Annotated in this window: 52 protein-coding genes and 1 other RNA gene (2 of these 53 running past the window's edge); 17 read left to right on the forward strand and 36 right to left on the reverse strand. The window is 32.7% G+C overall.

What is annotated here, in order from left to right; translation table 11 throughout:
* Positions 1-339, reverse strand: the 5' portion of a protein-coding gene (locus tag KI430_RS10275; RefSeq protein ID WP_248874528.1) for a hypothetical protein. 90 nt of this gene lie to the left of the window's left edge; the window shows 339 of its 429 coding nt (coding positions 1-339); it begins with the start codon at positions 337-339; the stop codon falls past the left edge of the window.
* A 138-nt stretch (positions 340-477) separates the two neighbouring features.
* Between KI430_RS10275 and KI430_RS10280 the strand changes: the two genes are divergently transcribed.
* The 3 genes from KI430_RS10280 to KI430_RS10290 all read left to right on the forward strand — a co-directional run bounded on the left by KI430_RS10280 (position 478) and on the right by KI430_RS10290 (position 2,793).
* Entirely contained in the window at positions 478-996 is a 519-nt protein-coding gene (locus KI430_RS10280; RefSeq protein WP_248874530.1) for a DUF6597 domain-containing transcriptional factor, read from the forward strand.
* 48 nt (positions 997-1,044) lie between these two features.
* Positions 1,045-1,299 carry a helix-turn-helix domain-containing protein gene (locus KI430_RS10285; protein WP_248874532.1) on the forward strand — a complete coding sequence of 85 codons (255 nt, stop codon included), beginning with the start codon at positions 1,045-1,047 and terminating at the stop codon, positions 1,297-1,299.
* A gap of 63 nt (positions 1,300-1,362) precedes the next feature.
* Positions 1,363-2,793 (forward strand): S41 family peptidase, encoded by a 1,431-nt coding sequence (locus tag KI430_RS10290; protein WP_248874534.1) that lies wholly within the window; start codon positions 1,363-1,365, stop codon positions 2,791-2,793.
* Here KI430_RS10290 and KI430_RS10295 read toward each other — a convergent pair.
* Complete coding sequence (locus KI430_RS10295) at positions 2,790-4,046, reverse strand: putative DNA modification/repair radical SAM protein (RefSeq protein WP_248874536.1); 1,257 nt, start codon at positions 4,044-4,046, stop codon at positions 2,790-2,792. The two genes, KI430_RS10290 and KI430_RS10295, sit on opposite strands and share 4 nt — an antisense overlap.
* Before the next feature lie 145 nt (positions 4,047-4,191).
* On the opposite strand from KI430_RS10295, the gene KI430_RS10300 reads away from it, so the two are divergent.
* From KI430_RS10300 to KI430_RS10330, 7 genes are all read left to right on the forward strand, one after another.
* On the forward strand, positions 4,192-5,520 hold the full coding sequence (locus KI430_RS10300) for a hydroxymethylglutaryl-CoA reductase, degradative (RefSeq protein ID WP_248874538.1): 1,329 nt from the start codon (positions 4,192-4,194) through the stop codon (positions 5,518-5,520).
* A gap of 4 nt (positions 5,521-5,524) precedes the next feature.
* Positions 5,525-5,695: a hypothetical protein gene (locus KI430_RS10305; RefSeq protein WP_248874540.1), complete on the forward strand. Its 171-nt coding sequence runs from the start codon at positions 5,525-5,527 to the stop codon at positions 5,693-5,695.
* 55 nt (positions 5,696-5,750) lie between these two features.
* Positions 5,751-6,980 (forward strand): AAA family ATPase, encoded by a 1,230-nt coding sequence (locus KI430_RS10310; protein ID WP_248874541.1) that lies wholly within the window; start codon positions 5,751-5,753, stop codon positions 6,978-6,980.
* Entirely contained in the window at positions 6,970-7,596 is a 627-nt protein-coding gene (locus KI430_RS10315; RefSeq protein WP_248874543.1) for an RloB family protein, read from the forward strand. Before KI430_RS10310 ends, KI430_RS10315 begins: the two co-directional genes overlap by 11 nt.
* 36 nt (positions 7,597-7,632) lie before the next feature.
* Positions 7,633-8,019, forward strand: a complete 387-nt coding sequence (locus KI430_RS10320) for a DUF423 domain-containing protein (RefSeq protein ID WP_248874545.1) — start codon at positions 7,633-7,635, stop codon at positions 8,017-8,019.
* A 250-nt stretch (positions 8,020-8,269) separates the two neighbouring features.
* On the forward strand, positions 8,270-9,460 hold the full coding sequence (gene sucC / locus KI430_RS10325; protein ID WP_074236403.1) for an ADP-forming succinate--CoA ligase subunit beta: 1,191 nt from the start codon (positions 8,270-8,272) through the stop codon (positions 9,458-9,460).
* Between the two features lie 78 nt (positions 9,461-9,538).
* Positions 9,539-10,042 (forward strand): hypothetical protein, encoded by a 504-nt coding sequence (locus tag KI430_RS10330; RefSeq protein ID WP_248874547.1) that lies wholly within the window; start codon positions 9,539-9,541, stop codon positions 10,040-10,042.
* A gap of 15 nt (positions 10,043-10,057) precedes the next feature.
* Here the strand turns inward: KI430_RS10330 and KI430_RS10335 are convergent, their stop codons facing one another.
* From KI430_RS10335 to glyA, 22 genes are all read right to left on the reverse strand, one after another.
* A complete protein-coding gene (locus KI430_RS10335; protein WP_248874549.1) occupies positions 10,058-10,900 on the reverse strand; it encodes a mechanosensitive ion channel family protein in 843 nt (280 codons plus the stop codon).
* A gap of 70 nt (positions 10,901-10,970) precedes the next feature.
* A complete protein-coding gene (locus tag KI430_RS10340) occupies positions 10,971-11,561 on the reverse strand; it encodes a hypothetical protein (RefSeq protein WP_248874550.1) in 591 nt (196 codons plus the stop codon).
* A 205-nt stretch (positions 11,562-11,766) separates the two neighbouring features.
* Positions 11,767-14,472, reverse strand: a complete 2,706-nt coding sequence (locus tag KI430_RS10345) for a T9SS type A sorting domain-containing protein (RefSeq protein WP_248874552.1) — start codon at positions 14,470-14,472, stop codon at positions 11,767-11,769.
* A gap of 106 nt (positions 14,473-14,578) precedes the next feature.
* A complete protein-coding gene (locus tag KI430_RS10350; protein WP_248874554.1) occupies positions 14,579-15,736 on the reverse strand; it encodes a glycosyltransferase family 4 protein in 1,158 nt (385 codons plus the stop codon).
* A gap of 100 nt (positions 15,737-15,836) precedes the next feature.
* On the reverse strand, positions 15,837-17,210 hold the full coding sequence (locus KI430_RS10355; protein ID WP_248874556.1) for a phenylacetate--CoA ligase family protein: 1,374 nt from the start codon (positions 17,208-17,210) through the stop codon (positions 15,837-15,839).
* A 5-nt stretch (positions 17,211-17,215) separates the two neighbouring features.
* Complete coding sequence (locus tag KI430_RS10360; RefSeq protein WP_248874558.1) at positions 17,216-18,358, reverse strand: CapA family protein; 1,143 nt, start codon at positions 18,356-18,358, stop codon at positions 17,216-17,218.
* Positions 18,358-19,461, reverse strand: coding sequence for a glycosyltransferase (locus KI430_RS10365; RefSeq protein WP_248874560.1), 1,104 nt, complete (start codon positions 19,459-19,461; stop codon positions 18,358-18,360). The genes KI430_RS10360 and KI430_RS10365 overlap by 1 nt, the downstream gene beginning before the upstream one ends.
* A complete protein-coding gene (locus KI430_RS10370) occupies positions 19,461-20,348 on the reverse strand; it encodes a glycosyltransferase family 2 protein (RefSeq protein WP_248874562.1) in 888 nt (295 codons plus the stop codon). The genes KI430_RS10365 and KI430_RS10370 overlap by 1 nt, the downstream gene beginning before the upstream one ends.
* The gene (locus KI430_RS10375) at positions 20,348-21,445 is read right to left on the reverse strand and encodes an EpsG family protein (protein WP_248874564.1); all 1,098 of its coding nucleotides are present in this window, start codon (positions 21,443-21,445) and stop codon (positions 20,348-20,350) included. Before KI430_RS10375 ends, KI430_RS10370 begins: the two co-directional genes overlap by 1 nt.
* On the reverse strand, positions 21,445-22,554 hold the full coding sequence (locus tag KI430_RS10380; RefSeq protein WP_248874566.1) for a glycosyltransferase family 4 protein: 1,110 nt from the start codon (positions 22,552-22,554) through the stop codon (positions 21,445-21,447). The genes KI430_RS10375 and KI430_RS10380 overlap by 1 nt, the downstream gene beginning before the upstream one ends.
* Entirely contained in the window at positions 22,551-23,633 is a 1,083-nt protein-coding gene (locus KI430_RS10385; RefSeq protein WP_248874568.1) for a glycosyltransferase family 4 protein, read from the reverse strand. Before KI430_RS10385 ends, KI430_RS10380 begins: the two co-directional genes overlap by 4 nt.
* Positions 23,634-23,636: 3 nt before the next feature.
* The gene (locus tag KI430_RS10390) at positions 23,637-24,653 is read right to left on the reverse strand and encodes an acyltransferase family protein (RefSeq protein ID WP_248874570.1); all 1,017 of its coding nucleotides are present in this window, start codon (positions 24,651-24,653) and stop codon (positions 23,637-23,639) included.
* A gap of 3 nt (positions 24,654-24,656) precedes the next feature.
* Positions 24,657-26,516, reverse strand: a complete 1,860-nt coding sequence (locus KI430_RS10395) for an acyltransferase family protein (protein WP_248874572.1) — start codon at positions 26,514-26,516, stop codon at positions 24,657-24,659.
* A gap of 3 nt (positions 26,517-26,519) precedes the next feature.
* Complete coding sequence (locus KI430_RS10400; protein ID WP_248874573.1) at positions 26,520-27,404, reverse strand: glycosyltransferase family 2 protein; 885 nt, start codon at positions 27,402-27,404, stop codon at positions 26,520-26,522.
* Positions 27,404-28,258 carry a glycosyltransferase family 2 protein gene (locus tag KI430_RS10405; protein ID WP_248874576.1) on the reverse strand — a complete coding sequence of 285 codons (855 nt, stop codon included), beginning with the start codon at positions 28,256-28,258 and terminating at the stop codon, positions 27,404-27,406. The genes KI430_RS10400 and KI430_RS10405 overlap by 1 nt, the downstream gene beginning before the upstream one ends.
* On the reverse strand, positions 28,258-29,454 hold the full coding sequence (locus KI430_RS10410; protein WP_248874578.1) for a polysaccharide pyruvyl transferase family protein: 1,197 nt from the start codon (positions 29,452-29,454) through the stop codon (positions 28,258-28,260). Before KI430_RS10410 ends, KI430_RS10405 begins: the two co-directional genes overlap by 1 nt.
* A gap of 4 nt (positions 29,455-29,458) precedes the next feature.
* Positions 29,459-30,988, reverse strand: coding sequence for a lipopolysaccharide biosynthesis protein (locus KI430_RS10415; RefSeq protein WP_248874580.1), 1,530 nt, complete (start codon positions 30,986-30,988; stop codon positions 29,459-29,461).
* A gap of 25 nt (positions 30,989-31,013) precedes the next feature.
* Positions 31,014-33,335 carry a GumC family protein gene (locus KI430_RS10420; RefSeq protein WP_248874583.1) on the reverse strand — a complete coding sequence of 774 codons (2,322 nt, stop codon included), beginning with the start codon at positions 33,333-33,335 and terminating at the stop codon, positions 31,014-31,016.
* Between the two features lie 7 nt (positions 33,336-33,342).
* A complete protein-coding gene (locus KI430_RS10425) occupies positions 33,343-34,125 on the reverse strand; it encodes a polysaccharide biosynthesis/export family protein (RefSeq protein ID WP_248874585.1) in 783 nt (260 codons plus the stop codon).
* Between the two features lie 49 nt (positions 34,126-34,174).
* Complete coding sequence (locus KI430_RS10430) at positions 34,175-34,831, reverse strand: outer membrane beta-barrel protein (RefSeq protein ID WP_248874587.1); 657 nt, start codon at positions 34,829-34,831, stop codon at positions 34,175-34,177.
* Between the two features lie 113 nt (positions 34,832-34,944).
* Positions 34,945-35,436: a regulatory protein RecX gene (locus tag KI430_RS10435; RefSeq protein ID WP_410744653.1), complete on the reverse strand. Its 492-nt coding sequence runs from the start codon at positions 35,434-35,436 to the stop codon at positions 34,945-34,947.
* 30 nt (positions 35,437-35,466) lie between these two features.
* Positions 35,467-36,735: a serine hydroxymethyltransferase gene (glyA, locus tag KI430_RS10440; protein WP_248874589.1), complete on the reverse strand. Its 1,269-nt coding sequence runs from the start codon at positions 36,733-36,735 to the stop codon at positions 35,467-35,469.
* Between the two features lie 77 nt (positions 36,736-36,812).
* On the opposite strand from glyA, the gene KI430_RS10445 reads away from it, so the two are divergent.
* Positions 36,813-37,109 carry a hypothetical protein gene (locus KI430_RS10445; RefSeq protein ID WP_248874591.1) on the forward strand — a complete coding sequence of 99 codons (297 nt, stop codon included), beginning with the start codon at positions 36,813-36,815 and terminating at the stop codon, positions 37,107-37,109.
* Between the two features lie 84 nt (positions 37,110-37,193).
* Here the strand turns inward: KI430_RS10445 and KI430_RS10450 are convergent, their stop codons facing one another.
* From KI430_RS10450 to KI430_RS10480, 7 genes are all read right to left on the reverse strand, one after another.
* The gene (locus tag KI430_RS10450; protein WP_248874593.1) at positions 37,194-38,081 is read right to left on the reverse strand and encodes a DUF72 domain-containing protein; all 888 of its coding nucleotides are present in this window, start codon (positions 38,079-38,081) and stop codon (positions 37,194-37,196) included.
* Positions 38,082-38,269: 188 nt separating this feature from the next.
* Positions 38,270-39,316, reverse strand: coding sequence for a T9SS type A sorting domain-containing protein (locus tag KI430_RS10455; RefSeq protein ID WP_248874596.1), 1,047 nt, complete (start codon positions 39,314-39,316; stop codon positions 38,270-38,272).
* Positions 39,317-39,441: 125 nt separating this feature from the next.
* Positions 39,442-40,119, reverse strand: coding sequence for a T9SS type A sorting domain-containing protein (locus KI430_RS10460; protein WP_248874598.1), 678 nt, complete (start codon positions 40,117-40,119; stop codon positions 39,442-39,444).
* 160 nt (positions 40,120-40,279) lie between these two features.
* Positions 40,280-41,935 (reverse strand): ribonucleoside-diphosphate reductase subunit alpha, encoded by a 1,656-nt coding sequence (locus tag KI430_RS10465; protein WP_248878297.1) that lies wholly within the window; start codon positions 41,933-41,935, stop codon positions 40,280-40,282.
* A gap of 48 nt (positions 41,936-41,983) precedes the next feature.
* Entirely contained in the window at positions 41,984-42,232 is a 249-nt protein-coding gene (locus KI430_RS10470; protein WP_248874600.1) for a hypothetical protein, read from the reverse strand.
* 344 nt (positions 42,233-42,576) lie between these two features.
* Complete coding sequence (locus tag KI430_RS10475) at positions 42,577-43,551, reverse strand: ribonucleotide-diphosphate reductase subunit beta (RefSeq protein ID WP_248874602.1); 975 nt, start codon at positions 43,549-43,551, stop codon at positions 42,577-42,579.
* Positions 43,552-43,931: 380 nt separating this feature from the next.
* Positions 43,932-44,768, reverse strand: a complete 837-nt coding sequence (locus KI430_RS10480; protein ID WP_248874605.1) for a carboxypeptidase-like regulatory domain-containing protein — start codon at positions 44,766-44,768, stop codon at positions 43,932-43,934.
* Positions 44,769-45,329: 561 nt separating this feature from the next.
* Between KI430_RS10480 and ssrA the strand changes: the two genes are divergently transcribed.
* Positions 45,330-45,729, forward strand: a transfer-messenger RNA (tmRNA) gene (gene ssrA / locus KI430_RS10485).
* Positions 45,730-45,761: 32 nt separating this feature from the next.
* Here ssrA and KI430_RS10490 read toward each other — a convergent pair.
* The 3 genes from KI430_RS10490 to KI430_RS10500 form a co-directional block, all read right to left on the reverse strand.
* A complete protein-coding gene (locus KI430_RS10490; RefSeq protein ID WP_248874607.1) occupies positions 45,762-46,439 on the reverse strand; it encodes a helix-turn-helix domain-containing protein in 678 nt (225 codons plus the stop codon).
* A gap of 613 nt (positions 46,440-47,052) precedes the next feature.
* Positions 47,053-48,282, reverse strand: coding sequence for an OmpP1/FadL family transporter (locus KI430_RS10495; RefSeq protein ID WP_248874609.1), 1,230 nt, complete (start codon positions 48,280-48,282; stop codon positions 47,053-47,055).
* 11 nt (positions 48,283-48,293) lie between these two features.
* Complete coding sequence (locus KI430_RS10500) at positions 48,294-49,637, reverse strand: DUF4270 family protein (protein WP_248874611.1); 1,344 nt, start codon at positions 49,635-49,637, stop codon at positions 48,294-48,296.
* A gap of 223 nt (positions 49,638-49,860) precedes the next feature.
* On the opposite strand from KI430_RS10500, the gene KI430_RS10505 reads away from it, so the two are divergent.
* The 5 genes from KI430_RS10505 to deoD all read left to right on the forward strand — a co-directional run bounded on the left by KI430_RS10505 (position 49,861) and on the right by deoD (position 53,761).
* Entirely contained in the window at positions 49,861-50,841 is a 981-nt protein-coding gene (locus tag KI430_RS10505; protein ID WP_248874613.1) for a Kelch repeat-containing protein, read from the forward strand.
* Positions 50,834-51,154: a DUF4907 domain-containing protein gene (locus KI430_RS10510; protein WP_248874615.1), complete on the forward strand. Its 321-nt coding sequence runs from the start codon at positions 50,834-50,836 to the stop codon at positions 51,152-51,154. The genes KI430_RS10505 and KI430_RS10510 overlap by 8 nt, the downstream gene beginning before the upstream one ends.
* Positions 51,155-51,220: 66 nt before the next feature.
* A complete protein-coding gene (locus KI430_RS10515) occupies positions 51,221-52,255 on the forward strand; it encodes a sensor histidine kinase (RefSeq protein WP_248874618.1) in 1,035 nt (344 codons plus the stop codon).
* Between the two features lie 2 nt (positions 52,256-52,257).
* A complete protein-coding gene (locus KI430_RS10520) occupies positions 52,258-52,962 on the forward strand; it encodes a LytR/AlgR family response regulator transcription factor (protein WP_248874620.1) in 705 nt (234 codons plus the stop codon).
* A gap of 91 nt (positions 52,963-53,053) precedes the next feature.
* Positions 53,054-53,761: a purine-nucleoside phosphorylase gene (deoD, locus tag KI430_RS10525; RefSeq protein ID WP_248874622.1), complete on the forward strand. Its 708-nt coding sequence runs from the start codon at positions 53,054-53,056 to the stop codon at positions 53,759-53,761.
* 70 nt (positions 53,762-53,831) lie between these two features.
* On the opposite strand, the gene KI430_RS10530 is transcribed toward deoD, so the two are convergent.
* Positions 53,832-56,384, reverse strand: a complete 2,553-nt coding sequence (locus KI430_RS10530; protein ID WP_248874624.1) for a M4 family metallopeptidase — start codon at positions 56,382-56,384, stop codon at positions 53,832-53,834.
* Positions 56,385-56,462: 78 nt separating this feature from the next.
* A protein-coding gene (locus KI430_RS10535; RefSeq protein WP_248874626.1) for a DUF4403 family protein crosses the window boundary here: on the reverse strand, positions 56,463-57,671 show its 3' portion. It continues 171 nt past the right edge of the window; only the last 1,209 of its 1,380 coding nucleotides appear in the window; its start codon lies beyond the right edge, outside the window; the stop codon is at positions 56,463-56,465.

The following is a 57,671-nucleotide window of genomic DNA, read 5'->3' on the forward strand; positions in this document are numbered from 1 at the left end:
TAAATCTTGATTTGTCTGCGAATCAATAACTTTAGGAAAAATGAGATATTCTATTTCTCGATATTCGAGCCAATCATTAAATGAATTGTTTCCTTCAAAGCCTGTTTGCCAATAATCAAATTCAAAAATACTTCCATTATCTAGATACAATTCTCCAATCTTATCATTCTGAACTTTTTTGAAGAGAATCTTTTTGATTTCATCGGCATTATCAACAATCTGCTCAATCAACTTAATCCATTTTGAGTTAGACATCAATGGTTGTGAGAATTTTGAGATTGCACTATCAATTTCTTTTGTTTTTTGTTCGTCGTAACGTAAAGCTTTTTTTGTTCTCATTTAGTTATTGATTTTGGTAGTTATAATCTGTCAAAAGTCTTTCCAAAGCTTTATCAGAAGCTAAAGTTTATTAAATTTACATTCTGGAACAGTTTTCCAAATTTACGACAGAATATATTTAAAACAGAAAATCATATAATGAATTCAGTAATCATAAAGCCAAAAAATGAGATTCTGAAAAACTATGTTCAGTATTTTCTGTTCTTCGAAAAGACCAATCACGATTTTTTAACGTACACCACTTTTCCCAACAGCAATCTTTGTCTCGCCATTTATAAGGAAAATAAAATTTCTTATGACAATCAAAATAATTTGTGCGAAGTGAACGTTGGAAGAGCTTTTACAAGTCGATTTTATGGTTTTCATAAAAAGCCTTTTCAGGTCAATATTGATTCTTTGCTTAGTCAGATTTGTATTATTTTTCAGCCTTCTGCGTTAAGAGCGTTTACCAAAGAATCTTACGACGAACTGATGTTTTCCGATTCTGTTTTTGATGAAATATTCTCTTCGGATAAAAATATTCTAGAAAAAATATTCGAGATAAAGGATTTTTTTAAACGAGCCAATGAACTGGAAATTCTGCTTCTTAAAAAATTAAATGATTCTGTTTCAGATACAATGAAAGAAGCCTTGATGCTCATTAATCAAAATAATTAGATTAGTATCAATGAACTATCCAAAAGTCTTACAATCAGTGAAGCAACATTGTTCCGACTTTTCAAAAATAATCTGGGACAAAATCCAAAATCTTATCTTAAAACATTACGATTTCGAAATGTGTTGAATGACCTTTCTCAATCCAAAAATTCTTTGACGACGGTTGCTTATCAGAATCTGTTTTATGACCAAGCGCACTTCATCAAAGATTTCAAAATGTTTTCAGGATTTTCGCCAAAAAAATTAGCGGAGAAAATCTCTGTGAATCAAAAAGATTTGACTTGGATTTACAATAAAGATTAAAATTGAATGATTTTTACAATTTTTGAAACTCAGAAATGATTTCTTTTGCTGAAAATTTTATCAATGAAAATCAAAGTCTTTTTATTTTTCACACTTTCTTTATTTTTCGGTTTCGCTAATGCACAAAATAAATGCAACTGTACTGAGACTTTGCAAAAAATAATTTCAAAAATTGAGACTGAATATCCCGGTTTTGATGTCAAAACTAAAGACAAACTATTGTACAATAATGTAAAAGAAAATGCACTAAAATCTTCCGCTGAATCTAAAACTGATGATAATTGTCTGGAAATACTGAAAAACTATACAGGATTCTTCAAAGACAGGCATATTTGGGTTCTTCCAAATGGAAATTCAGCACCACAAATTGCTAATCATATTTCCTCAAAAAACATATCGAAAGCTCTTAATATTAATCTTGAAAAATTCAAAAAGGTAGTTCAGAATCAGAAAAACAGCTTCGAAGGAATTTGGAAAGATGACAGTTATGAGATTGGAATCAAAAGACTAAATGAAAAAGAATCTGTTGGCTTCATCATAAAAGCAGACCCAAAATTTTGGAAACCAAATGAAGTAAAATTCAGATTATTCGTAGACGGAACTTATGAATATTATATGCAAGACCATTCCTCGCAAAAAGGGACTTACAAAATGATAGACAATAGTCTTTTGTATTTTGACGATATCAGGTCTGCATTTACAAAAAGCTTTCCTCAATCTGTTCTAAATGAAGAAGAGATTGAAGATAGGATTAATGAAATCAATGGTTTTTACATCAAAAAACTGACTCCCAAAAGCACAATCATCAAAATGCAGTATTTCAGTTATATGTTTGTAAATACGATTGAAAAAATGATTGAAAAGAATAAAAATTTATTGGAAAATTCGGAATTTTTAATCATTGATGTGAGAGATAATGGTGGCGGAACAGATAATGCTTATCAGAAAATTCTGCCTTATCTGGTAACTAATTCTATCCGAAATGTTGGTGTAGAATATCTTGCTTCTCCAACTTTGATTAGTACAACAGAAAATTATATGCAAGGTCTAAAAAAAGATTCCATAAAAAACAAAAGTGAAATCATTGACTTGGAAAAGAGAATCGAAATCCTAAAAGCTAATCGTGGAAAATATGTAAATTATAATCAAAACAAAGCCAATATAAGTTCGATTTCTCCTGCTGTTAAAAGTCCTTCTCAAATTGTCGTTTTAGCTAATAATCATACAGGAAGTGCCGCCGAAAATTTTCTTTTAAATGCGAAACAAAGTAAAAAAGTTAAACTTTTGGGCATTCCCTCTTCAGGAGTCTTAGATTATGCAAACGCAATGTTTTTTGATTATGGTTGCAATAATTACAAACTTCTGATGCCGACTTATCGTTCGTTCAGGTTACCCAATTATCCTATTGACAATATTGGAGTTCAGCCTGATGTTTATCTTGATGAAAGCGTTGAAGATTGGGTAAAGTTTGCAGTTGATTATTTGGAAAATTAAAACAAAGTCAATTGCTGAGAAAACTGATTCTGAAATTTTGACTGACTTCCGCCGATAATTAATTTTCTCAAATTCAAATCAGTTAAGTGTTTCAGAAATGGATTTCCATATGTAAAATCAATAAAATATTTAGCACGGTTGACCGCTGCTCCGAGTTTTTTAAGGTGGTCAATTGTCAAAACCTGAAATTGTCTTGCGCTTAAAATTTTCTGTGCTGTTTTCACACCAATTCCCGGAATTCTGAGAATCATTTTATAATCTGCGGTTTGAAGATTAACAGGAAATTGGTCGAGATGCCGCAACGCCCAGCTTAATTTTGGATCAACTTCCAAATCTAAAAAAGGCATATTGAAATCTAAAATTTCATCCGCTTTAAATCCATAGAACCGCATCAGCCAATCTGATTGATACAAACGGTTTTCTCTCAAAACAGGAACTTCGGCCGTAATAGCAGGTAAGCGATTGTCGACAGTCACAGGAATATAACCTGAGTAATAAACCCGTTTCATTCCGTAGTTTTTATAAAAATGATCAGCCACTTTGATGATTTGTAAGTCATTTTCGTTGGTTGCGCCCACAATCATTTGAGTTGATTGCCCGGCTGGAGCAAATTTCGGCGTGCTTCTGATGATCTTCTTTTCATCTTTATATTGCTGAATTCCTTTCTGAACAATCCGCATCGGCTGAAGCATATCTTCACGATTTTTATCAGGAGCCAATAATTTCAATCCAGATTCTGTCGGGATTTCAAGATTCACTGATAATCGGTCAGCGTAAAGTGCAGCTTCATTCATCAAATCGTCACTCGCTCCGGGAATTGATTTTAAATGAATATAACCATTGAAATTATGTTCAGTTCTCAGCTTTTTTGCCACCCGAACCAGGCGTTCCATTGTCGTGTCCGCATCTTTGAAAATTCCGGAACTCAGAAATAAGCCCTCAATATAATTTCGTCTGTAAAAACTGATGGTCAAATCAACCACTTCCTCAACTGTGAAAGCAGCACGTTTGATGTCATTTGATTTTCTGGAAACACAATAGATGCAATCGTAAATGCAATGATTGGTCAGAAGAATTTTAAGAAGTGAGACACATCGTCCGTCTTCCGTATAAGTATGACAAATTCCGCTTGCTGAGCTGTCGCCCAAGCCACCATTGTTTTTTCGTTTTCCGCCGCTGGAAGAACACGAAACGTCATACTTAGCAGCATCTGCAAGTATTTCGAGTTTTTCTTTGATGCGGTCGAAATTCATTTTTTGAAGATTTATTTTTTGAATGGAATTAATTCAGAAATTAATGTCAAAAATAATTCCATAATGATAAAAGTCAATCGATATATACGTTAAGTTATTAACAAAATGTGTTAAAATTTATATCTTTACCAATATAATTTTTGATATGCAACATCAACCTGTTGAAGGGTTTTCAAAACTTTCCAAACAAAGAAAAATCGACTGGCTTATTTCAGAATATCTAAGTAATGACAGAAGTTACGAGCAGATTTTACAACAATATTGGAATAATGACGACAACTTGCAAAAACTTCACGAAGAGTTCTCGGAAAATACAATTTCCAATTTTTATATGCCTTATGGAATTGCTCCTAATTTCCTGATTGACGGAAAACTTCTGGCGCTTCCAATGGCTGTGGAAGAAAGCTCGGTTGTTGCCGCTGCTTCCAAAGCTGCAAAGTTCTGGCTGGATAAAGGCGGTTTCAAAACGACGATTATCAACACAGAAAAATTGGGTCACACCCATTTTGTTCTGAATGTTGAGCCTCATAAACTGTTGCATTTTTTCAATTTTAAATTAAAGAAAAAATTGCTTGAAGCGACCGAAGATATCACTGCCAATATGAGAAAAAGAGGCGGTGGAATCTTGGATATCAAACTGATTGATAAAACTTCTGAACTGGAAAATTATTTCCAGCTGAAAGCGAGTTTTGACACAGTAGATTCGATGGGAGCTAATTTTATTAATTCTTGTCTGGAACAGTTCGGTAAAACTTTGAAAGAAGAAGTTGCGAACGAAGCAGAATTCTCTCAGGAAGAAAAAGACTCGCTTCAGATTGTAATGAACATCCTTTCCAATTACACGCCGGATTGTGTTGTGAGAGCCGAAGTTTCCTGTAAAATTGAGGATTTGAAAGATGATAGTGGCATCTCGAACGAGGAATTTGCCTGGAAGTTTAAACGTGCGGTGACAATTGCAGAAATCGAGCCTTACAGAGCAACGACTCACAACAAAGGAATTATGAACGGTGTTGATGCAGTCGTTATCGCAACTGGGAATGATTTCCGTGCAACAGAAGCTTGCGCTCACGCTTATGCAGCAAGAAACGGAAAATATTCTTCATTAACACATTGTACAACCGATAATGGGATTTTCAGATTTTGGATTGACTTACCGATTTCTGTTGGTGTTGTCGGCGGTTTGACCAATCTTCATCCTTTGGTTAAATTTTCTTTGGCTTTGTTAGGTAAACCTTCTGCTCAGGAATTGATGAGTATTTTGGCGGTTTCGGGACTGGCTCAGAATTTTGGTGCGCTTCGTTCTTTGGTAACGACAGGCATCCAGAAAGGTCATATGAAAATGCACCTTTTCAATATCCTAAATCAGTTTGGAGCAACAGAAGAAGAGAAACAGCATTTTGTGACTTACTTCAAAGATAAAACGGTGAGTCATCACGAGGTGATTTCGGAATTGGAAAAATTGAGAAATAAATAGAACTATGTTTGGAATTGCACTTTCAGCTTTTATGCTGGTTTTTGGAATATTTCTAAAGTTTACAAAAAACTCAGGTTTTGCTAGTTCCAAAAGATTTGCTTGGCTTTTTATTATCTTAGGAATCGTTACGCTGGTTGGAAGAATTATTATTTTAAATCAAAAAGGAGAATTATAATTATTTATATTTTTATACGTAAATTTGTAAATGATTTACAAAAATTAAATTAAAAATGATAATTAATTTCAGTGTAGAAAATTTTGGTTCTATAAAAGAAAAGCAAACTTTATCTTTTTTAGCTAACAAATCTGACCATTTGAAAGATTACTATATTATTGAGCCAATCAAAGATTTGCGCCTTAATAAATTGGCTTTGATTTATGGTGCAAATGCTTCTGGGAAAACTACAATTTTAAAAGCATTAGATTTCTTACGAAAAATTTGCACTGAACCTTTTGATAAGAAGACGGAAAGATTTGATTTTGAACCTTTCTTGTTTGATGAAAATACACCTGAACAAAATACAAAATTTGAAGTAGAGTTTATAGAAAATAAAATTCGCTATTTTTATGAAGTTGAGTTAAATAAAAACTACATTGTAAAAGAAAAACTTATTAACCATAACCCTGGTAAAGCTGTAGTTTTTGAAAGAACAACTGATGAAAAAAAAGAATTAACTTCAATTAAATTTGGAAGTAAAATTCCAAAAAGAAAATCTTTGGAGGATAATCTTGAAATATTTACCCTATGGAATAATACAGTTTTAGGCGGTTCTTTAAAAGCTAACATAGACAATGATAACATCAAAAATCTAGCTAATTTTTTTTCAAGATTATCAATGTTGGTTACTTCATCAAGTAAATTAGAAGCCTTAACTTCTAATCTTATTAATAGTAATCTTATCAAAAAAAATAAATTTTTAAAGCTTCTTGCAAAAGCGGATTTTAATATACTAGATTTAAAAATTGAGGATACAAAAAAGGAGAATCTATTTGATAAGTTTAAAGTCGATTTCACACATAAAGTTAGTAATAAAAATTACGAATTAAGCTTAAATTATGAATCACAGGGAACTCAAAGATATTACAGCGTTTTAACTTATTTATATATGCTTTTAAAGTATAATAATTATGTTATGATTGACGAATTAGAATCCTCCCTTCACCCAGATTTATTTAATCACTTTCTATTGACTTATCTGGTTAATGGAAAAAAAGAATCTCAACTTATAGCAACTACTCATAACAGAGAAATCCTTAATAATAGAGATTTATTCCGTGATGATGCAATTTGGTTTACAGACAAAAATGAAGATTCGGCGACTGAGCTCTATTCTTTAGCCGATTTTGATTCATCTGTAGTAAGAGATACAAGCAACGTTTTGAATGCTTACAAATCTGGAAAATTAGGAGGTGTTCCAAATCTCGGAGATTATTACATTGATTTGGAAGATGAAGAATAAAAAAGCTTTTCGTAAGGAAAAAATAACTTATGCAATTGTAGGAGATGGCGATTGTGAAAAATGGTATTTCCAAATGCTAAAGCAAACTGAGAATTTAATCATCAATATCAAACCTGAATTAAGTTTAAAAGCCTCACTTAAAAAACAATACGACTATGTAAAAAATTTAGCTGAAACCTATCATAAAGTTTTTTGGATTATTGATTATGATGTAATCGAAAGAGAAACAAAAGAGTGTAAAAAAGGAGACGAAAAACGAAGTGAAGAATTTGCTAGATATTATAACGAACTTTCTGCACTAGAAAATGTAGAAATTTTAGTAGTGAATACCTGCTTTGAATATTGGTTATATCTCCATTTTAAATATTCCAAGAAGAATTATAAAGATTGCGATGAGACAGGAAAAGATTTGAAGAAAGAATTTCCTACTTATGATAAAACTGAAAAATTCTATAAAAAAAGCAATGCAGATATCTATACTTCTTTAAAACCAAAACTTCCAATTGCGATAAAAAATGCTGAAAAGTTAGGAACTTTCGACATTCAAAATCCTAATAATCCTGTTTGTGAAATTCATCGATTATTCAACAACGATGGAAGTTTTAAAGTTGATTAACTCTCAAAAATAAATCACAATAATAAATTTAAAAAAATGAAAAACTTTACTTTAATCATAGGTGGAATCTACGGTTTATTATCCGTAATTCTGGGTGCATTTGGAGCACACGCATTCAAAAAAATATTATCTGTAGAAAGACTGGAGAGCTTTGAAACCGGTGTGAGGTATCAGATTTACGCCGCTTTCTTTTTGTTGATTGTCGGTTATATTTTGAAATTTGAAACCTCATCTGAAAAGTGGATTTCGATTTTGATGATTGCTGGTGCCTTCTTGTTTTCGGTAAGTATTTATTTCTTGAGTTTTCAGGATTATTGGGGCCTTAATCTGAAATTTCTTGGTCCAATCACACCGCTTGGAGGTTTGTTTATGATTATCTCTTGGGGAATGCTGATTTGGTATTTTGCTAAGACAAAATTCTAATGTGTGAGCGATGATAGCGGAAATCCCGGAATAAGCTTTGGATAAGCATCGGAATGAGGAATTGCAGCGGATACTTCGACAGGCTCAGCATAAACCAAGGCGACCCGAGCGGCTGGAAAAAGCGCTGGCGAGGGACACACCCAGATTATTTTGAAAACTGATTTCAATCAGACATTTATATCAAGTAATTCGACACTTTTTCTTAAATTTGTGCGTCTTATAAAATTTAAAAATTAATCAATAATATATTATGAATCTTCACGAGTATCAATCAAAAGAGATTTTAGCAAAATACGGGGTTAACATCCAACGTGGTTTTGTTGCAAACAACGTAGATGAGGCAGTTGCTGCTGCTGAAAAATTAACTGCTGAAACCGGTGCACAAGGTTGGGTTGTAAAAGCTCAAATCCACGCTGGTGGACGTGGAAAAGGTGGAGGTGTTAAGTTTTCTCCGAATATGGATAAACTTAAAGAAAACGCTGGAAACATCATCGGGATGCAGCTAATCACGCCGCAGACTTCTGCTGAAGGTAAAAAAGTAAACTCTGTATTGGTTGCAGAAGATGTATATTATCCTGGTGAAACTGAAACTAAAGAATTTTATGTTTCTATCCTTTTGGACAGAGCGCTTGGAAAAAACACCATCGTATATTCTACAGAAGGTGGAATGGACATTGAGCACGTTGCTGAAGTTACACCTCATTTGATTCACAAAGAAGTGATTGACCCCGCTTACGGGCTACAAGGTTTCCAGGCTAGAAAAATTGCTTTCGGTCTTGGATTGGAAGGTAATGCTTTCAAAGAATTCACAAAATTCATCACTTCATTATATAACGCTTATGTAGGAATTGATGCATCACTTTTTGAAATCAACCCGGTTTTGAAAACTTCTGACAACAAAATTATCGCTGTAGATGCTAAAGTAACTTTGGATGGTAACTCATTGTTCCGTCACAAAGATCTTGCTGAGTTGAGAGACACAAGAGAAGAAGATCCATTGGATGTTGAAGCTGGTGAAGCTGGCCTTAACTTCGTGAAGTTGGACGGAAACGTTGCTTGTATGGTAAACGGTGCTGGTCTTGCAATGGCAACTATGGATATCATCAAATTATCTGGTGGTAACCCTGCAAACTTCCTGGACGTTGGTGGAACGGCTGATGCACAAAGAGTACAGACTGCTTTCGGAATTATCCTGAGAGACCCGAACGTAAAAGCTATCTTAATTAACATCTTTGGAGGAATCGTAAGATGTGACAGAGTTGCTCAAGGTGTTGTAGATGCTTACAACGCTATGGGAAGCCTTCCTGTTCCATTGATCGTAAGATTACAAGGAACCAACGCTGTAGAAGCTAAAAAACTGATTGACGAAGCTGGATTGCCAATCCACTCTGCAATCACTTTGGAAGAAGCTGCAAACAAAGTAAAAGAAGTTTTAGCTTAAGACTAAAATTTTAAAATAAATATAAAATCCGTTTCATTTTTGGAACGGTTTTTTAATGCTTTGTTTTAAAATCAATTGATGAAAAAAATTTCTATTCCCAATCCTTGTTCTGAAAACTGGAACGAAATGTCTCCAGAAGACCAAGGCAGATTCTGTTCTGTTTGTAGCAAATGTGTGATAGATTTCACTGAAAAGAAACCTCAAGAAATCCAACAACTCATCGAAAAAAAATCTGATGACAGTATTTGTGGAAGATTCTATAATCATCAATTGAATATTAATGACTCAAAATCGGTAAAGATTAAAGAAAAGCTTTTTCGTTATGTTCCTTTAAGTTTTCAAAATAGTAGATTATCACTAGGATTACTATCATTAATCTTATTCCTAACAGGTTGTTCGAAGCCGGAAAAAGAAAATTGCATTGCAACAACTGGACTTGTCGATATTATAGAAGAGGACACAATACCAAAAAATGAAGATTTTATAATGGGAGAATATATTGCCGTTGATGATTCTGTTGTAACAATTCATAAAAAGAAAGATTCTATTAATTTTAATAAAAACAAAAAACTCAAGAAGTAATTCCTGAGTTTCATTTTATGCTGTTGTATTAGTAATATTAATGCTCGTTGGCGTTACTAGATTTATACCTTCTTTCATCAAGGATTCATTGATTTTGATGATGGCAATGCTTTTTAGTTTCCCAAAATCACTTCCAATTTCCAGCCAGAATTTGACCTGCAAAGTGAACACGCCTTGTTTGACATCAGTTAAAAGAACATCCGTTGTATCAGCTTTATCAACGTGTTCCAATGTTTTGATTGTTTCTAAAATTACATTTTTAGCTTTATCAATATCTTCGCCAACAGGAATTTCCAGATTAAATATAATTCTGCGCTGCGGCGATGCTGTAATATTGAAAAACGGCGAATTAAAAATCACCTGATTCGGAATATAAACTTTCTTACCATCATCGGTAATCAATTTGGTTGTCAATAATCCAATATCCTGTACTGTTCCGGAATTGCCTCCAATCGTTACATAATCTCCTATTTTAAAAGCCTTATCAACACTCACCAGCATTCCTGAGAAAATACTTGAAACTAAGTCTTTCAAAGCAACCCCAGCAATTACCCCGGCAACCCCTAAACTTCCCAAGAACTTCATAAAGAATCCACTGAATCCCATTATTTCTAATGCGATAAAAGTTCCCATCAGAATAATCAAAAACTTGAATATCGATATAAGAGTAACTACAGACTCATTCTTTGTTTTTGGAAAAAGTTTGTGAAACAGTTTAACAGACCATCTGCTGAGATAAGTACTTGTCATTAGAAAAAATAGAAATACCAATATCCCAACAATTAGTCTTGGTGTCAATTCGGCAAAACTGACGTACCATCTTTGCAATACGGCGTAAACTGTATGTAAATATTCCATAACTAAATAATGTATTAAGCAAAAAACCGACAAAAAGCCGGTTATATTATGTATATCAAATATATCAATATTATTTCACATCATTAGCAATTCTCTTGGCGTGAGAAGTTGGCAAATAAATACTGAAACCTACATTGAAAGTTATGTTAGAACTATATGGTGTATTTCCAAAACCTGCTTCACCATTATATTTTACCAGGCCTTCTACACCGATATTTGGCGTAATGAAATAAGAATATCCTGGACCAACACCATATACAAAACCTGTTGTTGAGTTTCCATTTTCTATAGAAGTTCCACCTATTCCAGCATTTCCTTCAAAAAACCAACGTCCGTGATTTAATAAATTGTCAACACCCACTTCTCCAGGAGAAATATAGTAACGCCCTAAAGCACCCACACCATACTTAAACTGAGTGGCTTCTCCTTTGCCCGTTTTTAAAAAATTCAAATTGACCATACCTCCCAATGCGACATTATCTTTAATAAAATATGCTGCTTTTGGTTCTAATCCAATTTGATAACCTCCGCCAGTATTTAGTCCAAAATTACTAGTTAAAATACTACTACCTACTAACCAATTACCTTCTTGTATTTGAGCATTAGCTGTTGAAAACAACCCTGCCGCTAAAACGATTGCTCCAAAAAATAATTTTTTCATATGTTTAAATTTTTTCATTAATAATTATCTATTTTACATTTTACAAACCTTGTGCCATTAGAAGAAATTGGCTTTAGAAATCGTTAAAAGAAGTATTAATGAAAATTAGCTTGAAATAAAATATTTAAAAATAAAGAGCTTTTCCTATCAAAATAAAAAAGCCAATCTTTTCAGACTGGCTTAATATTTATAATTGAATAATTTGTTACAAAATAACTTTCTTAGTTGTAATACCTTTATCAGAAGTAATCTTCAAGATATAAACACCTTTTACAAATCCAACTGTACTTAGTTTGATTTCTTTAGTGTTATTTCCAGAAAGTGAAGTAATCAATTTTCCTGAAGCATCAAAAACATCAACGTTTTTAATATTATCTCTTGTATCGATTACTATCAATTCAGATTCATCTTTTATTACATTAACTGTTCCAGCATTTTTATTAGCTGTTTCAAAAGAGGACAAGTCTTGATAAATCACTTCGAATCTTGTTTCATCTAAACCTTTGCTTGCCGCAAATTTATAAGATCCTTCTTCTGTCAAATTAATGACTTTATTCAATTTTTTATCTTTCAAATAAATCACTTGGTCACCATTGAATAATCCTTCTTTCTCGCCCAAAATGATTGAGTAATCTCCTGTTTCGTAATATTTAGCTCCAAGAGTCACCATATCATTTGTATTCAAAGGATATTTTCTTCCTTGGATTGCTAGCTTAGAAGCTCCATTAATAGAATAGAATGCATCCGATCCAACAACTAAAAGATCTGCATCATATAGTTTCTCATAACCATCTGTCGCTCCTGGGATATAAGATAACAAGATTGTATTATTGATGTTTGATGGTGATTTCAGATTTAACCAGAATCTATCTTTAGAAGATTTTTGACTCTCTCCTTTATTGAAGAAAATACTTGACGGACTATAACTTCTCATTGAGTTATTAAACTGCAATGGTTGATTGTTAGAACCTGCCATACTTTGTACTAAGAATCCTTGACCAACTTTTATATACTGAGTTGGTGTTGGTGAAGATACTCCATCCTGGAAAGTTGATGGTACACCTCCACTTCTGTTGTAGATTGCATAATTAGAGCCTGAATAATCAGAACCTTGTTGCCCCGGAATGTATTGCTGATTTGTCCAGAAGAATGCCGTTCCATAAATCAACGAACTGTTAGCATCATACAAAGCATCAAAATCTAAATTCGATGGATAAGGATTACCAACTAGATTAAATCCGTGATCCGCATCTGTCCATTTCAAATATTGATATGAAAGATTTCCATTATTTGGTGAACCTGTAAAAGTAAAGGTGTATGGTGCAGGGCTATTAAAATCTGCATTGTAACTGTCTTTACCTCTAATAGCATAACCTTGTCCAGTTCTGAAAGTATAAGCATCATTAAGACCTGTCGTTACGAAGTAATCGTTAGACTCATTATAAACATAGATTCTATTCTTAGGTGTTCCTCCAACAAGTCCACCATCTGAGAATGAATATAGATTTTGGTTTGCAACAGGCGAACTCCAGAAAGTGTAATGCAGCTTCGCTAAATTTGAAACGCGTTTTACAGTAGTATTACCAATATTCGAAGCTTCAGAACTTTGCATTAAGTTTCCATCACTTTCAACTATAAAATTATCACCACTGATATTATTGATATATTGATTCGCAGTGATTACAGTATTTGCACTTACTGTCAATAATCCATTGTTATCTATTGTCAAATCTTTTGCTACAAATGATCCTTGGGTTGCCGTAACATAAGGTTCAAAAATATAAGTATTAAGATTAACATTTGGAATTCCATTTGACCAACCAGTAACACCAGCATTTTCTCTCCAAACTGTTTTATTAACCAATATAGATGCTGTGCCTACAGCTGTTCCCGCATCACATACAGCATCTGCAACATTACTAATAGTATAATTAGTATTCGTTTCTGGTGAAACTGCCAAAATATAAGGAGAGTTTGTTATTCCAGTAATAGTTTGAGGATTTGCCCCATTTGCAGTATATGTAATGCTCCAAGGTGCAGTACCGGTTAGCGCTACTTGAAGATTTACAGATCCTGGTTCTGTATCAATTGTTCCACCTCCAGTAAGTGTGGCTGTAGGAGCTGTTTTCATACCCACACTTATAGTTTGGGTATCAGTTACTGTACCAAATGCGGTAGTGTAAGTTCCTGTTGCAGTATAAGTTGCTGCCTGACTTGGATTAGCAGTAACAGAAGCTCCTGTCGTTTGGACTAGATTACCTCCTGTTGTACTTGTCCAAGTGTAATTGAACGGTGCAGAACTTTGAGCAGACAAAACAACAGGACTGTCTTTACAAACTGTAGCGTTGTCGGAAGATAACACGAGAGAATGATCAACTACAACTCTATCAATAAAAATAGATTTACCTAAAGTTCTAGATATTCTAAAAATTAAATTATCACTAAAATCGTTTACTGGGAATGTGATTGTTTCGACTGTTAGTGTTTTAGGAGTAATAATGTTATAGGTCCCTACCGATTGCCAGCTACTCCCATTAACGCTTTTTTCAATTAAAACTCTAGTGGTCTCAGTATAGTTAATATTGCCTGGTCTAACAGCCACCAAAGCAGTTATTGATTTTGCACCTCCTTTTGAAATATTTGGAGTTGTTAATGTTCCTGCTAATTCAGTTGTAGTATTACTAGCTAACTCAATATAACCGGGCAAAGGCATAGGAGCAGCACCTGCAGGATAGATAGTACCTCTTGTAATATTCCAAACACCAGCTGGCGTAGTTTGAGAATAATTAGCAACAACATATCTTGCTGTCCACGAACTAAATGTATCTGCCACCTGTGCAGATGATAGTGAAGAACATAACATAAAAAAAACAATTGCAATTGTTTTAACTATATGTAAAAATTTTTCCATAACCCAATACTTTTTGCAAAGATATAAAATATTAAAATTATTATTGAGGATATTAATTTTAAAGCTTTATAATCCTGTAACAATTTCTAAACCAACTAACAAATCTTTATGTTAAGTATTCTTTTTTTATATAGTCCCAAATCAATTGCTGCTGATATCTGCTTTCAATCATTGGTCTAGCATTAATTGCCATAGATTGATATAAATGATGATTGTCTAAGATTTTTTCCATAGCAGTTTCTAATTCAATTTCATTTTTTGCAGAAACTATAATCCCATTCTCATTTCCTATAATAATCTCATTACAACCATTGATATTAGAAACGATTGAGGGTAATCCCATTGCACCCGCCTGCATCACTACATTGGGAAATCCTTCTCTGTAGCTGGGGAAAACGAGTGCATTACTTATAGCCAAATAAGGTCGTACATCTTTTTGAAAACCTACCGATATTATATTGTGATTATGATTAATTTCAGTTAGAGTTTCTGGCAATAGTGGATCTAAATCCTCTTCCAAAGATCCTACAAGAAGAAGTTTAAATCTCGTTAAACTTGAGTTTTGATTAATCTCTAAAGATATCTTTCTGAATGCTGAAACCAACTCATTAATTCCTTTATCTTTTACCAATCTTCCTACGAATACAAATACGAAGTTGTTTTCATCAATTCCCAACTCCTTCCGCAAATTCCGTTTTTTTTCCTGAGAAAATAAATCAGGATTAAAATAATCTGTGTCTATACCGTTTGTACTGCCATTGCAAATTACGTGGAGCTTTTTTGAATGACACAATTTTTCATTTAAAATAAAATCCCGAAGACCATAAGAGTTAGGATACACTTTTGTTGCACATGCATAAGTTAACTTCTCTATGTTATTCAACAAGATACGTTTAACTCCAGAAGTTTCCATTAAAGGTAAACCAGCAACGGTGTGCAACCTCATCTTTACTCCAGCTATTTTTGCTGCCAACATCCCTATTAATCCTGCTTTTGGTGTATGAGTGTGGACAATATCTGGCTTTTCTTTTTTAAAATAGCAATACATTAACCAAAGAGATTTCAGATCTTTAAAAGGTGTTATCTGGCGAGACATCTCTATGGCATAAGTTTTAACACCTAAATCTACTCCAATTCTGGATAATTCTTTTTTATCAGATGAAATAGCAGTGACATCAAAAAACTGATTCATATAAGTCAATTGGTTTCCCAGAAGCTTTTCCACAGAAATTGGTACAGTTGTAATTCTAAACAATTTTGGCATTCATCCTAATTTTTGTAAAAATAATTATAGGTCGTCTGAAGATAAATATTTTAAGTTTAATCTTATAAAAGCGATACAACTAAAGTTTTAAGATTTAATTTTAGGAGTTATCTATCAAATCTTTAATATGGTTTTTGACCATCCGGAATTTCCCACTTTTCTCAACCGGTATATCTTTTAGATAAGTTAATTTAATAGTCATATTATCTCCCAATCTATCTTTCCAGTTTTTTAAAAAAACATCTTCTATTTTCTTTGAATAGACATTCTCATCTATAATTACTAAAATCTCTAACGCATCAAGACTATTCTGAATAGCTTGAAATTTGACAATTCCCTCTGTATCTTTCAAAGTATTAGATATATTTCCTAAATTAATTTTACCATTTTCAGGAGAATAGATGTAATCGTCGATCCTACCTAAAATATGTTTTACTAATGGATTATTATTCCCACAATTACAGTATTTTTTACCGTCTTCCAATCCTATAGAGTCTCCGATATCGTATCGTATGAGAGGGGTTCCTTCTGTGGTAAAAGAAGTAACTATCAAGCGACCGGATTGCGTGGGATTATTTTCATCATCCAGCACTTCGAAAACTCCACTTTGCAGTTCAAGATGCAAGTTCCCATTATTACATTCAAAAATAAAAGGTGCTCCTTCTGATGACGCATATTGATCTACAAGTTTTGTCTTAAAAAATTTCCCAATTACCTCTCTCATTTCCTGTGTGATGGTTTCGGCAGTAGGAAAAATAGCTTTAACTGTATCTTTGGGAAAATCATAATTGTTTTTGAGACCAAATTTTGCTATTTCCAATATACTGGATGGAAACCCTACTAGAAACTCTGGAGAAAATTTGATTAGATCTTCTACATAATGTTTGAGATAATCTTCCTTAATATGAAATGTTGAATAATACCTTACTTTATAAAAAATATCAGTTTTCCAGAATCTTTCCTTCTTGATATCCGCCGGAGTTAACAGATTTTTACCCGAAAACCAAGCTGTTTTTTTACCCAACTCATATCCAAAACGTGCTCTGAAATCATCCAACATCGCAAAACGTTCCTGCATATTATCTTTGGTGAATAACACTTGAAGAGATTTCCCCGTTGTCCCTCCTGTTTTGGAGACAATCCCTTCCTTTTTGCTAATGGTATAAACTTGGTTGATATCTTTTCTTAAATCTTCTTTATTCAGAATGGGGAGCAGTCTTATATTTTCTAGCTTAACTGATGGATAGTGATTATAAAATTTAGAATTTTCGATAGATTGTGAAAGAAACTTATTAAAACTCTCTTCTTGTTTCTTTTTTAAATCTTCCAAAGAAAGGCTTCTGTTTTCCCAAAAAAGAGTCCTGTATTTTTTATAATTGGCTCCATATCGATCCTTATACGCTAAATAATTGAATAGTGATATAAGTAATCCCTGCAAAAAATCGGGAAGGAGTTGGTAGAGTTTTTCTTTCATTTTAACTAATTAGATTTGGTGAGAACATCAATCAAAATTTCGCGATGGGTTTCACATCTCAATAAATTTAATAATAACAACTTGTGCTCATCAGAATGTAAAAAAAACTCGGGAAGATATTTTCTTCTTATTAGCTCTCTGACATACTTATTTTGAATCAATAGATTACTTTTATATGATAACTCTTGAGTAGTAATATAATCATCCCAAGAGTTCTGCAAATCTCCCGAATTACTTATTATTCTGTTAAAATCATTTAATTTTTTATCAAAAATTTCTTTTTCTGATGCATTAAGTAATCTAAGGGTGGGATCTTGTTCTCGACCTTGATTGAAAGGAACAATTTCAAATTGTAAGTTATCATCCAATAATTTAAAAATAACACCGTAACCTTGAGTCCAAGTTCCTTTTTGATACTTTTTCTTGTAATCAAAAATAAAATTTCCGAGACTGTAAAAAATTGGGACATTATTATATAATTCATATCCACTATAGCAGTGCGTATGATGTGCAACAACAGCATCAGCACCACAATCTGCAAAAAACCTATACAATTCCTGTACTCTAGGACTTGGAAGTTGATAGTGCTCTCTCCCTCCGTGAACAATCACAAATAGAAAATCACATTGGGATTTCGCTTTTTTGATATCATACGAGTTTTTTACTGGATCAAGAGGATTAGCTCCCGCTTTTTCTCCATAGGTATTTCCAAATTCGTTTTCCGCAAGATTATAAAAGCCAATTTTTTTTGATTTTATTTCTGTAATAAAAACCTTTTCAGCATCTTTTAAAGTCAATCCTGCACCTACAGTATTAATATGATTCTCTTCACATACTTCAAGTGTAGATTTTATACCTTCTTCACCATAATCTAAAATATGATTATTAGCCAAAGTTACGAGACCAAAATTACCTATCTTGAGAAGGTTTACAGATGTTACTTTAGCTTTTATTGCTGCCCCCACTTTCTTAATAGGAGTTTTAGAGTCTGTAAGCGGGCATTCCAAATTTGTTATTGCTAAGTCTACATTTTGTAATATTGGCAATACATCGTTCAGTACAGCTTCATAGTCTCTCTTATCTATAAGACTTTCAATCCTATTAATAGGACAAAAGTCACCCGATATAAAAATTTCAATGGAACTCATTAATTATTAGTGTTTAAAGTATTCTTATATTCTATTAAATAACTTTCGACCATCTTGTTTATGTCAAATTTTTGCACATGCATAATTGCATTTCTCACATTCTGCTCTCTAAGCAACAGGTTATCTTTTAATTCAATAATCTTATCCGCTAAAATCCTAGGAGACCTAGGAGGGAAGAGATATGACGAATCTGGCACAATATCAAAAACACCTTCTACATTAGAACCAATGAAAGGTTTACCAGATGCTAATGATTCTAAAGCGACACCAGACAAACCTTCTTTATTGGTTGATAAAACATTCAAATCAACCAGGCTCATTAATTTGTAAACATCTGTTCGCAGACCTAAAAAATCAATACAATCTTGTAGTCCCAAATCTTTGACTTTTTCTTTTACATTTTCCAAATTAGGTCCTTCTCCTGCAAAAAAAACTTTTATGTTGGGATTTTTTATTAAATGTATAGCTTCTATTAATGACATTTGATCTTTTGCAATAAAATCAAAGCGACCAACCATCAAAATGTTAAATGAATCATTTTTTATAAAATCATAATTTGAAAGATTGCTGTTTTTCAGAGAGTTTATTTCTTGCAAATTAACACCGTTATTAATAGTAACAATTTTGTTATGATTCAGCCACTTCGTAAAAACAGTATTTACCATTTCGGTTATAGCGATGATTGTAGAGTATCTCTTATAAATGATTATTTCGAGTAATTTTAGATAAGGTTTTCTATTACGCGAATTATATACAGAATGTTCTGTTTTTATTAGTTTTGTTTTTGAAGAAATAAAAAATGAAGCTATCGCAAGCCAATATTGTGTTGGGAAAAGGTGGGCGTGAACTATGTCATATTTTTCTTTTCGTATAAGAGAAATTAAATTAAAAATTTGTGCTGGATTATAAAGTGATTTTTTTAAATCTATAATTCTTATGTTATTTTTCAAAAGTTCATCTTCATATTTTTTGATATTCTGATTTCCATTAGCCAATAGCAGATGTACCGTATTACCCTTCCCACTAATTAATGGCAGAATGTCTACAAGTAACTTTTCAGCTCCTCCAGAACCTAAATTGTTTATATAATGTAAGATTTTCATTAGTTATCTTTAAGCCTTGTTTTAATATATAAATTAAGAGCTATTCCAAAGGGGATAGATAACAAGGTAATAATCTTCTTCTCGCTCTTTAAAAGGAACTTCCAATCTTTCATAAACATAGTTGATGATACTAAATGCATGGCATCTTTTAGATTAATCTTCCAATCATCTATATATTTAAGTCGTATTAACCTAGAGTATGCAAAACCTTTAGGAGATTGTCTGTATTGTTTTAAAATTGTATTAGACGATCCATTTTCTTGATATTCTACAATACAATAGATATTATTAGAATATAAAAAATCATAATCTTTACCAATTATTAAATATAATATACCTAGTGGCACCAGCTTTTCATTTTCATATTCTGGGTAAGCAGGATATTTTTTAACAATATCAGTCCGTAAAACTACTTTCTTATCTCCCGTGACATGATGTTTTCTGTATAAGTCAGATAGACTTCCTTTTTTTAAATACTCCGGAATCTTAGTTCCAATTACATCTCCATTTTCTGTAGCATCCAAGCCTACAATTCCAGCAATTTTATCCTTATCAACAGTAGTGTTCCAAAAAGTAACTATTTTCGCTATTGCATCATTTGGCATATAGTCATCAGAATCAATACATACATTTAGCTCTGTATTGATAAGCTCATAAGCTTTGTTATGACCAGTATGCATACCGCCATTTTGTTTGAAGTGATATAGAATTTCTATTCTTTTTTCAGACTGCCAGTCTTCTACTAAACTTTTGGTATTATCTGTAGATCCATCATCTATAATTAACCAAACAAAATCCTGATTGGTCTGATTAAGTAAACTATTATATAATCTAGTAAGCAAATGAGCCCTATTATATGTAGGCGTAAAAATTGTAACTGTCTTCATTATTTAATCACATTCATAAAAAAAGTAAACATAAAGTATAAGACCAGTATAACAGCAAAAACTTTATACTGGTCTTTCCAAATTTTATATCTAAACATTGGATATGCTATAACAGCAGGCATTAAAAACCAAGATAAGTAAGCAAAACGATTGCTGAAAGCAGCTGTAATTACTAAAATCCAAAAGGCGTTTGCTATACAATATATTCCAAGCATATGAATATAAAATCTATCTATAATATTTTTTTTGAAAATAAAATACCATCCTGCAAAAATTGCTGATGCACTATAAAGTAAAAAGTCCCAGCGAAAACCAGTCTGAGAGAACTGACTATTATATTCATCGGAACCGCCGGTAAGATACCCCTGTGTTCTGTCTTCAGCAAAACCTAACGACGAAAAAAAATTTGCCCACATACCTCCTCCTGCCAATGAAAGTGGAATTGCCAATAACCAAATGTATAAGTAAATTTTAGGATTTTTGTATAAACCAGAGACAAGTAATGCCGCTATAGGGATAATTAATGATGCGTGCATAAAATAACCTAACAACATACAAACGTACATTAAAACTTTTTTGTCATAAAAGTATAATCCCAAAACAAATAAAGAAGTTGCTAATCCATTTCTTAATCCATTGACCCCATAAGACCAGAATGAAAATGAGGTGATAAACATATAGAAAGCAAAGAACCAATATTTTCCAAAATATTTTCTGGAAAATAAAAAAATTGGCAAAATATACAGTATGTCTAAAAATTGATAAAAACTATGGATTGATATGTAGTTGCTAGAAAACTGCATAAGATAGTTAAAGAGGTAGTCTTTTTCAATTATTAATTCCTTACCTTGTTGCAAATCAGCATATATCCTTGCATAGTTTGCTGTATCTCCAAAATATTTACCACTAAGAGGTCTCTGTCCCATATAGATGGTTAGAAGAATAATGAAGAAAGCACCGAAGACATTAAAAAATGCAATACTTTTCGAATCTTTAATATCAAAAACCATTGCATGTACAATAATTAGTATTGATATTATTAACAATACATAATACTGCACATTAGTGTATACTTCAACTGGTATCCAATCAAACATCAGCTAAATTTGAATAACGATTGCCATTGATTCATTACTTCAGAAATTGTAAAACGTTGGACATTATGTTTAGCATTTTTTCCCATTGTCGACCTCAAATTTACGTCTTTAATCAACGATTCTAAATTTTCTGCAAAAGAGTTTATATTTTTATCATCTACTAATAATCCATCACTTTTATTTGTTATAATATTTCTAGGACCAGTGGGGCAATCATAAGATACAATTGGCAGCCCCACGGAAAGCGCTTCTAATAAAACCATAGGAAAACATTCGGTTTCAGAAGTCATTGCATAAATAGAATACTCTGCCATTTTTAGAGGAATATTATTTGTACTTCCTTTAAAATGAACAACATTCTGTAATTGCAAATCGTTTACTAATATCATTAAATTCTTCTGCGTTTCTAAATAATCCGGTCCATATATATCTAACTGCCAGTCAGGAAAATCTCTATTAACCAAAGCCCAAGACATTATAAGCTGATCGAAAGCTTTGACTGGTGATATACGCCCAGCTGCCATAACTTTTTTATTAATTAAATCAGACTGTATACTTTGAGATTCTATAGGATTAGGAATTACAACGGCATTTCCAGATTTAACATATTTTTTTTCATCTTCGTTCAGAACCACAATAGTATTGTACTTAGAATCCAGCCAATCATTGAACATAAACTTTAATTTGTTAAGCAAAGATTTATTTTTTCTAGTACTCTCTTCTTTGTATCGGGAACCGTGTCTTTCTTTAATCAATTGAGATTTCCCTTTTATAAATGGTAACCAATAGTGATCAAAATTAAAATTGGGAGAAATAATAACGTCTGGTTTTAGTTTTCCAAAAAGCTTTTTTTGTTTTTTGATATGAGAAAAAGCCTTTAATAAATTTTCAATAGAAAAATAGGATTTTGAACGATTATAATTAACACCAAGATCTACAAGATTTATTCTTTCGTCTAATGGATAGCAAGCCTTATGACTATTCTGTTCAGTGGTTATAATATAAACTTGAATATCCGGATTATTAGACCAGTAATTAGCCTTTGTGGCCATCACCTTTTCTATACCTCCGTGTAAATAAACCTGATCTGTATTGAAGACTATTTTCAAGATTTCAAATTTTTAAATAATGATTTCCATTGACTTGCTATCATTCTCATCTCATATCTTTTAACATTTTGTTTCGCTTGCAAACCAAAATTATTTCTTAATTCTTTATTATCTATCAATTGTATTATTTTTTGTGCCAATTGATCAATATTACCATTCTCTACAAGAAGACCATCCTTGTTATCTGAGATGATATCTGACGGTCCATAATCACAATCAAAAGATATGCAAGGTAAACCACAAGCCATAGCTTCTATAAGTACCATTCCAAAACCTTCAAAACGAGAAGACATTACATAAACCGAACTTTCTAAATATTTTTGCTCTATTTCCTTTACAGGTTGATAATGATGAATATTATGCGAAAGATGATCCGTGTCCAACACACTTATATTTTCTTTTCCATATAAACACAATTGCCAATCTGGAAATTTTTGATTAACAATTTCCCAAGCCTGAACTAATATATCTTGCCCTTTTTGATATGAAATTTTACCTACACAAATTACAATTTTGGAGTCTAATTTTGAAGACTCAGTAGGATAGAAAGATAATGGATTCGAAATTACTTTTATATTTTTAAGAGAAGGCCACTCTTTTTTGTTTCCTTCTGTAAGGACAACAAAACTAGAGAATGTTTTCCCAAGCTTTTCCATAATACTCCATTTGAGTCTCGTTATACTTTTTTTTGCTAAACTTTGCCCTACCTTGGCTTCTATTAATTTTGAAACGTGTCTTTCATAAATCCATTTTGCATTAGACTTAATAATGGAAGGTAAGAAAAAAGCCTTTAGTCCATCATCACAAACTGAGATTATATCGGGGTTCAAATCATTAACTATTCTCTGAATCTCACCTTTATACATTTTAAAATAATGTAGTGGAGAGCCTTTCACATCAATAGAAAATAATTTTATCTTAGAACTAAATTCATAAAAAGGATCTAAATGCGCATTATTAAGAGACAAAATTGTGACTTCGTAACCGAAATGCTCTGCAAAGTAAGATGCTTTTATAGAAAGAACCCTTTCTAAACCACCTGAACCATTGATTCCGTTTGTAATATATAAAAGCTTCATTTCTTAAGATATTTTTCTATTAATATAATTCACTATATAAGAACTAAACAAACTAAGAATAATCAAAACTAAGAATATAGCAGGGACATATTGAAAACTATAAATAAGTTTCGAAAAATAAATCATACTGAAGAAAAGATGGATAAGCCATATATTAGTTGTATGTGGAGTAAAATAGTCTAAAATCTTATTTCCAACTTTCGAAATATTAATTTGTAAAAACAAAAATATAAATCCTACTCCTGTAAAAGGAGCTATAATAAAATTAGGAAATATACTATGAAAAAAGATTAACAACCCTATACAAGTTATACTTATAATATTTTTATATTTTATTTTTTCTAATATAAAATCTACTTTATTATTCCATTCAAATTTGCAGGCAAAAGAACCAAGCATAAATTGGAATAGAGTGCAGAAATACAATGCAGCATACCTATGAATATACTCTAATAAATTATTTTCAAAAATATTAGTTTTATATATTCTGAAATAAAATGCTATTAAATATAATATTAGAAAAAATAAAAAGAGAAAATAGGGATTCGTTTTTTCCAACAAGGAAAACCAAAATGCAGATGATAACACAAATAAAATATAAATGGTTAAAAACCACCAAGCTCCATTATATGTGGGATCTATAGCTGACAAATTAAGTATTAACTTGTTTATAGTGCCCGGATATCCTTCCAATTTGAGCAAACTGCCTATTATAACGGCAAACAACAATAAAATTATCCAATAATTGATGTATAGTTTTTTTAGCTTCTTTAAATTATTATATCTATATATGATTTTATTTTTTTGATATGTATAATACAAACCATACCCACTAACGAAAGAAAAGATTGGTACACATGCATCACAAAATAAAGATAAATAATATGACAATGGTTTCATGCCAATAAAAATAATCGGTTTAAAAACATTCAGATAATCTTGATTGAATAGATGCAAAAACAACATCATCAATATTGCTATTGATTTAAGTTGGTTAGATTTCTGTATTGAGATTGACATACTCTATTTAATAATTTGATGTATTCTTGGCATTATAATTTTTTGCACACATTGTTCTGCACCATAATTAGAATAATGATTACTATCAAACATATAAACTTGATTTTCAGAATTATTGGATTTAATAATTAAAGGTACATTATAAATATCAACATAATTTTCTTTTGGAATAATAGTTTTAAGTTTTTTGTTGATATCATACGCTTCATCGGAAAGAAACTCATTGTTCCTTCTTCCCAGCTCTTCCAACATTTGCACTTTAGGAAAATCTAGTTTATATGTTTCCGATTGACCAATAAATAAATATTTGACATGATGATATTCCAAGTTAGTAATTAGTGACTTGATACCAGTTAGCATTTCATCTTCTGAAAGATTGATATTTGGATTATGGCGCATCATCCAATGGGCAGAAATAATAACTATATCTATTTTTGAATGGTTGTTTTTTATCATTTTATTAAAAAAGTCATTTTGCAATGCTCTTCTCTCTTTCTTACCATTTTCTACTGGAATAGGGAGCATATAGCCTAAACTAAGCTCTAACCAATTATAGCGTTGTTCTTTTCTAAATGCACTGGAAAAGTGAGCCATGTGACTATCTCCAATTAAGAAGATATTTTTTTTCTCTGTTGAAAATGCTTGACATTTTTTAATATTATATTTTGAAATCTTATCATTATTAGTTACATAGCATCCACAAGGGTTAAACTGCTTTTCTCTAAATTTCTCATAATCTTTTGAGTAGTTTGCTATTTCAAATTTTCTATTCTCATATAATGATAAAAACTTTAGTTTGTCTGGTTTCGAGAAAATAAAACCTGAGCTTAAAGTGATAACAACAGTTAGGAAAATAATTAATCTACCATTGGCAAAAAGTTTATTCTTCTCTATAAAATAATATGACAATAAAGCGGATAAAATAGATAAAATTATTAATAGAAAAATAGATCCACCGCTTATAAATCCAAAGTATTTAAAAAGCACAAACCAAGGCCAATGCCATAGGTATAATGAATAAGATATATCTCCTAGCAGCTTCGTGATTTTATTATTAAATAATATAGAATTAATATCCGAATAAAGCACGAATGTAGTAGCTAATACAGGTATAATAGTATAATAAGAAGGCCAGATAATACTTTCGGAAATAAAAAAACAAGATAATAAAATAGTGATGATTGAAATGTATGTAACCCATTTTCTAAATACTTGATTACATTTAAAAACACGGCTAAATCCTAATGCAAGACCACCAATACTAAGCTCCCAAAAACGAGAAGGCAACATATAAAATGTAAAATTGTTATCCTCCTTGTAAAACAGAAGCATTATAAAAAAGGAAGCAATAGTTATTATTGCCATTATAATCCAAAAAAGTTTTTCCTTTGTTAAAAAAGTTTTTCTCAGCAATAGAAGCAATAGAGGATAAATCAAATAAAATTGCCACTCTAATCCCAAAGACCATGTATGGAGCAATATATTATCACCAGAACTAAAATAGTTTTGATATTTCCAGAAATATAGATTCGAAGAGAAAAAATTAGCTAATAAAACATATTTTGCATTTAGTTTCAAATCTGCTTTTAGAAACAGAAAAATGGAAATTAATAAAACAAAACAAAGCATTATCAACAATGCAGGAAAAATACGTTTTGCTCTTTTGATGTAAAAATCCTTTAAAGAAAATTTATCATTTTCAAAACCCTTTAATGTTATTTGGGTCATTAGAAATCCTGAGATTACAAAAAATACGTCTACACCAATGAATCCGCCAGAAAAGCCATTAATCTGAAAATGGAAAAACATAACAATTAAAACTGAAATAGCTCGCAAAAAACTTATATCTGATCGAAAATGCATAGCTTATTTTAAAATTGTTTTAAAAATCATCTTCAAGTCATAAATGTTATAAATAGTCTGGAACGATTTTAAAAAGTAAACAATTCCTTTTAGTCTAATTTTATAATGCTTAGAAATATAAAAAAACATCCCTCTCATTCTAAAATCTTTCTGAAGATATGTCAACCATTCTTTATCCGTGAATTTTTCTTTAGTCTTCAGGACTTCATTTTTAATAATATCTAAGGATTTTAAACTTTTTTCCACTCCTGCCTGCGTAATTCTTTCATCCTGATGTTCATACATAATATGCAAAGCATCATTAATAATTTCAAAATTATAATTATTCAATAATGCTTTTATCATTAGATATCTATCTTGAAAACGTGCTATATTATCGAATCCACCAATCGCCTCAATTGCACTTTTTCTTATACAAAGCATTGGTGTAAAAAAATTGCCTTTGATAACGAAATTTTTATAATTACCAACAACAGGAGAATTAGAATCCGCTAAAATTTCCTCATTAGTTTCATAATTAATTCTTTTAAAAGCAGCAAGACAACCTTCCAATTGTAGATGATTATCTAAAAAAGCAGTCTGAATTTCTACCTTTGAAGGTAAGAAAACATCATCATCATCCAAAAAAAATATATATTCTCCTTTGGCTGTTTCAATTCCTTTATTTCGCGCAAAACAAGCCCCTGAGTTCACGGATAATGCAATATAGATAATCTTGTCTAGGTAAGGTTCTAAAACTTTATAAGTCTCAATCTGTTCCAAAGAGCCGAAACCGTTATCATCTACCACGATTACTTCTGCAATAACACTTTGCGACAATACACTCTCAATAGCATTTAGTAAAAAAGCAGCTCTTTTGTAAGTTGTAATAATAACCGATGCTTTCATTAATTGTATGTCTGATAAGATTTTTTAATTTTACTCTTATTTTCAAATAAATAATACAACAGTTTTTTATAATTTTTATTATTTTCTTTTTTTGTGAACATTTCCTTAATAAGGCTATAAATAGTTTTGTAGAAACTAATAAAAAAACCGCCTTCTATAACTTTAATTTGTATTAGGTAACGTGCTACCAGATGATTCCAAGAGCGCTCTGGTGTCATCTCTCTCTCTTTTCTGTCGTGAACTACCTTTGCGTCTTTTATAATTCCAATTTTAAATCCATGTTTTTTAGCACGTAAACACAAGTCTATATCTTCTCCATAAAAAAAGAAAATAGGATCAAAACCTTTTATTACTTTTAATGATTTTAGAGAAATAAACAGAAATGCACCATTGATGAATTGTGTATCGATAACTTTATCATTTTGAGTTTTTAAAGCTGATACGTTAACATATTTTTTAAAGCCGTAATCAAAGTCTGCCTCAGTTTCATCAAAATGAACTGGAGACAGTAAACCATAATCTTTGTAATCTGCAGATGTAAGTACAGGAATAATTGCATTCCAAAAATCTTGTAATAACCATCCATCATGATTTACTAAAAATACAAAATCATATTCTTCATCTTCAGCAATTTCAAAACCTAAATTATTTGCCTTGGCAAAGCCTAAATTTTCCTTAGATTCTATTAATCTAACCTCAGGAAATTTTTCTTTAACAATTTTTAAAGTATTGTCTATTGAACCATTATCTATTACTAGGACATCTCCTAAAAAACCGTTTTGGAAAATAGAATTAAGATTCTTCTCAATCCATTTCTCTGAGTTATAGGTTATGATGACTGATAATATCTTCATTACTCTCCTATTATAGAAATTATATTATCAACACTTTCATAATATTTTTCTTTCTGCTTTACTGCAGATTCTAATATTAGTTTTGAAAGATCTTCTTCGCCAATAATATTGACAAAATTTTTATAAAAATCATATGTGGGAGCTATCAGATGATCTACATTTAGATTTGACCAAGTATCAATATAATTATAAACTTTCGTTTGCTTTGGATTTAATCCCATATATTTTACTCCAAAACTCATTGCTGTAATAACGCCATGTAAGCTAGTACCAATATACATTTGTGAAAATGCAATTAATCCCATAATAACCTCTACAGATGGTTGTATGATTAGAGTTAATCGATTCTCAAACGTTTTTTTTAATTCTAAGTATATTTTATTTAAAATTATATGATCCTCATGTCCTTTTGCAGTACCTATGGGACACAACACAATATTATAATTCGTATTACTTAATATTTTAAATAGCTCTTCAATTGTCTTACTAACCTCATTCTGAATTTTAAATTCGGATATCTGAAAAAAAATGTAGTTTGTAAATAGTTGATTTTTTTCTGTTAATTTTTTCTTTAATCTATCCTTGCTAAATATGTCTGACATAATAATAGCAGAATCAGGATAATTGTACACCTTCTTTGATAGATTTTTAATTTTCGCATAACCATTTGAATCTCTAACAGCGAAATAATCCGCATCCTCAATTCTTTCTACATTATTTATATAATTTACACCTCCAACAGAATTGTATATAACTTTTACATCTTGTTTAAAATCTTTCTTATTAATAAAAAAAGGGAATTCGGAGTTTGCTCCAAGAATCTTTTTTATGATTGGATAAATGTATTTTGATGTGGCAAATGGTGTTTTTTCATAGATTATAGAATAGATCGGATTTATAAAAGAATACAACCTAGCCCAAGTAGCGCCCAAACTTTCTCCTCCGGCAATAATGATAATATTAATCTTATTATTATTTATATCAGATATTAGTTTTTTATAATTTTTTGAAGCAAATGCTCCTTTATCGGTTAGATCAGAATTTACAATAGAATACTTCGATAAAGTAATTTCTTTATTCGCTTTCTTTGATATAGCAAAATCCAGCATTATAGGAAATAGCAAATCGCCATAGTTCATTCTATCATGAGGTCCCAGTATAGCAACCTTCTTGTAATTAATATTATCCGCTTTCATAAAATTAAAAATTAAATTTTTCTTTTATTATCTGAGAAAATTTTGATCTATCAGATTGGCTTAATCCTAATAATATAATCAAAATAAAAATTACTATTGCTAAAATTGCAGCTTTTAAAATAAAGTCTAAAAAATAATTATCAAGATAAATCTTTGCAAAAAAACTTGTTGATAAATAGATAAATGAACTTACAGCAACAATTACTAAACTAATAGGAAATATAACCTCTTTTAAATATTTAACAACATTTAATCCAATCATTTTTCTAAGAAACAAAATCCTGAATACTAAGGCTATTAAAGAATTGATAATTAAAATCCAATATACATTGATAGGGTTAGAGGTAAAATAAAAAGTAATCCAAGTTATAGGTAATGTAAGGAAAATAAAACTACCAATTATAATCTGATACCATTTTATTTTACCCGTTGCTTGAGCCCCAACCATTAACGGGTTTGAGATTGTCTCTATTAAAGAATAAATTAATGCCAATTTTAAAAAACTAATAGCATAGGGTGGCACTTTATTGAGCCAAAGGTGCATAATGTAGTCTATATTATCTAAAAATGGAATGACTAGTATAAACATTGCAAAAAAAGAAAACTTCGAACTTTTATGTATCAGATTTAGTGTCTTCTCTACTTCATCCTTTGCAAAACTTTTTGTAATCTGAGGGTTGAGCGCTACTTGAAAATTTCCTACGAAAGATCCAATTATGCCTTGAACCATTAAGGTTAAACTATAAGCAGTATTAGCGATGGGTCCAAAGAACAAGTTTAGCAATATATTACTACCTTGCCCTCTGGCAATATTAGCAATATTACCAAATAAATTCCAACCAGAATAGCTCATTAATTCCTTGTAATAGTTTTTATCAAAATAAAACTTGTATGTAGCTTCTTTGAAATGTTTTTTACAGTAAATTTTATAAATCGTCCTTATAATAAATACAACACAAAATGTCAAGATGGAATAAAGTATTAGCTTATCTGTGTTGATCTGTACTAATAAATATACAATTAATAACTTAAGTGCTGTCTCTAAAATACTGACATAAGCATACACATTCATGTGTTCTCTAGCAAACAATAAAGCATTATATGGCACTTGAATTACTTCTAAAACGAATGCAAATATTGAAAACTGGAAAACCCAATTTGCTGCTACTATTCGATCAGCAGGAATCTGTAATTTGTAATTCACAAACCATAATCCAATGGTTTCTGCAAAAAATAATATGATTAATGAAATTAGAATATGAATATTAAGTGTAGCATTAAAAGTTTTCTGTAAACGATCAAAATCATTTCTTCCAATATCGAAGGACAAATATCTTTGTGTTGCAGAAGCCATTGCTGAGTTTAAAAAAGCAAACGTAGAGACAATACCACCTACCAAACCATAAATACCATAATCAACTACGCCTAAAGCTTGTAATACAAGTCTCGAAGTAAACAAACCCACTCCCATTGTAAGAAACATACGAAAATATAGGAACAGAGCGTTCTTTGCAATAGTTTTATTTGTAGACAAAATATAGTATTTATTCAAATGAAGACTATCTCTTAAATAAGCGACTAACAAAATTCTCTTGCTTCACATCACTATAATATCCATAACCATACTTGTACTCATATCTAGCATATTCTGGTTTCACATTATTCAGTACAAAGACTAAATTTTGGATATCATTATCTCTTCGGAACTGGTCTGTAAAAATCAGCATTTCATTCTCTGTGAAATCTGATTTTATTGTATAAAGAATTAAGTCAGAAACATCTACCAAATGAAGAGAATCGCTTACCAACATTACTGGTGCCGAATCAAGAAGTATGTAATCATATTTTTGTTTCAACTTAATAATCATATCATCAAACTTTTGCATATCCAATAAATCATTTGGATTTGGGGCTTTACTACCACTAAATAAAACATCCAAATTGTCATTCAATTGAGAATTGATAATATAACTACTAATATCATCTGTTTCTGACACCAAATAATCAGTTAAGCCTTTATTTTGATTACTTATATATTTATGAAGTTGAGGATTTCTTATATCTGCACCAATTAATAATACTTTAGCTCCTCCTGCCAAACTCAAAGCCGTATTTATAGAAATTGTAGTTTTACCTTCTCCTTTCACAGAAGACGAAACTAAAATAACACCACCTTTATAAATTTGTTTCGACCTAAGTATAAATTTTATATTAGATGTCAAAATTCTGAATGATTCTGCAAAAATTGTGAAATCATTGTTCTCTATTATAGGTCTCTGTGATGTGTTATTAGGGATCTCACCAACAATAGGTATATCAGGAATGATAATCTGCACATCGTCTTTAGTTCTGATTTTAGAATCCAAAACTTTCATTATAAAAATAATTATTAAGGGCAATAATAGCCCCAAAATTATTGCAGCAATTCGGATTTGTTTATAATTTGGTTGTACTATACCTGTAGTATAAGCAGGATTGACCACTTTCGCTTTAGGAGTTGTCACAGCTAAGGTAATGGCATTTTCTTCTCTTTTTTGCAACAAATACAAATAGATAGATTCTTTTAGATTACGCTGGCGTTCTATATTACGAAAGATTTTTTCCTGTGTTGGATATTTGTTAATTGTAGATTTATCCTGTCCAATCTCTTGATTGGTTTGACCAATTTTTTTCTGTAATTGAGATCTTGCTTCTTGTAAATTACTTCTTACCGAAGATAACAAATCACTCAATTGTTTGTCATAACTTTTGATTGTTGGGTTAATATCGGTAGCCTGCTTTAGAGTTCTCTTTTTGGTTAAAAGCAGCTCATTATATTGTCCTAAAAGTGACTCTGTTGTTTCATTGAGACCCAAGCCAGTGGGAAACAATTGTTCTTTCCCTGAAACAGCCTTTTCATATAATGCATTAATCACTTCTAGCTGTGCAGACTCGTTGAAAATATTTTCAACATTACCTGTTAATCTTGTAACAGCAACATTTGCCTGAATATCAAGATCCGTTAGTTGATTAGCTTTTTTAAAGTTTTCCTTATCTTTTTCGATATTATCTAAATCACTGGTAATCAAATCTAATCTTTCATTAATAAAATTTTGTGTATTTTCTGCCTCTGCATTTTTATCATTAACACCATCAATATTGTATTGTTTAGTAATCTCATTCAGTATATCTTCAGACTTCTGAGGTGTGTTACCTACAAGTGTTAAATCCATTAATAGACTACCAGGCAGTTTTGTAACTACACCTGATTCTAATTGTTTTACAACTGTATTATCATTTTTAAAGACAACAAAATTTTTATAAGGTTTATATCCATCTATATTCCTTCCAATCTTTATCGTTCCCCAAGGTAATTCTACAACTTCCCCATATCTGAAAATTGATTTGTTTTTCAAAGGTCCTTCTGACAAACGATATGCATTATTATTAACTGGTTCTATATAATATGAAGCTCCATAGAAATCTTTTTTAGTAGAAATAATAAAAGCTTTGTAGGGTGCCAAGTTGTATAGTTCTATTTCTCTAATTTTACCTTTAGCAAAAAAGGAAACATCTAAATTTAAACTTTTAACTACTTTTTGAAGAATCGGCTTTGAGATTATAACAGAAGCTTCTCCCTGCAATTCAGTATCATCACTGACTCCCATTCCTAAATTCTTTAAATCATTTAAAGCATTCTTATTTGGATTTGATTGTTGAAATAATAAAGTGGTTTTTGAAGAGTATTTTGGTTGCGTATATTTTAGATAGAAATAAGATGCAGCATAAAACAATACAACACTTATCACAATCCAATACCAATATTTAAGAAACCTAAATAACTCCTTCTTAAAATTAATTTTCTTGGCGTGAGAGGTCACATTAGGATCTAATAACTCCATTTTTAAGTTAGTTTGTAAATCTTATAAGTAATGCAGCAACGCTTACTGCAACTGCTAATATTTGTAAAAATAAAGTTCTATTAGGGTTTGTTGTATTAGCAACTATCTGTTTATTTCTATCTGGTTCGACATAAAGAATATCATTCTGCTGCAAATAGTAATACTGTGAATTAACAATGCTGGCTTCTGAAAAATCTAATACTATTACAGAATCTTTTTTACTTTCTTCAGAATACCTAAGGAGTTTTACCTTAGTTCTATCTCCCGCTTCTGTCATATCTCCTGCCAATGCCAAAGCTTGAAATAGATTAATACGTTCTGTTGCAGAAGTTTTGATTCCCGGATTCTTAACTTCTCCTAAAACAGAAATATTAAGATTTACCAATTTAACATCTATTATTGGGTCGGTTAGATATAACTTTAACCTTTGTTCTAAATCTGCATTTAATTGTTGTTTTGTCATGCCAATACAAAAAACCTTCCCGAGCACAGGAAAATTAATATAACCATCTGTCGAAACAATATACTGATTGGGTCTAGAAGTTACAGTATTATCACCGGAAAGATTAGTAGAAGTAATTGTTGAAAGATTAAACGCCTTAACTGCGTTCTCATCAAATGCAGAGACTGTAATCTCCAAGACATCTCCTTCTTTAATTTTCAGCCCTGTATATCTAGCTTGACTAGTTTCTTGTTCGAAATTATGATTACTCATATAAACCATATTCTTTTTGGGCTTACAAGATGCAACCAAAAAGAATATAATTAAAAGAAATATGTGATTCTTCATTTTGTAAATCCACAAAATCAAGAGTTCTTGTGGTATAAATATAATCTTATTAGTTAGTTTCGCCCAAATAATAACTTAGACCAATCCCTAAAAATCTATTGTATGTTGCGTTTTTTGCATAATCTGGATAAATCTTAGCAAAACCTCTGTCAAATCTAATGAAAGCTTCAAGCTTGTCATTTACTTTTGCACCAACTTTAATTGATAATCCATAACTGAATTTATCCATTCTGTGACCTAATCCGAACTTATTAGAATCAAAACCTAAAGCTTCTGCTTCTTTCACAGCATTTCCTTCATCGGTTTTTTCACTCGCTAAAAACTCCAATTTAGGACCAGCCATAATAAAGATATCACCTTTATAGCCATGGTTCTTCAAATAATATTTGATATATAAAGGTACAGCAACATAAACGTTGCTATATTTTTGGTAATCCTTTTTATCCTCATTCCAATCTCCCTTTTCGCCAATTGTGTATACTTCCAATTGAGGTGTGAAATATAACCAAGCCGAATCATATATATCATTTGTGACTAATGAAAAGTCCGCAAAAACTCCAACATTACCTCCAAAATCACCTTTCGAAACTCCGTGAATTCCTGCAATAGAGCCTTTGTGAAAACTTCCGGTAACTCCATATTTAATCGACTGAGCATTCGTTAATCCGAATAATAACAAAGCGTAAACGACAATTAGCTTTTTCATTGAATTTTAATTAATCTAATTTGCGACGAAATTAAGAATTATTTATCAATTTTTAAGAAATATTTTAAACTCTTATAGTAAAACGGTATATTAATTTAATTTAATATGCTATTTTATTCATTATTAATAACATCTAAGATAACATCATATTCAAAGCCTTTGGATATCAAATGTTTGATTGTCTTACTTTTTTTCTGATACTCTTTCAGTCCTTTTTGTTTGGAAAAATAATCCTGATAAATCTTATTTACAGTTTTTTCGTAATCATCAGCATCAATTTCATCCATCGATTTAGAAATTAACTTCTCTGTAATTCCTTTTTGTTTAAGATTCATTTTGATTTTGTTCCTCCCCCAATGTTTGATATAAAACTTCCCCCGGATATAACTTCTTGTAAAACGTTCTTCATTGAGATAATTTTCTTTAATCAGGTAAAGAAAAATTTTATCTTTAGCTTCCGGAATCAAAAGAAATTCTTTCATCTTTAGCTCCACTTCATAATGACATCTATCCTGATAAACACAATAGTTTACAAGTTTCAATTTAATTTCATCGAAAGTGAGTGATTTTTTGTCCATAAAAAAAGAATGAACAAAGATGCTCATTCTTTTTTAATATTCAGAATTGTTTTTTTCTTAATAATTGAAAAGTGCGTGACCTTCCATCAATTCATTCACTTTAGTTCTGACAGAAGACAAAACTTCTTCGTTCTTGATATTATCAACTACTTCAGAAATTAAACCAGCAATTGTTACCATATCATTTTCTTTAAGACCTCTCGTCGTAATTGCTGCAGTTCCAAGACGAATTCCTGAAGTTGTGAAAGGGGATTTGTCATCAAAAGGAACCATATTTTTGTTACAAGTAATATCTGCTTTCACAAGCGCTTTTTCAGTTTCTTTCCCGTTAACGTTTTTGTTTCTCAAATCAATTAACATCAGGTGATTATCTGTTCCGCCACTTACGATTTCGAATCCTAAATCTATCATCGATTTTGCCAAGGCCTGAGCGTTTGCTTTTACTTGTTTTGCATAAGTTTCAAATTTAGAATCAATAGCTTCCGCAAATGCAACTGCTTTCGCTCCAATAACGTGTTCCAATGGCCCCCCTTGGATTCCCGGGAAAACAGCACCATCCAAAACAGCACTCATCAATTTAGTTTCTCCTTTCGGTGTTTTATGTCCATAAGTATTTTCAAAATCTTTACCCATCATAATCATTCCACCTCTTGGACCTCTCAACGTTTTGTGAGTTGTAGTCGTCACAACATGACAGTGTTCAAATGGATTATTTAAAAGTCCTTTTGCAACTAAACCTGCCGGATGTGCAATATCAGCCCAAAGCGTTGCGCCAATTTCATCAGCAACTTCTCTGAATTTAGCATAATCCAAATCTCTTGAATAAGCGGAGAATCCTGCAATCAGCATTTTTGGTTTTTCTCTCAGAGCTACTTCTCTCATTTGGTCATAGTCAATCAGTCCAGTTTCTTTTTGCACACCATAGGAACAAACCTGATATTGGATTCCTGAGAAATTAACAGCAGAACCATGCGTCAAATGCCCCCCCATAGACAAATCCATTCCCATTACTTTGTCACCAGGCTTAAGGATTGAAAGATAAATTGCAGCATTAGCCTGAGAACCAGAATGTGGCTGAACGTTCACATAATCCACTCCAAACAATTCTTTTGCTCTGTCAATTGCCAATTGTTCTACCTCATCTACCACTTCGCATCCTCCATAATATCTACGTCCAGGATAACCTTCCGCATATTTATTGGTCAACACACTTCCCATTGCCTTCATCACGTTTTCGGAAACAAAATTTTCCGAAGCAATTAATTCAATGCCGTGTGTTTGTCTTTGTCTTTCTTTTTCAATTAGTTCGAAAATCGGGTCTTGCATTTCTTAGATTTATTTTTCCCAAAAGTAAGAAATTCTCGATAATTTTTTATAACTTTCATTGATTAACATTATTCAAAATGAAATCAAAGAAAAAATATAAAAAAGAACTCTTAAAATCGCTGAAACATCTGGAAGCTGCAGAAAGTGCTTCGCTGAGGGTAATGACCAATCTGATGCTTCTTAAGGAAATGAAAGAGAATAATATCAAATTCAAAAAAGGGGATGTATTTTCTTTTGAAGACGACATTTTCGATTACAGCGATGATAAAAACGTCCGCATCCTTGCCAAACTTCGCAAGAAAACGATGAAAGCAATGCACAAACTGGTTGAAAACAATAATTTTAAGGATAAAGAACTGAAGTTTTTGGCTTAATCTACTAATACTATTAATAGCCTTCAAGAGCTTTAGACTAACAATTAATTAAATTCCCTTCTTAATTAGAAGGGAATTTTAGTTTTAAAATAATGTCGGCTGACTATCCGCCAATGTCGGAATATGGATAGAAGTTCCCCATTCTTCATTCATTTTTTGAATTAAATGTGATGACAACAATGGTGATGCTTTTTCAACATTCTGATGAACGAAAAAATAAAGATTCTGCAAGCCTTCTTTTTTCCATTGAGCCAGTCTTTCCAACCAATCTTCCAGCCTCGCATAATCACTATCCGCATTGGCTCCAACATATCGGATAAAGGCATTTGGAGTTGTTAGTCGCATATGAAGCATATCTCTTCTTCCTGCTGTATCTACAATGATATTGGTAATATTATTCATTTCAAATAATTCACAAACGGTGTTGAACACTTCTTCGTCGGTGAACCATTCTGTATTTCTCAATTCAATTGCTAATGGAACTTCTTTTGGCCAATCTTGTACGAATTTTTCTAGTCGTTCATAATCTTTCGGCTTGAAATTATCGTGAAGTTGTAGAAAAACCATTCCTAACTTTTCATCGAAATTCAGAACTGCCGAAGCGAATTGCGTGACGACATCGGTAACATTCAATAATCTTCGGAAATGTGAAACGGTATTGGTAATCTTTGGAAAGAATTTGAAATCTTTCGGCGTTTTTTCTTTCCAAGTTTGAACTTGCTCAGTAGTCGGCATTCCATAGAAAGTCGCATTCAGCTCAATCGAATTAAATTGAGTGGCATAATAAGTTAACTCATCCTTTGTTCCTTTCGGATAAAAACCTTTGAGATCGGTTTTGTTCCACTTGGCGCAACCAATAGAGATATTATCCAGACCTTTTTTATTCTGATTGAGAATAAATTTTGTTTGAGGATGATCTTTTGGCAAAGTAAAGTCTATCTGTGATGGGTCAGCAACTTGTCCGAATTTCATTGAAATTAATTTTAAAGTTCGAGGTTTAAAGTTAAGTAAAAGTTTGAAGATTTTAAACGCAAAGTCCGCAAAGTTATTTTTGAATATTATAATGCTTTTAAGTCCGCAAAGCCGTAAACTCAGCAAAGAAATTCAAACAAAAAAACCACAGAAATTCTGTGGTTATAGAATTAGGAATTATTTATCAGCTATTCCTTAACAATTTTAATGGTTTCATTTTTACCGTCTGATAGAATATACATCAGGTAAATGCCTTTTTTCAAAGAAGAAACATCAACTTTGTTTTGCGGTCTCATCTTTGTAAAAATCAATTTCCCTTCCACATCATACAAAGAGATTTGGTTAATCGTATTCTCATTAAAATTAACAATATTAATGATGTTTTTAACTGGATTGGGATAAACTGCAATGGTTTGCTTAACATTATTATGGACTCCAAGATTACAGGGAGATACATTTACAGCTAGATTTCCCTGGTTTTGAAAATAGGATTTCAACCAAGCAACTTCATTCGGATCGGCGCAAACTGTTGCCAAATCCGGGGTATTGATTGAGGTAAAATAAGCAGATGTGGAACCCATATTCCAATTATTCTGTACATTGAGATAAATTAATGGATTATTGTCGCAATGCAGACTTTGCAGCCCGGTTTTACTGAAATCAAGGGATGTAAGCCCATTGTTTTTGACATAAACATCTTCTAATTTGGGCAAATTGCCAATTGTCAAACTAGATAGAGGGTTGAATTCGCACAGTAATACAACCAAATTGTTCAAGTTACTAATATCTAATGTACTCAAATTGTTAAAACTGCAACCTAAGCTTGTCACTATTGGATTTACCTCTAGAGAGGTTAATTTGTTATAAAAAACATCAATACTGCTCAGTTTGGATAGATTAGAAGTATTGAGGTTTGTAATCTCGTGGTGTTGTAATTTGAGATAGGTCAGGTTTTTAAAATAACTGATCTCGTCAATATTTACAATCTTATTAGTTGAGAATTCTCCATTAACTGCGAGCCAACTGATATTTTCTGCTTCGGTAATTTCGATTTCCCCATTATTATTCTGATCAATTTTTATTTGATTACCATTCAAATCTTTCGCAACGTTTGCACCTGGCGATGTATTTATGGAGACCAACAAAGATTTAAATGCCGTATCTGCGAAATTAATCGTTTGAGCAATAATAAATGTCCCTACAAAAATTGCAGACAGGATGATAATTTTTTTCATTATTTGTTGTTTTTAATTGGCAACAGGATTATCGATTTATCAAAAACTTAATAAATCAATCTTGCTAATTCCCAGAAAAACCTTAGAAACCATCTATGATTTTTACTGGGCGAGTAGGTAAATAGCTATTCTTTTATAATCTTGATATTTTGAGTTTTATCCTCAGAAGAAACTTGCAGAATGTAAACCCCTTTCTTCAAAGGGGTAACTTTAATTTGAGTGTTGGATGATTCCGAGATTAGCATTTTTCCCGAGAGATCATAAATTGCCGCAGATTTCACTTTATAACCATTTCCAGCAATGTTAATTATATCTTTTGCAGGGTTCGGATAGACTGCAAATATTTTGCTTGTGATATCATTAACTCCCAAAACTTTTTGAGTGCCGAAAACAAGTGTATCACCAGCGGAAGTAGTCAAGGTAAGGATCTGTCCATTTCCTGTTCCCGTAATTACATAATTATGTATAAAGTTGGTAGTTTTTTGCAGCGCAGAAAAGTATTTGGTCTGAAAATCTGTGGTTATTGGACTGGCACAATTTCCAGCTATCCCTGAATATTGGCTAATTCCATACTGTGTAGAAGTCACGTTGGTAATGTTATAGGATCGTTGCATACAAACCTGAGTATTAACATCACCCCAACCTGTATCATAGGTTAATCTTGCAATCGATTCTTCATTTTGAGGAGTGTACTCTGTTCCATTGAAAGTCATTTTTTGCAAATACCAGTCTCTATTAAGTGCAGTTTGAGCAAAAACAAAAGAGCCTGTAAAGACTGCAGTCAAGCAGATTATTTTTTTCATTATTCGTTGTTTTTAATTGACCACAAAACTACTTTTTTACCGAAAACAAAAACAATTAATTTATACAAATCCCATTAATATGATAATTATCATAAAAAAACCACCTTGTTTTTGCAACAAGATGGTTTTTGATTATCAATTGTTAATTTTTAACTATTGTCTATGCTTCACAAGCAGAGCAAGTCACAAAGTTGACCATCAATTCTTTGGAAACTGAAGAACTTCTTTGGTAATACAATGTTTTAACTCCTTTTTTCCAAGCTTCTATCATTACATAGTTAACATCTTTAACTGGCATTGTAGAAGGAATCTGCAAGTTAAGAGACTGAGCTTGGTCAATGTATTGTTGTCTTTGAGCAGCCTGAGAAACAATCTCCATTGGAGAAATTTCTCTGAACGTTTTGAATACTGCTTTCTCATCATCTGTCAAACCTTCAAGGTGCTGAACAGAACCGTGATTCAACATAATTGTCCTCCAAGTTTCTTCGTTGTCAAGACCTTTTTCATCTAACAATTTAGCCAAATATTTGTTCTTACGCATAAAGTTTCCTTTTGCCAAACCAGCTTTATAATAGTTAGAAGCGAAAGGCTCAATTCCAGGAGAAGTTTGTCCCAAAATTGCAGAACTAGAAGTTGTTGGCGCAATTGCCATCGTCGTCGTATTTCTTAGTCCGTAACCTTTCAACATATCTGGTTCTCCGTAGATATTAGCTAATTCTTTAGAAGCAATTTCAGACTGTTCTTTGATATGACGGAACGCTCTTGCATTAAACTGTGTCGCTTGGAAACTCTCAAAAGGAATCATATTTTTCTGCAAATATGAATGATATCCTAAAACTCCCAATCCAAGTGCTCTGTGACGCATTGCAAAATTTCTAGCAGAAGTTAAATAATAATTCCCTTCTGTTTTTTCAATGAATTCTGACAAAACAGCGTCTAGGAAATAGATTGCTAATTTCACAGCATTTGTATCTTTCCACTCATCATACAATTCAAGGTTCATTGAAGATAGACAGCAAATGAAAGATTCGTTAGCCGTTGAAGGTAACATAATCTCTGAACAAAGATTACTTGCATTTACCATCAATCCTGCATCTTTATATACCTGAGGTTTGTTTCTGTTCACGTTATCTGTGAAGAAAATATAAGGAAGTCCTTTTTGCTGACGGCTTTCTAAGACTCTAGCCCAGATTTTTCTCTTCTCAACATCGCCATCGATCATATCCTGCATCCAGTAATCCGGAACGCAAACTCCTGTGAACAAATTCTGGATTGGACTTCCGATGTCTTTGATACTCAAGAATTCTTCAATATCACCGTGGTCGATATCAAGATACGCTGCAAAAGCGCCCCTTCTTACTCCACCTTGAGAAACCACATCCATCGCTGTATCATACAATTTCATAAAAGAAACTGCTCCTGAAGATTTCCCGTTGTCTGTCACTGCCGTTCCTCTATTTCTCAATTCCCCGAAATATCCGGAAGTTCCACCTCCGATTTTCGTCTGCATAATCACTTCACCTAATTTGTGAGTAATCCCTTCGATATTATCAGGAATATGAACGTTGAAACAAGATATCGGCAAACCACGCTGTGTTCCCATATTAGCCCAAACCGGTGAAGAAAAACTAATCCAACCTTTCACAATCATCTCTTTGAAAGCCGGTTGCAACTCCGGTTTATAAAGACGTTTTGCCGCTGCAGTTGTAATCCTGTCGATTGCTCCTTCTACAGTTTCCCCTTTCAAAAGGTAGCCTCTGTTAAGCATTTGCTCAGACTCTTCATTGAGCCACCAGATATCTATATTTTCGTCCATCATAACTTTATAATTTTGCTTGCTAATTTTCTTTTTCAATTTACTTAATTAGTTCAAGAGTATTTTCTTACTCCGTTCTAATTCTCCAACTTTTACTTTGTTGATATGTGTGAAAGTTACATTTTCATTAATTTCTTCAAACTGCCTTGCTTTTTTGATGCAATAGTCAATTTTGTAGGCTACAGATATACACACTCTATGTCCATTTGTCAAACCCATTCCCATATAAATGTATTCTCCTAATTGGAAATCGTCTGACTGGCTATGTTCAATTTCTGAAATAATGTCTGAGTTCATATTGATTTAAATTTAGTTGTTGGCTAAAATTTAAATAAAACCAAAGCGACTCAGACTAATATTTGGCTTTATCACATAAAAAAGAAAACTCCAAGAATTTGTAAACTATTTCTTAAAATTTTCTTTCTATAATTAAAGTGATTGCTCACTTTGACCTTCGTTCTGTTGTCATTTTAGAAAGCTAGATTTTCTAATGGATGACAAAATTGTTTCCTCTACCAATGTGCGCCCCGGCTTATTTCTAATCGTATATTATTGGGAGCGGAAGGCGGATAAAGACGCCCAAATCTAAACTTACTCTGTCAAAAATTCTTTGAATTTTCGGCACCCTTCAAGGAGGGAATTTAGAATAAATCGTTTGCTGTAATACTCTTATCGTGTTTTGTATAATCTACCGGACGTTTTGCGAAGAAATCATCCATAGAATTGGCAAAAACTTCTTCTTCGAACCAAATCATCGGTTTGTAATCTTCCGGCGTTACGTTGTATCTGGTTTTCATCCCGATTTTCTTCAAAGAGTCATCAACTCTGTATTTCATAAAATCTAGAAGATTCTTTTTAGAGAATTTGTCCAATTCACCTAATTCAAAAATCCAATCCAAAATATGACCTTCCATTTCAATTGATTCATCTACCAAATCATAAATCGCTTCGATATCGCTTTCTGTCAAAAGGTCTGGTTGTTCTTCACGGATTTTATTAATCAAATAAATTCCTCCGTTGGCGTGGATTTGCTCATCTACAGATGTCCAAGCGATGATGTTGGAAACGTTTTTCATATAACCTTTGAATCTCGTAAACGACAAAATAATCGCAAACTGACTGAAAAGTGAAACGTTCTCCACCAAAATACTGAACAACAACAGAGCCGACATATAGGCTTTTGGATCATTAGAATTAGCGTGTTGTAGCGCTTTTCCAAGATATTCGATTCTGTTTTTTACTGCTGGTACTTTAACAACGTCCAAGAACTCATCATTATATCCCAAAACTTCCAACAATCTGGAGTATGCTTCGGAATGACGGAACTCGCACTCTGCGAAAGTTGCGCCCAAACCGTTCAATTCCGGTTTTGGAAGATGCTGATAAAGATTTCCCCAAAACGTTTTCACGTTTACTTCGATTTGCGCAATTGCCAACAAAGCGTTCTTAACTGCATTTTTTTCGTGAGGTTCCAACTGAGAGTGAAAATCCTGAACATCTGCTGTAAAATCTACTTCTGAGTGCACCCAGAAAGATTTGTTGATGGCTTCTACAAATTGTAGAACTTCCGGATACTCAAAAGGTTTATAGCTTACTCTCTTATCAAAAATTCCCATTATCAGCAGTTTATCAATTATTAAATTTTATTTTGTGAATTAGAAAAAGGCGTAATCTGTTATTTTTTAGCACATAACGGAATTACATTTTTTCCCCAAAGCGGTAACACAAAAGTAGAGATTGAAGTCTAAAAATAAAATAGCGGAAGGCGGAAAAAAGGCAAAAAACTGACAATCATCCTTAAAAGTTTTCCACATTATGTTAAAAGAGCTATGAATAGGGAATTTGCGAGAAAATACAACTCTCAAAGACTATGAATTCGTTCAAATTAAATTAAACAGCACTACATTTATTCATTTAAAATAAATAACTTACAACTAAACAAAATAAATCGACATCCTGAGCCTTATATTAACAAACCGAAAAAAGGTTAAAAATATTAACCTTCGGAAACTTTCTTGGAAAAATTATGAGTCTTGAGATATTCTGCGAAAACCTCTTTGAGACTAAACTCTATTGCAGCTTTGTTAAAATTGTTTCTATAATTTTTGGAAAGGCCTTTTTGTTCATCGGCATAAGCGAGGAAGATATCGAAATCATATTCGTCCAGTCCGTACTTTGTATAATATTCTAAATCTATCGCCGCTTTCACGCGTTTGTAAAACTCCTGCTTTTCGGCATAGTTGGCGGTTGTTCTGGAAGATTCTCCTTTTTTGGTCACCAAGCCAGCAACTGCGCCTAAGAGGCCGCCACCTCCAGAACCGATGGAAAACAAATTCATTTGTCCTTCGCCTGGATTTCTCGGTGCAAAAGCCGATGGTATTTTGGCTGTTGGGGAAACTTCGTTCATTGGCGTTCGCATATAGTTATTCATTGCCATATTAAGTATGGTGACTTTTGCCGGAGGATTGAGTCTTGCAATGTCTTTTTTGAGAATTCCGGTTGGTTTGAATGCTAAGGTTACTTCTTCTATTTCTATAGGAATTGTTACAAGCCGAACTTCAAGACTTTTTGAAAAACTTTCTGATGTTAATGTTATTACTTTTCTTTCGTAACCTTGTCTTACAATCCTGAGTTCATCGGTAGGTTTTGCTGCGATGGCAAAGTTTCCCATTTTGTCTGAAGCTACAATTTGATCTGTACGAAGGTTATAAATACTTGCGAAAGGTAATTTGTCGCCACTTTCGTTGGAGATATTTCCGAGAATATAATCTGACTGTGAGAAAATCTTTATCGAGCAAAGAAGAATAAGGAGTGAAAGTAATTTTATTTTCATAGCCTGAAGTTTTTGACAAAATTAGTTCTATTGCGCTTTGATAGCACAACAGAGGATTTTCTGGATGAATAGTTTAACCGACTTTAACCTGTTTTGTGATTTTTTTAGAGTTTGGGGTTTTGGATTTTGTTAAATTAATTTGGATTTTTTTGAACGCAAAGTGCGCAAAGATTTTTATCCCTATTGAAAAATAATTTTTAAGGCTCGTAAAGACGCTTCTCTGAGGAGGATTTTGGAAATTTCTCGCAGATTTATTTGATTTTGCAGATTTCATTTTGAGCTATATTGCTTTGATGGGGAAATCTCTAACTGTTGACAAGTTTTTGTTTTTGCGCAGCGCGTAAGGGATGGTAGTGGAAATCCTTTTTTGCTTGGAGTTCGAGAACCTCAGCCTGACAAATGGTGATGCAAAAAAGATTGTAGCGGACAGCCCGACCCGAGCGGTAGCCCAAGCGTTGGCGAGGGATATGCCCAAATAATAATGAATGATGATTTATAAATGATGAGTGATTTTGTTTGCCTGTTTTTTTTGTGTAAATTTGTTGTCTTATCTTAAAAATTGGGGTTGACTGGTTTCGACAGCAAGACCAATGGGTAAGTAAGCATGCAGAGAACCGTAGCGCGATCTCTTAAATCCCTTGCTACAACATTTTAACTGGCAACGAAGAGTTCGCTCTTGCAGCTTAATAATCGAAGTTTAGTAGATTCAAGCGTTTCCCGAAGATAGTAAGGAAGCAAGATGTCTCACCAATGTTCTGTTCTGCGACGTTGGATTCTGGGATATAGGAATGCGGAAATAAGGTCTTGGAAGCTTCGGTCAAGATTCGAAAATTTTAGAAGCTAAGGTTTAGGTTGGGTGTTTGCTCTCTGCTTAAGCTCGAAAACTAATAGCAAAATAAGCATGTAGAAAGCTTGCGTATTGCTTGTTTGGACGAGGGTTCGAATCCCTCCAACTCCACTAAAAAAAACACTCTTCCAATGAAGAGTGTTTTTTTATGATATCGATTCTTGATAATTTTCGTTTGACTGATCTTTCAATTGCTCTATAAAATAAGATGGCGTAACGCCCGTTTCTCTTTTGAAAGCAATCACAAAAACCTGCGGCGATGCATAACCGCATTCTTCGGCGAGATAAGTGATTTTATATTCTCTGTAAACTGGATTCTCGTACAATTGTCTAGTGATATACTCTATCCTAAGTCCGTTGATATAATTATTGAAACTTTTATTTCTATGAACCTTTATAACCTCCGATAAATATTTTGTATTGGTATTCAAATGATTAGAAAGCCAAGTCAGATTGATATCCTTTTTTAAATATTTATCAGAATTCTCGAACTTGATTATCTTTTTTAGAATTGCATTAAAAGTCTCATCTGCAATATTACTGGATTGTTCTTTTGGAATATTCTCATCCTGAGTATCTGATAAATCCAGCATTTCAGTTTTTTGTTGAATCTGAATTTTATCTAAAAGTCCTTTGTATTTTGCACGTAATAAAGAATTACTTCTTTTACGATAAATAAAAAATAAAATTAACGCCAACGCAAAAACTCCTATTGCAGTGTAAATTAATTTTGTGATTGCCTTTTTTGAATTCGTATCATTATCTTTTATAATCTGCTGAGTCGGAATTTGGACAGCTGCTTTTTTTACACTGATATTACCCAATTCACTTTTATAATTAATGAGGGAAAAAGTCTTATATATTAACTTAATGCAATCTCTATTTTCTGGACTTGAACTTTGGGCTTTGGTTGTAAAAAATGAAAGAAAAACAAAGAAGAAAAAGAGAGAAAATTTGAGTCCTAATTTTGGTTGGTGAAGCTGTCTTGTCCAAGAAAAAATTTTAGATTTCATAGGGAAAAGAAGACGCAGACTCATAGATAATTTCTTTAATTATATTTTTGTTGTGCAGTGTTAGCACTGATTTGTTTCTCAAAAATATAATTCTGAATTTCCTTACGCGAAAAAAGTATAGAATTTTTTCTGATATAATTCTACACTAAAATTCAATAAAAATCTGATTTACAATATTCCTAATTTGTAAAATAACATTTTTCAGTTCATAAAAAACAAGCCAAAATAAGTACTCTTTTTCGGCATTCATTCTATATCAATCTTGTATTTCAGAAGAAGATATTGTATTGATAAATTAATTCTCCAAATTGTATTTGCTGTTTTTATCTTTAAAGAATAGGTCTAAAAGATTAAAGCACTATTGGCAAGCAAAAACTCCATTGTAATCAATGGAGTTTTTGTTTTTAAATGGATATATCTTGTCTTAATTAATATATCTTTTCGTAAACCATTTGTCCAGAAAATCTATACTAAGATTTAAACTATGATAATTCTCTTTTATGGCTGCATTAGTAAAAGCACCTCTCTTTCCATAGCCATATCCTACATTCAAAATGATTTTGTTCATCGGAATTCCTAATCCAACCGTTGCTTCCATTTTATTGATTTCACGGTTATTAACTTTAAAATATCCTGTGTCGTAATTGAGTCCAACTCGATAGATTAAATTCTCTGAAAGAATCTGACTGTTTTTTCTTTGCGGAAGAAGCTCAAAGCCTAAACCATAGACTTGCTGCCTGTAGTACTTTTCGTTTGTAACTGTGTTTTTAACTTCATTCCAATTACTCTGCGTAAAATCAAAACTAAATCGATATCTGTCGTTTTTCAAAATACTTACTCCAACTCCCATTTCCAAAGGAAGTGTAGAATCTTTTGAAGTTAACTTTGTTGTAGTGCTATTGTTATAATCTCTGTTTTCTGTATAAATAGCTTCTCCTTTTGCATTTAAATTACTTTTGAAATTAACAACTGCGCCTAATGTCAATTGAAGTCTTTCTTGTTGGAAATATTTATTGAATTGAGTTCCCAAACTATAACTAAAGCCAGTATATCTTATATTCCTGCTAATTTCGAGTTCAGAATTGGTAGTAATGATTTCTTTACGGATAATAGTCCCGAAGTTATTTTTAACTTTTCCTCCAATACTCCAATTTTCATCAATCTTATAACCTAAAGTAACACCGAGATTGGTAATTCCGCCACTTCCTTCATAAGTAATGGGATAAGTATCAGAAGTTCCTTCTACTGGGATTGTAGAAACAAATTTATATTCTGTAGAAGTAAAAGGCTGGACACTTGCTCCTAAAGAAAATCTATTGCTAATTCTCATAGCCAAACCAAGATTGGTAAAATTGCCGTTAATCCTTCTGTCTTTTCCTTGATTGCTGGAAATCGTATTACTTTTCAGTAAACCGCTGACATCAAAAATCACATTCTGCATCCCTATTGTTGTAATAGATGCCGGATTTTTTGAATTAATATAATCTGGTGATTCTAAAGCAATACCTGTATTTCCTAAAGCAATATTCCTTGCATTATCAACATTATTCATAGTTCCAATGCCGAAATAAGAATAGGGAGAAGATTCTTGTGCCAATGCTTTTTGCATAACAATAATTGCAAGAAACATCAATATTTTAATATTCTGATTCATAAAATTCTGAATTAATAGCCTAACATATAAAGTTTAAGCTTTGCCGGATTGGTGCTGTTTTTTTGACTCCCAAACACAACTTTACCAGAGAGGACATCCAGATAAGAAGATGGATAAATCAGAACACTATAATTGGAATCTGAAGTTTCTGACAAAATATCATTGACGTAACTCAGCATATCGAAATTGTACCCATAATCACTTTGAAACTCGCTTTCTGCAGATAAACTGATTTGAATTTCGGTAGTACCATCACTTTGTAAAAAGGTGGAAGCTATATTATTCTTTTTATCTCCGAGGTAATAATAAAGTAGGCTCGGGTTATAAAAATTTCTAGAATAATATCCCGCGACAGGGCTCAGAGCAAGATTGGCACTGATGATTTTATAATTCTTGTATAGGTTTTTCAGATTTTTTAAATAAGGGATTTCAACTTTAGTGTAAACACCAATTCCTGCCATCAGATAAGTTTTGTTACCGAGATTTTTGGCTTCAATAGGATTTATAGGGCTTAGATTGGCTAATTCGGAACCTGAAAAATCACTTTGTATTTTGTTGTATGAATATGAGGTACTTGGATTGATATCTAATGTATATTTCACTTCTTCTGTCCCGTTGACAGAAGCTGTATGATAATATAGCCTGACTGTATTTGATACTTTTTCTTTGGTTGTTTTACTAATCTGAACCTGATAAGAAGAATTAATCCCAAAACGCAGCATTGCATTGTTATCAGAAGACGGAACCAATGCTAAACCTTTGTAAAAATTAAGAAAATATTCCTGGCTGCTTGCATCTTTGGTTTTTAACAAATTAAAAATATTCTGACCATAAGATTGATCCAACCTGATTTTCACAAAACTACTATCTGTATTAGGTCTGGGAAAAAATTCTGCACTTCCTATTGAAGTAGAAGAATACTTAAAATCACTGTTATTATAAAGATAACCATTGTTCAGTTTGATTCTACTCTCCAGTGGATGCACATCCATCTTGAAAGTCTTGAGCGTATCTCCGTAATAAAAATCATTATTAGTCAGATACATTACTATAGAATCAAAAACAACATTGGTTGTAGTAGCTAAAGAATAGCTGGACGGCGTAAGTTCGAAAAGAGACGCTGATGTCACTTTACCAAATGTATTGTCCTTTATGTTTCCCACCAACATTGCACTTTTCCCTGATGTAATTACAGAATCCTTCATAATAGTTGACATTTTCAGCGTAAGCGTATCTATCATTACTACTTTGGATTGGGCAGACACCAGAGAGTTACCTACTTCATAAGTGTTACTTTCTCTTTCACAGGAATAAAGAAGGAGAATTGTAACACACAACAAGACATATTTGTACATTTTTTTCTGTAAACATACGGGCGTACAAGCTAGAGCTAAAATTTTTTCTTCCCTTCACTATTAGTTTTCGACAAGTGATGATTTTATATAGACCAATTTGATTTTAAATTAAAATTCAAAAAACATCGAAAGAATAAATCAGTTTAACGACAAAAAATGCACGTTCGTCTAAAAAATTTTCAAATATCCTGAGAATGAAATTCATTTGCATCAAAAAATAAGAATGGACAAAAGACTTTCGGTTTTAATCCTTGCTCTTGCAGGGATATTTTTATTATCAAGTTGCAAAAATGATGATGATGATGAGTTGGTAGGAAATTGGGTAAGGGTTTCAGATTTAGACGGTAAACCCCGTTCCAATGCTTCTGCTTTTGTGGTAAATGGCAAAGGATATTTAACCGGAGGTTACGATGGCGAATATTATTATAATGATCTGTGGAGCTATGATCCCGATGCTAATTCCTGGACTCAGAAAGCAGATTTCCCAGGCGTGAAAAGAAGTTCTGCAGTTGGTTTCGCAACCACTTCTTACGGCTATGTAGGAACGGGATATGATGGTCTCAACAAGCTAAATGACTTTTACAAATATGATCCTTTTTCCAACTCTTGGGTACAGATTGCAGATTTTCCTGGAACTGGTCGTTACGCAGCTTTAGCTTTTGGAGTAGGAAGCAAAGGTTTTGTAGGAACAGGATATGACGGAAGTGAGCTAAAAGATTTTTATAAATATGACGAGGCAACATCCAGCTGGAGCAACATCGTAAGCTTAGGAGGTTCTAAAAGAAGAGACGGAGCAGCTTTCGTCATCAACGGGATTGCTTATGTAGGGTTCGGAACCAATAACAACAGTCTTGTTGCAGATTTCTGGGCATTTGATCCATCGGCAGAAACCTGGACTAGAAAAGCTGATACCAGCAATGATGACGACACTCAAAACCGTGCTTCCACTGCAGCTTTTTCAGCCAATGGATTGGGCTATGTTTCCACAGGTTCTGTAAGTGGTGTTACCAACTCCACTTGGGAATATAATCCTTCTACGGATGATTGGACAGAAAGATCAGCCTTCGAAGGTTCTTCCAGAGAAAGTGCTTGCGCATTCTCATTCGGAACTTATGGTTATGTTTTGACAGGCAACAGCGGCTCTTCTTACTTTGATGATATCTGGGTTTTACATCCAAACGAAACACAAAATGACGATGACTAAAACTTTATGGAAATCGTTGTTTTTTTCCGGAATATGTTTAATCGCTTGTCAGAAAAAAAGCAATCCAATTGACATCAAAATCACTCAACAAAAGGCAGGTTATGGTTATCAAATCATCAAAAACAAGAAAACCTTTATAGATCAGCCTTATATACCGGCAATACCTGGCGAACAGGTTTTCAAAGACAGCTTACAGGCTAAGAAAACCGCCAGCCTTGTGGCACAAAAAATAGAAAGCTCATCCATTCCTCGGATTTCGGTAGATGAACTGGACTCAATGAAGATTGAATACGAAATCCAAAAATTTCACTAAGCAATAATTCCTTCAATTCTGATATTGGAGGAATTTTGCGGTTAAAAAAGAATTTAAATACTTGTTATGAAAACGTTTCTGAAACGCATACAAACGACATACATCTATCATTGGATTATATGGATAATTCTTATCGTTTTCAAATTGATAATGGATTATTCTGTCTTTGGGAATTTTCTGTTTCTAATCAATCTGCAGATTTTTGTGGCAGCTATTTTTTTATTTTATCTCAATTATTATTGGTCATTGCCTTATATCATCAAACAAGAACCAAAGACGATTTTCATTATCGTAATTTCGTTTTTTGTAATATACATTGGATTGACGATTTTATTTTTTCCACCAATGCACCGTCCGCCTTTTCCACCAAAAGGTTTCCCAAGACCGGAAAGAATGATGCATAAAAAACTGAATCTCCACGACATCTTCTTCAAAATTGGACTATTTTCAATCATCTTCAGTACGCTTTTATTTTTTGTTGATAAATGGATGGAAAATCAGAAAATGATAAAAGCTTTGGAATTTGAAAGACAATCCAGCGAACTGAAGATCCTGAGAGAACAAATCAATCCTCATTTTTTCTTCAATGCGCTGAACAGTATTTATTCGTTATCAATCATACAATCCAAAGATACGCCGAGAGTGATTTTGGTTTTATCTGATATTATGCGTTATGTTCTGAATGATAAAAACGGGCAGAAAAATAATCTGAATGACGAAATCATCAATATCAAAAAATACATCGAAATTCAGTCGATTCGGTTTAACAAATTCAATAATATCAATTGCCAATTCTATGGCAACTTCGAGGCTTATAAAATTGAACCTTTATTGCTTCTGACTTTCATAGAGAATGCTTTCAAATATGCAGATTTTGGAAAAGGTCCCGTTGATATCAAAGTTTATTTGAAAGATCACATTTTGGACTTCAATGTCAAAAATTTCTACGAGAACAAACCGAGTGACAGAACAGATAATAATCAGCTTGGTATCAAGAATACAAAAATGAAACTCGATTTGCTGTATCCTGAAAAATATCAATTGGATATTAATGATAATGGCTCCGAGTACAAAATCAGTTTAAAACTTCAATTAAATTAAATATGAATTGTATAATAGTAGATGATGAAGAATTGGCTCATCACGTGATTGAGGAATACATCTCCAGAATCCCTTTTCTGAATCTTGTAGCGAATTGTTACGACATCCAAGAAACCATCAATGTATTGCAGAATAACACTGTTGATTTGATTTTTCTGGATATCAATCTTCCGAACATTTCCGGAATAGAATTTCTGAAAAGCTTTAACAAACTCCCAAATGTGATTATTACAACGGCTTATGATAATTGTGCCATCCAAGGTTTTGAGATGGATGTGATTGATTATCTTCTGAAGCCTTTTTCTTTCGAGAGATTTCTGAAAGCGACTTACAAGTGTTTTAATCTTTATAATAATAAAAGAATCCTGCAGGAAACGAGTAATGCTTTGAAAGAATCTTTCATCTTCGTAAGATCCAATAATGAAGATGTAAAACTGAATCTGGATGAAATTATGAGAATCAATGCGCTGAAAGATTACATTGTGATTTATACTCATAACAGAAAACTGATTGTACATCAAACAATGAAATCAATCATGGAAAAGATGAATTTTGATAATTTCATCCGAGTCCATAATTCGCATATTATTTCGCTTCAGCATTTGCAAAGTGTGGGCAAAAACAGCTTAACTATTGGCGACGAAAGAATCCCGGTGAGTGAAAAATACAAAACTTATCTTTCTGGGATTATTGAAAGATATAAATAAATTAATCAAGCTTGTGAATTTTATTTCAGAATCAATTTCAGTAATCGGATTATAAATTTTATATTCACGGTCTTAAAAAAAATTCATAAAAATGAGTGTTCACATTAGTGCTAAAAAAGGAGAAATCGCAAAGACGGTTTTGATGCCCGGCGATCCACTTAGAGCAAAATATATTGCTGATAACTTTTTGACCGATGCCAAATTGGTAAGTCAAACGAGAAATATCTATTTCTACACAGGAAATTATAAAGGTAAAGAGATTACTGTTGGTGCAAGTGGAATGGGATTCCCAAGTATCGGTATTTATTCTTTCGAATTGTTTACAGAATATGAGGTTGAAACTATTATCCGAATCGGAACTTGTGGTGCTTATTCTACAGATTTGAAGTTATTCGACATCCTGAATGTAGAAAATGCAGCAAGTGAAAGTACTTATGCCAAATTTGCTTGGGGAATAGAAGAAGATGCCATTTCTAACCAAGGAAGTGCTTTTGATAAAATCAATGAGACGGCAAAAGAATTAGGTCTTGAAGTGAAAGCAACAAACATCCACTCCAGCGACATCTTCTACAGAGAAGATCCTGCTGTCCCGGAAATTGCAGTGAGACACAATTGTCCTGCAGTAGAAATGGAAGCTTTTGCGCTTTTTGCTAACGCAAAACATCTTGGCAAAAATGCAGCAACCATTTTAACTGTTTCTGACATCATCCCAACACACGAGCAAATCTCTGCTGACCAAAGAGAAAAAGCATTGAGAACAATGATGGAGTTATCTCTTGAAACGGCTATTAAATATTAATCAATTTCATCTTAGAAATAAAAAAGCTTCTGAAAATTCAGAAGCTTTTTTATGATTAATAATCGAAAGATTATTTCTTAATAACTTTTACAGAATTACTTTCTGTTTCAGAAACTACTTTCAGAACATATGTGCCGTTCGTTAATTGACTCATATCCAGAGAAGCATTTTTTGCATTGCTCACATTGAATCTTTGAACCAATTGTCCTGCGACATTATAAATCTCAACATTCTTCAGGTTAGAATTATTCTTATTCTGGATCGTAACAAATCCTGAAGTCGGGTTAGGATAAACACTGATTGAATTTTGTTTCTGAGCATCTTCTACCGCAAGTAGAGAACTACAGTTATAAACGTAGATTTCGTCTAAGTACCAGCCTTCGATTCCATTACAGCCATCTGTTCCCAGTTCAAATCTGAATTTGATATTAGAGCCGGAAACAACACCGATTTTGGAAAGATCAATCACACTTTGCCCCCAGCTTCCGCCAAGAGAACCGCCATCTGTTCCTGTGAACGCTCTTTGTCCTTTCAGTGGATTATCACTCTGAGAAGTTCCGTCTAGGACACTGTTGTAACCATTCTGTGTGAAAGCAGTTATTGGAAGAAGAGTCCAGTTTCCACCGTTCAAGCTATATTTAATGTTTCCACCGTCCCACGTAGATTCTGTTGCTACATAATGATTGAAAGCCATTTCGTATTTTCCAGTTGAGAAGGTCGGGATAGTAATTGTTGGACTTTCCAGACGTAGAATTCCGTTTTGTAGATTAGATGCACAATCTCCGTTGATTGGATCAACTGCGAAAATTGCTTTACCTGCTCTACTTTTCGGCAAATCACTTTTTACAGTCCAGTCTCTGGCTTCCCAAGTCGATGCTTTTGTAGGAATATTTGTGACTGTCCAGTTGCCGAGACCATTTTCCCAATCTTCTTTGAACAAAGGATTAGAAGTTGCCGCAGCACAAAGATCTGGAACAGGTTTCAAAAGAGCTTGGTAATTACATTGAGTAGCCGGAGAAGATCTCAATTGTACAGCAAGAATTCCGTTTTTAATATTCTGAATATCCGCAGAAGTGAATGACTGTCCGCTTAAACCTGCAGGAGTAGTTGTTGTAGATAATCCTTGCAAATTAACGCCTATCAAGTCATTAACAGAAGCTTCTAATGCATCTGCAAAATTGGCAAAATCACTTGTTGCCGTCAAATAATTCTTCTGAGCTCTCCACCAAAGATGAGCAGCTTTCACAAACCCGATTCCTGTGATGGTATAACCATTGTAAGTTCCGCCATCTACAAGAAGCGCATATAAGTGATTGGTAGGTCCAGAATTGGTATGTACGCCTCCATTATCTGCCGTTCCACAGTAATAGTAGTTTGAATCCAACACTTTTGCAGGTTGACTATTACAATTGGGATTCCACATATCGCGGATAGCTCCACCAAAAGATGTCGCATCTTCTCCCATTTTCCAACGAAGAGAGCCTGAGCAAGAAGCAGTAGTTCTTACACTAAGATTCTCACCTTCGTCCATATAATTATTAATCAAATCAATAGTTTCTCCCCATACATCAGAGTAAGACTCATTCAATGCGCCTGATTGATATTGGTAAATCAATCCGCTTGTATATTCAGTATAAGCGTGTCCCCATTCGTGTGCAATCACATCATCCGTTGCAGTTCCGTCACAATATCCAGCGTAAGTTCCATTCCATCTTGCATTAGGACAAGATATCGTCGGATCATTATTTACAGTAATCATTGTATGATCTGCTGCATCATAAGAAACATATCCAAAAGCATTTTTGAAGAAATTATAAACGTGTTCAGATGTTATAACCTCATTTTGCTGCCAGCTGCTGAGTGTGCCAGGAAGGGCATCTCCTTCTTTCCACTTCAGATTAGAAGCATTGGTATTGGTTTCATAAAGTTTTCTGTCAATCGGGTGAATTCCTGTAAACTGCTCTACCAATTCGCCTGTATGAGCATTGATGAAAAGAAATTCTCTCACATCTTTTTTGTTTGTAACCTCAATTTCGTACGCTAAATAGGGAGTTACAACACCACCTTGAGCAAGATTTTTGGGGAAAATCAAAAGTTTGGTTTTCAAAGCTTCTAAAGGCGTATTGGATTGATTCAGGTCTTGCTTGGAAACAATATTTTTCGCAATACTTTCTGCTTCTGCCAAAGAAATATCAGGTGTAGAACTAACTTTGATATTAGATAATGCATTACCATTAATAGATGTTAATTCTTCTTTGCCATTGAAATGGAATTTAAGAACGCCATCATAAACAGGAACACCTTGATGTTGCTGCATATAAACTACATTCTTCAACCCGTAATTGTCAGTCGTTTCTTCTACAAAAACCAAATCATTTGCCGATTTCAGATTGAAAGCTTTGAAATTGTTGACAAGAAATTCCGCGGCTTTTGCCTTTGCACCAGAAGATTTAAGTTGAAGCGCTTTGGAATCGTTGAAAAGAATAAAATTAGGGTTTGAGGTGCTGTTACTGATTGTAACGTTGGCATTGGTTTGCTTTTTTAGCTGAGCCAAGTCTTTGGATTCTTGTGAAAATCCACAGACATATGCTAAAGCAAGTGCCAGAGTAAAAGTTTTCTTCATATTAAATTTATTTGCTGGCAAATATATACAATATCTTCAGCATATTAATCAATAAAACACAAAGAAAACTAACAAACGTTACTGAAAACTCAACCCCGAAACATTCATTTGAAGTTGCGCTCTGGTATCGATAACAATGGTTATATATTTTTCAGATAAAAGGAATTGAGTTGGTTTCAAGTCCAGAACCTGACCTTGTAATTTGATGCCTTTTACATATTCTTTGTTAAAATTCTCAGTCAGACTTTTCCTGGAAGCATTTTCGATATCAAGAAGCGGAATACCATAATCTTTTTCAATCATTCTTCTGATCTTGCCTTCGAATAAAACGGTTAAAGCTTTTTGGAAAAAGTTTTTTGTTTTAAGGTTAAAATCTGTGACCTTCAGTTTTATTTTATGCTCCTCTGCGCTGTAAAGAGGTTTTCCTTTGATGAAAGCAGTTCCGTTCACTTCGCCAGTTGTATGTGCTTCGATTACGATATTTTCTTTTTCCTTATAAACGGAGATATCGGTAATCTTCACCTTTTTGTCTTCGCTGCTCATTGCAAATTCTTTATCCTGGAATTGTTGCTTTGCCAGCCTTGTCGCTTCATCAAAACTGATATTGGCAGTCGTCTGAAGATTGAACACATTCTGAAGATTTGGATTTAATATAAAATTCGGAACCGAAACCGCATCTCTTGTCGCCAAAGGAATTTGCCCCACATAAGTTTCCGAATACAAATCAATCCCAATCGTCGTTTTGATTTTGTCCTGAAAGACCTGGAGTGGCGCCATATAGGTATTTTGTGGCGAAATCTTCAGCCAAGTATTGTATTCCTCAGAAACATTGATCGGTTTAGAGAATTGATTCCAAGCCATCACCAGATAAGGCTGAAGATTGAATTTTGTTTTAATCTGCTGATCAATAATTGTTGTAAATTTTCCTTGCTGCTCTTTCAATGTAGACTCAATAAAGGATGCGATTGGGATTTTTACTTTGCCATAATCTAAAACCGGCTTCTGAGTCCAGACAAAGCCAGCGGTCGTTGTTTTTGTATCGAGTTTCCAATCTGTCGTCGCCGTCAAACTGGTAATGAAATTCATTATCAAATTAAAATTCGTGTCTTTGTATAAATAAACTCCAAGAGTTCCGTAGCCTTTTTCTGCCCATATTTTTAAAGGAACAGAAATCATTAATCTGTTATTCGTCAAAGCTTTTATCGCAATATTCCCTTGCTTTTCTACTTTTACTTTGAACTGATCATTATTGTTATCAGTATAAGATTGATCTTCATACAAAACCCC

It is taken from the genome of Epilithonimonas zeae (assembly GCF_023278365.1).
Taxonomy (GTDB): domain Bacteria; phylum Bacteroidota; class Bacteroidia; order Flavobacteriales; family Weeksellaceae; genus Epilithonimonas; species Epilithonimonas zeae_A.

Excerpts from the sequence above, each read along its gene's own strand:
- KI430_RS10445 (WP_248874591.1), top strand. The coding sequence starts at position 36,813 with ATGAAATCAAAGAAAAAATATAAAAAAGAACTCTTAAAATCGCTGAAA.
- KI430_RS10310 (WP_248874541.1), top strand. The coding sequence starts at position 5,751 with ATGATAATTAATTTCAGTGTAGAAAATTTTGGTTCTATAAAAGAAAAG.
- KI430_RS10290 (WP_248874534.1), top strand. The coding sequence starts at position 1,363 with ATGAAAATCAAAGTCTTTTTATTTTTCACACTTTCTTTATTTTTCGGT.
- KI430_RS10300 (WP_248874538.1), top strand. The coding sequence starts at position 4,192 with ATGCAACATCAACCTGTTGAAGGGTTTTCAAAACTTTCCAAACAAAGA.
- KI430_RS10450 (WP_248874593.1), bottom strand. The coding sequence starts at position 38,081 with ATGAAATTCGGACAAGTTGCTGACCCATCACAGATAGACTTTACTTTG.
- KI430_RS10530 (WP_248874624.1), bottom strand. The coding sequence starts at position 56,384 with ATGAAGAAAACTTTTACTCTGGCACTTGCTTTAGCATATGTCTGTGGA.
- KI430_RS10425 (WP_248874585.1), bottom strand. The coding sequence starts at position 34,125 with ATGAAGAATCACATATTTCTTTTAATTATATTCTTTTTGGTTGCATCT.
- KI430_RS10390 (WP_248874570.1), bottom strand. The coding sequence starts at position 24,653 with ATGTCAATCTCAATACAGAAATCTAACCAACTTAAATCAATAGCAATA.
- glyA (WP_248874589.1), bottom strand. The coding sequence starts at position 36,735 with ATGCAAGACCCGATTTTCGAACTAATTGAAAAAGAAAGACAAAGACAA.
- KI430_RS10365 (WP_248874560.1), bottom strand. The coding sequence starts at position 19,461 with ATGAAAATCTTACATTATATAAACAATTTAGGTTCTGGAGGAGCTGAA.
- KI430_RS10305 (WP_248874540.1), top strand. The coding sequence starts at position 5,525 with ATGTTTGGAATTGCACTTTCAGCTTTTATGCTGGTTTTTGGAATATTT.
- KI430_RS10350 (WP_248874554.1), bottom strand. The coding sequence starts at position 15,736 with ATGCCAAAATTGTTTAGAATTACAACTGTACCAATTTCTGTGGAAAAG.
- sucC (WP_074236403.1), top strand. The coding sequence starts at position 8,270 with ATGAATCTTCACGAGTATCAATCAAAAGAGATTTTAGCAAAATACGGG.
- KI430_RS10360 (WP_248874558.1), bottom strand. The coding sequence starts at position 18,358 with ATGAGTTCCATTGAAATTTTTATATCGGGTGACTTTTGTCCTATTAAT.
- KI430_RS10385 (WP_248874568.1), bottom strand. The coding sequence starts at position 23,633 with ATGAAGCTTTTATATATTACAAACGGAATCAATGGTTCAGGTGGTTTA.
- KI430_RS10520 (WP_248874620.1), top strand. The coding sequence starts at position 52,258 with ATGAATTGTATAATAGTAGATGATGAAGAATTGGCTCATCACGTGATT.
- KI430_RS10315 (WP_248874543.1), top strand. The coding sequence starts at position 6,970 with ATGAAGAATAAAAAAGCTTTTCGTAAGGAAAAAATAACTTATGCAATT.
- KI430_RS10395 (WP_248874572.1), bottom strand. The coding sequence starts at position 26,516 with ATGCATTTTCGATCAGATATAAGTTTTTTGCGAGCTATTTCAGTTTTA.
- KI430_RS10505 (WP_248874613.1), top strand. The coding sequence starts at position 49,861 with ATGGACAAAAGACTTTCGGTTTTAATCCTTGCTCTTGCAGGGATATTT.
- KI430_RS10370 (WP_248874562.1), bottom strand. The coding sequence starts at position 20,348 with ATGAAGACAGTTACAATTTTTACGCCTACATATAATAGGGCTCATTTG.
- KI430_RS10470 (WP_248874600.1), bottom strand. The coding sequence starts at position 42,232 with ATGAACTCAGACATTATTTCAGAAATTGAACATAGCCAGTCAGACGAT.
- KI430_RS10340 (WP_248874550.1), bottom strand. The coding sequence starts at position 11,561 with ATGAAAAAATTATTTTTTGGAGCAATCGTTTTAGCGGCAGGGTTGTTT.
- KI430_RS10280 (WP_248874530.1), top strand. The coding sequence starts at position 478 with ATGAATTCAGTAATCATAAAGCCAAAAAATGAGATTCTGAAAAACTAT.
- KI430_RS10330 (WP_248874547.1), top strand. The coding sequence starts at position 9,539 with ATGAAAAAAATTTCTATTCCCAATCCTTGTTCTGAAAACTGGAACGAA.
- KI430_RS10465 (WP_248878297.1), bottom strand. The coding sequence starts at position 41,935 with ATGGACGAAAATATAGATATCTGGTGGCTCAATGAAGAGTCTGAGCAA.
- KI430_RS10320 (WP_248874545.1), top strand. The coding sequence starts at position 7,633 with ATGAAAAACTTTACTTTAATCATAGGTGGAATCTACGGTTTATTATCC.
- KI430_RS10435 (WP_410744653.1), bottom strand. The coding sequence starts at position 35,436 with ATGAGCATCTTTGTTCATTCTTTTTTTATGGACAAAAAATCACTCACT.
- KI430_RS10510 (WP_248874615.1), top strand. The coding sequence starts at position 50,834 with ATGACTAAAACTTTATGGAAATCGTTGTTTTTTTCCGGAATATGTTTA.
- KI430_RS10420 (WP_248874583.1), bottom strand. The coding sequence starts at position 33,335 with ATGGAGTTATTAGATCCTAATGTGACCTCTCACGCCAAGAAAATTAAT.
- KI430_RS10410 (WP_248874578.1), bottom strand. The coding sequence starts at position 29,454 with ATGAAAGCGGATAATATTAATTACAAGAAGGTTGCTATACTGGGACCT.
- KI430_RS10405 (WP_248874576.1), bottom strand. The coding sequence starts at position 28,258 with ATGAAGATATTATCAGTCATCATAACCTATAACTCAGAGAAATGGATT.
- KI430_RS10400 (WP_248874573.1), bottom strand. The coding sequence starts at position 27,404 with ATGAAAGCATCGGTTATTATTACAACTTACAAAAGAGCTGCTTTTTTA.
- KI430_RS10430 (WP_248874587.1), bottom strand. The coding sequence starts at position 34,831 with ATGAAAAAGCTAATTGTCGTTTACGCTTTGTTATTATTCGGATTAACG.
- deoD (WP_248874622.1), top strand. The coding sequence starts at position 53,054 with ATGAGTGTTCACATTAGTGCTAAAAAAGGAGAAATCGCAAAGACGGTT.
- KI430_RS10295 (WP_248874536.1), bottom strand. The coding sequence starts at position 4,046 with ATGAATTTCGACCGCATCAAAGAAAAACTCGAAATACTTGCAGATGCT.
- KI430_RS10515 (WP_248874618.1), top strand. The coding sequence starts at position 51,221 with ATGAAAACGTTTCTGAAACGCATACAAACGACATACATCTATCATTGG.
- KI430_RS10500 (WP_248874611.1), bottom strand. The coding sequence starts at position 49,637 with ATGTACAAATATGTCTTGTTGTGTGTTACAATTCTCCTTCTTTATTCC.
- KI430_RS10475 (WP_248874602.1), bottom strand. The coding sequence starts at position 43,551 with ATGGGAATTTTTGATAAGAGAGTAAGCTATAAACCTTTTGAGTATCCG.
- KI430_RS10375 (WP_248874564.1), bottom strand. The coding sequence starts at position 21,445 with ATGTTTGATTGGATACCAGTTGAAGTATACACTAATGTGCAGTATTAT.
- KI430_RS10355 (WP_248874556.1), bottom strand. The coding sequence starts at position 17,210 with ATGAAAGAAAAACTCTACCAACTCCTTCCCGATTTTTTGCAGGGATTA.
- KI430_RS10335 (WP_248874549.1), bottom strand. The coding sequence starts at position 10,900 with ATGGAATATTTACATACAGTTTACGCCGTATTGCAAAGATGGTACGTC.
- KI430_RS10460 (WP_248874598.1), bottom strand. The coding sequence starts at position 40,119 with ATGAAAAAAATAATCTGCTTGACTGCAGTCTTTACAGGCTCTTTTGTT.
- KI430_RS10495 (WP_248874609.1), bottom strand. The coding sequence starts at position 48,282 with ATGAATCAGAATATTAAAATATTGATGTTTCTTGCAATTATTGTTATG.
- KI430_RS10455 (WP_248874596.1), bottom strand. The coding sequence starts at position 39,316 with ATGAAAAAAATTATCATCCTGTCTGCAATTTTTGTAGGGACATTTATT.
- KI430_RS10480 (WP_248874605.1), bottom strand. The coding sequence starts at position 44,768 with ATGAAAATAAAATTACTTTCACTCCTTATTCTTCTTTGCTCGATAAAG.
- KI430_RS10345 (WP_248874552.1), bottom strand. The coding sequence starts at position 14,472 with ATGGAAAAATTTTTACATATAGTTAAAACAATTGCAATTGTTTTTTTT.